This window comes from Serratia sp. CY84636, assembly GCF_052166245.1.
GTDB classification, from domain to species: domain Bacteria; phylum Pseudomonadota; class Gammaproteobacteria; order Enterobacterales; family Enterobacteriaceae; genus Serratia; species Serratia nevei.
The window spans coordinates 1,010,079-1,066,243 of record NZ_JBJNOX010000002.1 but is presented as its reverse complement, the minus strand read 5'-3'; the positions used below and the strand labels follow the sequence as shown (position 1 = coordinate 1,066,243).

54 protein-coding genes, 1 pseudogene and 1 other annotated feature (2 of these 56 cut by a window edge) are annotated in these 56,165 nt (G+C 59.3%); of the genes and pseudogenes, 28 read left to right on the top strand and 27 right to left on the bottom strand.

What is annotated here, in order from left to right; translation table 11 throughout:
* Positions 1-411, top strand: partial view of an ABC transporter ATP-binding protein gene (locus tag ACJ8QI_RS09550; RefSeq protein WP_033634782.1) — the final stretch only. It extends 606 nt beyond the left edge of the window; 411 of the gene's 1,017 nt are visible here — the last part of the coding sequence; its start codon lies beyond the left edge, outside the window; the stop codon is at positions 409-411.
* A complete protein-coding gene (gene oppF / locus ACJ8QI_RS09545; protein WP_025303071.1) occupies positions 408-1,409 on the top strand; it encodes a murein tripeptide/oligopeptide ABC transporter ATP binding protein OppF in 1,002 nt (333 codons plus the stop codon). The genes ACJ8QI_RS09550 and oppF overlap by 4 nt, the downstream gene beginning before the upstream one ends.
* A 73-nt stretch (positions 1,410-1,482) precedes the next feature.
* Here the strand turns inward: oppF and ACJ8QI_RS09540 are convergent, their stop codons facing one another.
* A complete protein-coding gene (locus ACJ8QI_RS09540; RefSeq protein ID WP_004932139.1) occupies positions 1,483-1,806 on the bottom strand; it encodes an HI1450 family dsDNA-mimic protein in 324 nt (107 codons plus the stop codon).
* Positions 1,807-1,862: 56 nt separating this feature from the next.
* On the bottom strand, positions 1,863-3,323 hold the full coding sequence (gene cls / locus ACJ8QI_RS09535) for a cardiolipin synthase (RefSeq protein ID WP_038877257.1): 1,461 nt from the start codon (positions 3,321-3,323) through the stop codon (positions 1,863-1,865).
* A gap of 242 nt (positions 3,324-3,565) precedes the next feature.
* Between cls and ACJ8QI_RS09530 the strand changes: the two genes are divergently transcribed.
* Positions 3,566-3,742 (top strand): YciY family protein, encoded by a 177-nt coding sequence (locus ACJ8QI_RS09530; RefSeq protein ID WP_025159792.1) that lies wholly within the window; start codon positions 3,566-3,568, stop codon positions 3,740-3,742.
* 45 nt (positions 3,743-3,787) lie between these two features.
* On the opposite strand, the gene ACJ8QI_RS09525 is transcribed toward ACJ8QI_RS09530, so the two are convergent.
* Positions 3,788-4,279: a Dps family protein gene (locus ACJ8QI_RS09525; RefSeq protein ID WP_039565820.1), complete on the bottom strand. Its 492-nt coding sequence runs from the start codon at positions 4,277-4,279 to the stop codon at positions 3,788-3,790.
* A gap of 200 nt (positions 4,280-4,479) precedes the next feature.
* A complete protein-coding gene (smfY, locus tag ACJ8QI_RS09520) occupies positions 4,480-5,952 on the bottom strand; it encodes a multidrug efflux MFS transporter SmfY (RefSeq protein WP_070913647.1) in 1,473 nt (490 codons plus the stop codon).
* A 126-nt stretch (positions 5,953-6,078) separates the two neighbouring features.
* On the opposite strand from smfY, the gene ACJ8QI_RS09515 reads away from it, so the two are divergent.
* Positions 6,079-6,630, top strand: coding sequence for a TetR/AcrR family transcriptional regulator (locus tag ACJ8QI_RS09515; RefSeq protein WP_038877264.1), 552 nt, complete (start codon positions 6,079-6,081; stop codon positions 6,628-6,630).
* A 46-nt stretch (positions 6,631-6,676) separates the two neighbouring features.
* Here the strand turns inward: ACJ8QI_RS09515 and ACJ8QI_RS09510 are convergent, their stop codons facing one another.
* The 6 genes from ACJ8QI_RS09510 to ACJ8QI_RS09485 all read right to left on the bottom strand — a co-directional run bounded on the left by ACJ8QI_RS09510 (position 6,677) and on the right by ACJ8QI_RS09485 (position 13,369).
* A complete protein-coding gene (locus ACJ8QI_RS09510; RefSeq protein ID WP_019452732.1) occupies positions 6,677-6,940 on the bottom strand; it encodes a hypothetical protein in 264 nt (87 codons plus the stop codon).
* Positions 6,941-7,215: 275 nt separating this feature from the next.
* Positions 7,216-8,223 carry a substrate-binding domain-containing protein gene (locus ACJ8QI_RS09505; protein WP_060423804.1) on the bottom strand — a complete coding sequence of 336 codons (1,008 nt, stop codon included), beginning with the start codon at positions 8,221-8,223 and terminating at the stop codon, positions 7,216-7,218.
* Between the two features lie 33 nt (positions 8,224-8,256).
* A complete protein-coding gene (locus ACJ8QI_RS09500; RefSeq protein ID WP_369819331.1) occupies positions 8,257-9,234 on the bottom strand; it encodes an ABC transporter permease in 978 nt (325 codons plus the stop codon).
* A gap of 76 nt (positions 9,235-9,310) precedes the next feature.
* Positions 9,311-10,816 carry a sugar ABC transporter ATP-binding protein gene (locus tag ACJ8QI_RS09495; protein ID WP_060423798.1) on the bottom strand — a complete coding sequence of 502 codons (1,506 nt, stop codon included), beginning with the start codon at positions 10,814-10,816 and terminating at the stop codon, positions 9,311-9,313.
* Positions 10,813-12,330 (bottom strand): xylulokinase, encoded by a 1,518-nt coding sequence (xylB, locus tag ACJ8QI_RS09490; RefSeq protein WP_442532423.1) that lies wholly within the window; start codon positions 12,328-12,330, stop codon positions 10,813-10,815. The genes ACJ8QI_RS09495 and xylB overlap by 4 nt, the downstream gene beginning before the upstream one ends.
* A gap of 4 nt (positions 12,331-12,334) precedes the next feature.
* Entirely contained in the window at positions 12,335-13,369 is a 1,035-nt protein-coding gene (locus tag ACJ8QI_RS09485) for an NAD(P)-dependent alcohol dehydrogenase (protein ID WP_164268324.1), read from the bottom strand.
* A gap of 229 nt (positions 13,370-13,598) precedes the next feature.
* Between ACJ8QI_RS09485 and ACJ8QI_RS09480 the strand changes: the two genes are divergently transcribed.
* Positions 13,599-14,153 carry a D-lyxose/D-mannose family sugar isomerase gene (locus tag ACJ8QI_RS09480; RefSeq protein ID WP_442532691.1) on the top strand — a complete coding sequence of 185 codons (555 nt, stop codon included), beginning with the start codon at positions 13,599-13,601 and terminating at the stop codon, positions 14,151-14,153.
* Positions 14,154-14,224: 71 nt separating this feature from the next.
* Positions 14,225-15,226, top strand: coding sequence for a LacI family DNA-binding transcriptional regulator (locus tag ACJ8QI_RS09475; protein ID WP_060423786.1), 1,002 nt, complete (start codon positions 14,225-14,227; stop codon positions 15,224-15,226).
* A 53-nt stretch (positions 15,227-15,279) separates the two neighbouring features.
* Here ACJ8QI_RS09475 and ACJ8QI_RS09470 read toward each other — a convergent pair whose 3' ends face one another.
* The gene (locus ACJ8QI_RS09470) at positions 15,280-16,230 is read right to left on the bottom strand and encodes an amidohydrolase family protein (RefSeq protein ID WP_442532422.1); all 951 of its coding nucleotides are present in this window, start codon (positions 16,228-16,230) and stop codon (positions 15,280-15,282) included.
* Positions 16,231-16,402: 172 nt separating this feature from the next.
* Positions 16,403-16,699: a YciI family protein gene (locus ACJ8QI_RS09465; RefSeq protein WP_261424819.1), complete on the bottom strand. Its 297-nt coding sequence runs from the start codon at positions 16,697-16,699 to the stop codon at positions 16,403-16,405.
* A gap of 175 nt (positions 16,700-16,874) precedes the next feature.
* Here ACJ8QI_RS09465 and ACJ8QI_RS09460 point away from each other — a divergent pair, with 175 nt between their 5' ends.
* Together ACJ8QI_RS09460 and tonB are read left to right on the top strand one after the other, a co-directional pair.
* Complete coding sequence (locus ACJ8QI_RS09460; RefSeq protein ID WP_025303057.1) at positions 16,875-17,528, top strand: epoxyqueuosine reductase QueH; 654 nt, start codon at positions 16,875-16,877, stop codon at positions 17,526-17,528.
* Between the two features lie 236 nt (positions 17,529-17,764).
* Positions 17,765-18,508, top strand: coding sequence for a TonB system transport protein TonB (gene tonB, locus ACJ8QI_RS09455; protein ID WP_049271333.1), 744 nt, complete (start codon positions 17,765-17,767; stop codon positions 18,506-18,508).
* Positions 18,509-18,578: 70 nt separating this feature from the next.
* Here tonB and yciA read toward each other — a convergent pair whose 3' ends face one another.
* Together yciA and ACJ8QI_RS09445 are read right to left on the bottom strand one after the other, a co-directional pair.
* On the bottom strand, positions 18,579-19,007 hold the full coding sequence (yciA, locus tag ACJ8QI_RS09450; RefSeq protein WP_004932085.1) for an acyl-CoA thioester hydrolase YciA: 429 nt from the start codon (positions 19,005-19,007) through the stop codon (positions 18,579-18,581).
* 76 nt (positions 19,008-19,083) lie between these two features.
* On the bottom strand, positions 19,084-19,623 hold the full coding sequence (locus ACJ8QI_RS09445; protein ID WP_004932082.1) for a septation protein A: 540 nt from the start codon (positions 19,621-19,623) through the stop codon (positions 19,084-19,086).
* A gap of 221 nt (positions 19,624-19,844) precedes the next feature.
* Between ACJ8QI_RS09445 and ACJ8QI_RS09440 the strand changes: the two genes are divergently transcribed.
* Entirely contained in the window at positions 19,845-21,548 is a 1,704-nt protein-coding gene (locus ACJ8QI_RS09440) for a SulP family inorganic anion transporter (protein WP_442532421.1), read from the top strand.
* 51 nt (positions 21,549-21,599) lie between these two features.
* Here the strand turns inward: ACJ8QI_RS09440 and ACJ8QI_RS09435 are convergent, their stop codons facing one another.
* Positions 21,600-22,352, bottom strand: a complete 753-nt coding sequence (locus ACJ8QI_RS09435) for a YciC family protein (protein ID WP_442532420.1) — start codon at positions 22,350-22,352, stop codon at positions 21,600-21,602.
* Between the two features lie 34 nt (positions 22,353-22,386).
* Positions 22,387-22,827: a YkgJ family cysteine cluster protein gene (locus ACJ8QI_RS09430; RefSeq protein ID WP_060423779.1), complete on the bottom strand. Its 441-nt coding sequence runs from the start codon at positions 22,825-22,827 to the stop codon at positions 22,387-22,389.
* A gap of 287 nt (positions 22,828-23,114) precedes the next feature.
* Here ACJ8QI_RS09430 and ompW point away from each other — a divergent pair, with 287 nt between their 5' ends.
* Complete coding sequence (gene ompW / locus ACJ8QI_RS09425) at positions 23,115-23,747, top strand: outer membrane protein OmpW (protein WP_019452715.1); 633 nt, start codon at positions 23,115-23,117, stop codon at positions 23,745-23,747.
* A 44-nt stretch (positions 23,748-23,791) separates the two neighbouring features.
* Here the strand turns inward: ompW and ACJ8QI_RS09420 are convergent, their stop codons facing one another.
* The 6 genes and pseudogenes from ACJ8QI_RS09420 to ACJ8QI_RS09395 all read right to left on the bottom strand — a co-directional run bounded on the left by ACJ8QI_RS09420 (position 23,792) and on the right by ACJ8QI_RS09395 (position 30,885).
* The gene (locus tag ACJ8QI_RS09420) at positions 23,792-24,106 is read right to left on the bottom strand and encodes a BON domain-containing protein (RefSeq protein ID WP_025303053.1); all 315 of its coding nucleotides are present in this window, start codon (positions 24,104-24,106) and stop codon (positions 23,792-23,794) included.
* A gap of 217 nt (positions 24,107-24,323) precedes the next feature.
* The gene (gene trpA / locus ACJ8QI_RS09415; protein ID WP_038877280.1) at positions 24,324-25,130 is read right to left on the bottom strand and encodes a tryptophan synthase subunit alpha; all 807 of its coding nucleotides are present in this window, start codon (positions 25,128-25,130) and stop codon (positions 24,324-24,326) included.
* Positions 25,130-26,320, bottom strand: a complete 1,191-nt coding sequence (gene trpB, locus ACJ8QI_RS09410; RefSeq protein ID WP_442532419.1) for a tryptophan synthase subunit beta — start codon at positions 26,318-26,320, stop codon at positions 25,130-25,132. The genes trpA and trpB overlap by 1 nt, the downstream gene beginning before the upstream one ends.
* Before the next feature lie 41 nt (positions 26,321-26,361).
* Positions 26,362-27,723 carry a bifunctional indole-3-glycerol-phosphate synthase TrpC/phosphoribosylanthranilate isomerase TrpF gene (trpCF, locus tag ACJ8QI_RS09405; protein WP_100395853.1) on the bottom strand — a complete coding sequence of 454 codons (1,362 nt, stop codon included), beginning with the start codon at positions 27,721-27,723 and terminating at the stop codon, positions 26,362-26,364.
* Positions 27,724-27,726: 3 nt separating this feature from the next.
* Positions 27,727-29,323, bottom strand: a pseudogene (trpD, locus tag ACJ8QI_RS09400) (bifunctional anthranilate synthase glutamate amidotransferase component TrpG/anthranilate phosphoribosyltransferase TrpD).
* On the bottom strand, positions 29,323-30,885 hold the full coding sequence (locus tag ACJ8QI_RS09395; protein WP_070913655.1) for an anthranilate synthase component 1: 1,563 nt from the start codon (positions 30,883-30,885) through the stop codon (positions 29,323-29,325). Before ACJ8QI_RS09395 ends, trpD begins: the two are co-directional and overlap by 1 nt.
* 24 nt (positions 30,886-30,909) lie before the next feature.
* Positions 30,910-31,013, bottom strand: a sequence feature (Trp leader region).
* Between the two features lie 252 nt (positions 31,014-31,265).
* Here ACJ8QI_RS09395 and rnm point away from each other — a divergent pair.
* The 5 genes from rnm to rluB all read left to right on the top strand — a co-directional run bounded on the left by rnm (position 31,266) and on the right by rluB (position 35,303).
* Positions 31,266-32,147, top strand: coding sequence for an RNase RNM (gene rnm / locus ACJ8QI_RS09390; RefSeq protein ID WP_049232948.1), 882 nt, complete (start codon positions 31,266-31,268; stop codon positions 32,145-32,147).
* 47 nt (positions 32,148-32,194) lie between these two features.
* Entirely contained in the window at positions 32,195-32,815 is a 621-nt protein-coding gene (locus tag ACJ8QI_RS09385; RefSeq protein ID WP_049232951.1) for an L-threonylcarbamoyladenylate synthase, read from the top strand.
* Between the two features lie 115 nt (positions 32,816-32,930).
* Positions 32,931-33,290, top strand: coding sequence for a Rap1a/Tai family immunity protein (locus ACJ8QI_RS09380; RefSeq protein ID WP_016927523.1), 360 nt, complete (start codon positions 32,931-32,933; stop codon positions 33,288-33,290).
* A gap of 148 nt (positions 33,291-33,438) precedes the next feature.
* Positions 33,439-34,236 (top strand): alpha/beta fold hydrolase, encoded by a 798-nt coding sequence (locus tag ACJ8QI_RS09375; protein ID WP_442532418.1) that lies wholly within the window; start codon positions 33,439-33,441, stop codon positions 34,234-34,236.
* 161 nt (positions 34,237-34,397) lie between these two features.
* Complete coding sequence (gene rluB, locus ACJ8QI_RS09370; RefSeq protein ID WP_025303042.1) at positions 34,398-35,303, top strand: 23S rRNA pseudouridine(2605) synthase RluB; 906 nt, start codon at positions 34,398-34,400, stop codon at positions 35,301-35,303.
* Between the two features lie 38 nt (positions 35,304-35,341).
* On the opposite strand, the gene cobO is transcribed toward rluB, so the two are convergent.
* Together cobO and ACJ8QI_RS09360 are read right to left on the bottom strand one after the other, a co-directional pair.
* Positions 35,342-35,932 (bottom strand): cob(I)yrinic acid a,c-diamide adenosyltransferase, encoded by a 591-nt coding sequence (gene cobO, locus ACJ8QI_RS09365; RefSeq protein WP_033647573.1) that lies wholly within the window; start codon positions 35,930-35,932, stop codon positions 35,342-35,344.
* Positions 35,933-35,945: 13 nt separating this feature from the next.
* On the bottom strand, positions 35,946-36,707 hold the full coding sequence (locus ACJ8QI_RS09360) for a YciK family oxidoreductase (protein ID WP_060423763.1): 762 nt from the start codon (positions 36,705-36,707) through the stop codon (positions 35,946-35,948).
* Positions 36,708-37,066: 359 nt separating this feature from the next.
* Here ACJ8QI_RS09360 and sohB point away from each other — a divergent pair, with 359 nt between their 5' ends.
* The gene (sohB, locus tag ACJ8QI_RS09355; protein WP_038877302.1) at positions 37,067-38,113 is read left to right on the top strand and encodes a protease SohB; all 1,047 of its coding nucleotides are present in this window, start codon (positions 37,067-37,069) and stop codon (positions 38,111-38,113) included.
* A 51-nt stretch (positions 38,114-38,164) separates the two neighbouring features.
* Here sohB and ACJ8QI_RS09350 read toward each other — a convergent pair whose 3' ends face one another.
* The gene (locus ACJ8QI_RS09350; protein WP_004930700.1) at positions 38,165-38,416 is read right to left on the bottom strand and encodes a YciN family protein; all 252 of its coding nucleotides are present in this window, start codon (positions 38,414-38,416) and stop codon (positions 38,165-38,167) included.
* Between the two features lie 427 nt (positions 38,417-38,843).
* Between ACJ8QI_RS09350 and topA the strand changes: the two genes are divergently transcribed.
* The 5 genes from topA to acnA all read left to right on the top strand — a co-directional run bounded on the left by topA (position 38,844) and on the right by acnA (position 48,726).
* A complete protein-coding gene (gene topA / locus ACJ8QI_RS09345; protein WP_038881773.1) occupies positions 38,844-41,441 on the top strand; it encodes a type I DNA topoisomerase in 2,598 nt (865 codons plus the stop codon).
* Between the two features lie 361 nt (positions 41,442-41,802).
* Positions 41,803-42,777: an HTH-type transcriptional regulator CysB gene (cysB, locus tag ACJ8QI_RS09340; RefSeq protein WP_004930690.1), complete on the top strand. Its 975-nt coding sequence runs from the start codon at positions 41,803-41,805 to the stop codon at positions 42,775-42,777.
* 333 nt (positions 42,778-43,110) lie between these two features.
* Positions 43,111-45,420 carry a type VI secretion system Vgr family protein gene (locus ACJ8QI_RS09335; RefSeq protein ID WP_442532417.1) on the top strand — a complete coding sequence of 770 codons (2,310 nt, stop codon included), beginning with the start codon at positions 43,111-43,113 and terminating at the stop codon, positions 45,418-45,420.
* Positions 45,421-45,437: 17 nt separating this feature from the next.
* Positions 45,438-45,833 (top strand): hypothetical protein, encoded by a 396-nt coding sequence (locus ACJ8QI_RS09330; RefSeq protein WP_141968500.1) that lies wholly within the window; start codon positions 45,438-45,440, stop codon positions 45,831-45,833.
* A gap of 220 nt (positions 45,834-46,053) precedes the next feature.
* Positions 46,054-48,726: an aconitate hydratase AcnA gene (gene acnA / locus ACJ8QI_RS09325; protein WP_442532416.1), complete on the top strand. Its 2,673-nt coding sequence runs from the start codon at positions 46,054-46,056 to the stop codon at positions 48,724-48,726.
* A gap of 56 nt (positions 48,727-48,782) precedes the next feature.
* On the opposite strand, the gene ribA is transcribed toward acnA, so the two are convergent.
* The gene (gene ribA / locus ACJ8QI_RS09320) at positions 48,783-49,376 is read right to left on the bottom strand and encodes a GTP cyclohydrolase II (RefSeq protein WP_019452695.1); all 594 of its coding nucleotides are present in this window, start codon (positions 49,374-49,376) and stop codon (positions 48,783-48,785) included.
* Between the two features lie 279 nt (positions 49,377-49,655).
* Between ribA and pgpB the strand changes: the two genes are divergently transcribed.
* The gene (gene pgpB, locus ACJ8QI_RS09315; protein ID WP_197767364.1) at positions 49,656-50,417 is read left to right on the top strand and encodes a phosphatidylglycerophosphatase B; all 762 of its coding nucleotides are present in this window, start codon (positions 49,656-49,658) and stop codon (positions 50,415-50,417) included.
* A gap of 22 nt (positions 50,418-50,439) precedes the next feature.
* Here the strand turns inward: pgpB and ACJ8QI_RS09310 are convergent, their stop codons facing one another.
* The gene (locus ACJ8QI_RS09310) at positions 50,440-51,234 is read right to left on the bottom strand and encodes a DeoR/GlpR family DNA-binding transcription regulator (protein WP_428948410.1); all 795 of its coding nucleotides are present in this window, start codon (positions 51,232-51,234) and stop codon (positions 50,440-50,442) included.
* A 389-nt stretch (positions 51,235-51,623) separates the two neighbouring features.
* On the opposite strand from ACJ8QI_RS09310, the gene ACJ8QI_RS09305 reads away from it, so the two are divergent.
* The 6 genes from ACJ8QI_RS09305 to ACJ8QI_RS09280 form a co-directional block, all read left to right on the top strand.
* On the top strand, positions 51,624-52,427 hold the full coding sequence (locus tag ACJ8QI_RS09305) for a transketolase (RefSeq protein ID WP_049200074.1): 804 nt from the start codon (positions 51,624-51,626) through the stop codon (positions 52,425-52,427).
* Positions 52,428-52,429: 2 nt separating this feature from the next.
* Positions 52,430-53,335: a transketolase family protein gene (locus ACJ8QI_RS09300; RefSeq protein ID WP_049200073.1), complete on the top strand. Its 906-nt coding sequence runs from the start codon at positions 52,430-52,432 to the stop codon at positions 53,333-53,335.
* Between the two features lie 10 nt (positions 53,336-53,345).
* The gene (locus ACJ8QI_RS09295) at positions 53,346-54,146 is read left to right on the top strand and encodes a GolD/DthD family dehydrogenase (RefSeq protein ID WP_197767361.1); all 801 of its coding nucleotides are present in this window, start codon (positions 53,346-53,348) and stop codon (positions 54,144-54,146) included.
* Positions 54,147-54,209: 63 nt separating this feature from the next.
* Entirely contained in the window at positions 54,210-55,142 is a 933-nt protein-coding gene (locus ACJ8QI_RS09290; protein ID WP_049195436.1) for a D-ribose ABC transporter substrate-binding protein, read from the top strand.
* Between the two features lie 64 nt (positions 55,143-55,206).
* Positions 55,207-55,824 carry a DUF2291 family protein gene (locus ACJ8QI_RS09285; RefSeq protein WP_336842160.1) on the top strand — a complete coding sequence of 206 codons (618 nt, stop codon included), beginning with the start codon at positions 55,207-55,209 and terminating at the stop codon, positions 55,822-55,824.
* Between the two features lie 9 nt (positions 55,825-55,833).
* Positions 55,834-56,165, top strand: partial view of a sugar ABC transporter ATP-binding protein gene (locus tag ACJ8QI_RS09280; RefSeq protein WP_060423741.1) — the 5' end (the start) only. Its footprint extends 1,168 nt past the window's final position; 332 of the gene's 1,500 nt are visible here — the first part of the coding sequence; its start codon is at positions 55,834-55,836; the stop codon falls past the right edge of the window.

Below are 56,165 nucleotides of genomic sequence, written 5' to 3'. Positions count from 1 at the left end.
ACCGTCCAGGCGCAGATCATGACGCTGCTCAACGAGCTGAAGCGCGAGTTCAACACCGCCATCATCATGATCACCCACGACCTGGGCGTGGTGGCCGGCATCTGCAACAAGGTGCTGGTGATGTACGCCGGCCGCACCATGGAATACGGCAGTGCGCGCGAGGTGTTCTACCAGCCGAGCCACCCGTACTCTATCGGTCTGTTGAACGCGGTGCCGCGTCTCGATGCCGAAGGCGAAGCGTTGCTGACCATTCCCGGCAACCCGCCGAACCTGCTGCGGTTGCCGAAAGGCTGCCCGTTCCAGCCGCGCTGTCCGTACGCCATGGAGCAGTGCGCGAGCGCTCCGCCGTTGGAGCAATTTGGGGAAGGGCGCCTGCGCGCCTGCTTTAAACCGGTGGAGGCGTTGGTATGACAGCGGTAACCGACAAGAAAGTGCTGCTCGAAGTGGCCGATCTGAAAGTGCACTTCGACATTCATGACGATAAACAGTGGTTCTGGCAGCCGCCGAAAACCCTGAAAGCGGTCGATGGCGTCACGCTGCGGCTGTTCGAGGGGGAAACCCTGGGCGTGGTCGGCGAATCCGGCTGTGGCAAATCCACCTTCGCGCGCGCCATCATCGGCCTGGTGAAGGCCACCAGCGGGCGCGTTGCCTGGCTGGGGAAAGATCTGCTGGGCATGAGCGACGCCGACTGGCGCAAAACCCGCAGCGATATTCAGATGATCTTCCAGGATCCGCTGGCGTCGCTCAACCCGCGCATGACCATCGGCGAGATCATCGCCGAGCCGCTGCGCACCTACTACCCGAAAATGCCGCGTCAGGAAGTGAAGGACAAGGTCAAGGCAATGATGCTGAAGGTCGGTCTGCTGCCTAACCTGATCAACCGCTACCCGCACGAGTTTTCCGGCGGCCAGTGCCAGCGTATCGGCATCGCACGCGCGCTGATCCTCGAGCCGAAGCTGGTGATCTGCGACGAGCCGGTCTCCGCGCTGGACGTATCGATTCAGGCGCAGGTGGTGAACCTGTTGCAGCAGCTGCAGCGCGAAATGGGCCTGTCACTGATCTTTATCGCCCACGACTTGGCGGTGGTGAAGCACATTTCCGATCGCGTGCTGGTGATGTATCTGGGCCATGCGGTGGAGCTGGGCACCTATGACGAGGTGTACCACAACCCGCAGCACCCTTACACCAAAGCGCTGATGTCGGCGGTGCCGATCCCGGATCCGGACAAGGAGAAGGAGAAGCAGATCCAGCTGTTGGAAGGGGAGCTGCCTTCGCCGATCAACCCGCCGACCGGCTGCGTGTTCCGCACCCGCTGCCCGATAGCCGGGCCGGAGTGCGCCAAGACGCGTCCGCTGCTGGAGGGCAGTTTCCGCCACGCGGTGTCCTGCCTGAAGGTCGATCCGCTGTAATGTGCCGCTAGTCGGCAACAAAAAGCCCCGCTGAATGAGCGGGGCTTTTTTTATCCGATGCGCTAACGGCGAATCACTCTTTCCACAGAATGTGGCACAGCTTGTGGTCTTTCTCGCGGCAGATCAGCACGCGGGCGAACACGTCGTTGATCGGCTCGCCGTCGCTGTCCGCCAGACCGATCACCACCTCGGCGAAGAAGTCCGGGTTCAGGTCGTAATCCACGTGCTCGCTCCAGTCTTCGGACGGATCGTACAGTTCGGCGCCGCCGCGCTCTTCAAACTGCAGGTTGAACAGCAGAATATCCGCCGGATCCAGATTGTCGCCGGCCAATTCGAGGAAGATGTCGTAGGCCTGTTCCAGCGTTTCGTCTTCGGTAAGGCGGTTATTCAAATCCATAAAAAAATCCTGATAACAAATGATTTGGCGCTATTAAAGCACGCTCGCCGCGGCTTTTACAGCAGCGGGCTGAAAAAGTAGAACAGGCGCTCGACCAGGCGATGCCAGAACGGCCGCTTCAGCCACTCTTTGGCGTTCAGCAGCTGGGAACGGGCGATGTAATCTTCCTGCACGCAGGCCAAATCGCTGCCGAAGCCGTCATCGTCGATCACCAGCGTGATTTCGAAATTCAGCCACAGGCTGCGCATGTCCAGATTGACGGTGCCGACCAGGCTGAGCTGGCCGTCCACCAGCACGCTCTTGGTATGCAGCAGGCCGCCTTCGAACTGATAGATCTTAACCCCGGCCTCCAGCAGCTCGGAGAAGAACGCGCGGCTGGCCCAGCGTACCATCATCGAATCGTTGTCGCGCGGCACGATGATGCTGACCTCGACGCCGCGCAGGGCGGCGGTGCAAATGGCGTGCAGCAGATCGTCACTCGGCACGAAGTACGGCGTGGTCATGATCAGCTGCTCGCGGGCGGAATAGACCGCGGTCAGCAACGCCTGGTGGATCATCTCCTCGGGGAAGCCGGGGCCGGAGGCGATCACCTGAATGGTATGGCCGCTTTCCTGCTCGAACGGCATGATGTTGACGTCCGGCGGTGGCGGCAGAATGCGCTTGCCGGTTTCAATCTCCCAGTCGCAGGCATAGACGATGCCCATGGTGGTGGCCACCGGGCCTTCCATGCGCGCCATCAGATCGATCCATTGGCCGACGCCCGCATCCTGCTTGAAGTAGCGCGGATCGACCATGTTCATGCTGCCGGTATAGGCGATGTAGTTGTCGATCAGCACCACCTTGCGGTGCTGGCGCAGGTCCATGCGGCGTAGAAATACGCGCAGCAGGTTGACTTTCAGCGCCTCGACCACTTCGATGCCGGCGTTGCGCATCATCGCCGGGTAGGGGCTGCGGAAAAATTGCAGGCTGCCGGCGGAGTCGAGCATCAGGCGGCAGTGTACGCCGCGTCGGGCGGCGGCCATCAGCGATTCGGCCACCTGATCGACCAGGCCGCCGGGTTGCCAGATATAGAACACCATTTCGATGTTGTGCCGCGCCAGTTCGATGTCGCGGATCAGCGCTTTCAGCGTGTCATCGGTGGTGGTGAGCAGCTGCAGCTGGTTGCCCTTGACGCCGTCGATGCCCTGGCGGCGGTTGCACAGCTGGAACAGCGGTTCGGCGACCTCGCTGTACTCGGTGGCGAAGATGCGGCGGCTCTCTTTCAGCTCTTTCAGCCAGCGGGCGGTTGACGGCCACATGGCCTTGGCGCGCTCGGCCCGGCGCTTGCCCAGATGCAGCTCGCCGAACGATAAATAGGCCACGATGCCGAACAGCGGCAGTATGTAGATAACCAGCAGCCAGGCCATGGCAGAGGGAACCGCGCGGCGTTTCATCAAAATGCGCATCGTCACGCCGGCGATCAGCAGCCAGTAGCCGAACACCATGAGCCAACTGATTACGGTATAAAATGTTGTCATAAAGGCGAAAAATCCCGTTCGCAAACCACCAATGATGAGTGTACGCACAGATCGGTCAAGGCGAAACCTTTTATCGGCGCTTATGTTACATAAATATGATGAAGTTAAGGCACTTGCTGAAAATGAAAGGGCGGCTTTTGTCCGCGTGACGCCCGCTGTGCCGCCGATAACTGCGGCTTGGATCACGGACGGAAAGGGCTATAATGCCCGCGGTTGGCATTAGACGAACGAGTGACGGAATTATGAGACGCAGTAGAAATGAAGTGGGCCGCTGGCGCATGTTGCGGCAGAGCCAACGCCGCCGGCATCGCTGGCTGGAACGCCAGTCGTGCAGCAATCGCCATATTATCCGGGTGCGGCGCCGCCTGGACGATCAGCATCGGCGCGCGCTGCTGTTTGCGGTATCCTGCGAGTGGTAAAACGAAAACAGTCCCGTGAGGGACTGTTTTGTTATGGCGCCTGGGTTATTTGCCCAGATAGGCGTTGAGCATCCAGACCTGTTTTTCCTGCTCTTTGATGTAATCGCTCATCAGCGAGGCGGTGCCTTCGTCACCGGCGTCTGCCGCTACCGCGAGCAGTTCACGCTGCTGCTGCAGCAAGATTGAATACCCTTCCAACAGGCCGCGCAGCGTGCCTTTATCATCGGTCACGTTGGTGTGTTCCTTGATGTCGGCGGTTTTCAGATAGTCGCTGAAAGCGTGACGCGGCTGCGAGCCCAGCGTCAGAATACGTTCCGCCAGCTCATCCACCTTGGTCAGCAGATCGTTATATGTCTCTTCGAATTTCGCGTGCAGCTCAAAGAACTGCGGGCCGGTAATATTCCAGTGATAGCCGCGCACGTTCATATACAGCACCTGATAGTTCGCCAACAGCGCGTTCAGCGCCTCGGCGAGTTTTGCCGATTGTTTACTGTCGAGGCCGATATGGGTTTTCGCTGCTTTCTTTGCCGTTGCCATAATAATCTTCTCCTGATTATTTGTTCCGATAGTAGACAGAATCAATTTCCATAGCTGTTACAGTAACCGGATTTATCGCAGGGTTAAACACGATAACAGGCATTATTGCCATCGCTAAAACCGATGACGATAAATCCGTCGAGCAAATTGCCGAATCAGTTTACGCAGGATCCGCAGGCGAAAAAAGCCGCTTTTATCGGTTACTTGCGTAGCGCCAGTTTCACCGCGCCGGCACCCAGCGCCATCAGCAATGCGGCGGCGATCAGCACCGTAATAAACGCGCGATCAAAGGCCAGACGCGCCAGCTGCGTCAGCTGCTGCGCGCGATCGGCCGCCAGCCCGGCCGCCAGCCGCAGGGCTTCGTCGATGCTGTCGTAGGCCAAATCGCTGACCGGCAGTTCCGCCGGCAGCGCCAGGCTGTGGCTGTAAACCGCCGTCATCAACCCGCCGAGCAGCGTCACGCCCAGCACGCCACCCAGTTCGTAGGAGACGTCTTCGATGGACGCCGCCATGCCGGACTTCTCCTCCGGCGCGTTCAGCATGATGGCGGTAGAAGCGGCGGTGATCACGCCGCCGAGGCCAAAGCCCACCAGCGCCAGGCTGACCAGTTGCGGCGCTATGCCGCTCTGGTACCACACGGCAAGACCGGCGATGCCGAGGGTGGTCAGGACAAAGCCGCCGAGGATGATGCTGCGTTCGCCGTAGCGCGGCAACAGCAGGCCGGCTACGGGCCCCGCCAGCGCCGAGGCCAGCGGGATCGGCAAAATAAACAGCGCCGCCTGCAGCGGGCTGAGGCCGAGCACCAGCTGTAGGCGTTGGCTGAGCACCAGCTCGACGCCGATCAGCGCCACCATCGACAGCAGGGCCACGCCGATGCCGCCTGCGAACAGCCGGTTGCGGAACAGGGAGAAATCGATCATCGGGTGGGCGCTGCGCTGCTGACGACGCACGAACAGCACCAGGAACAACACGCCGATCAAGGCTGCCACAAGCAAGGCGCTCACATCAGGCGTCGGCTTGCTCAGCTCCTTCAGCGCATAGATGGCGCCGACCAGACCCATCATGATCTGCACCGAACCGACGATGTCCGAAGGGCGCGGGTTATCGCCACCGCAGCGCGGGATCAGTTTCCACGCCAGCGGCCAGACCAGCAGTACGACCGGCACATTGATCAGGAACACCGACCCCCACCAGAAATACTCCAGCAGCAGGCCGCCGACCACCGGGCCGATGGCCGCGCCGCCGGAGGCCACCGAGGCCCAGATGCCGATTGCCAGCGCGCGTTCGCGTTCGTCGGTAAAGACGTGGCGCACGATGGACAGCGTGGCGGGCATCATCATTGCCGCGCCAACGGCGAGGAACACGCGGGCGGCGATCAGCCACTCGGCGGTGGGCGAGAACGCGGCGCACAGTGACGCGACGGCAAACACCGGCAGCCCGGCGAGAAACAGCCGCTTATGGCCGATGCGGTCGCTCAGCATGCCGGCGCCGGGCAGCAGGCCGGCCACCACCAGCGGGTAGGCGTTGACGATCCAGAGTTTTTGCGAGGCGCTGGCGTCCAGCGCCTGGGTTAAGCGCGGCAGGGCGGTATATAACACCGTCATATCGATGACGATCAGGAAAAGGGCGCTGGCGACCATCGTCAGGATCAACCAGCGGTTCTTGGCGTACATAATTCATATCCAGTTAACGTGGGCGGCGCGGAGGCGCCGCCATTGGGGTAACCCACCGGCGATGCCGGGTGGTATACTGATGATAATATATATCCATACGTTCGTATTGAAAAGAAGGGTTTCTTAATGGGACGTCAACGCAGCATCGATCGCGACAAGGTTTTGGACACCGCCGAAGAGATCGTCGCCACCCAAGGCGCCGCCGGCTTGACCATCGACGCCGTCGCCAAAGCGATGGGGATCTCCAAGGGCGGGGTGCAGTATTGTTTCGGCAGCAAAGACGCCCTTATCGATGCCATGTTCGATCGCTGGGGCAGTGCCTATGAGACGCTGTTCACGGCGATCGCCGGCGACGAGCCTTCGCCGCAGACCGCCGTGCGGGCGCATATGCTGGCCACCCACAGTTCGGATCAGACCTCCAGCGCCAAGGCCGCCGGGCTGATGGCGACGTTGATTCAAACGCCGGAGCATCTGGCGAGCACGCGCGAATGGTATCGCAGCCGCATCGCCGGTTTGGATTTGACGACCGAAGAAGGCAAGCGCGCGCGCCTGGCGTTTCTCGCCACCGAAGGCGCCTTTATGCTGCGTTACTTTGGTTTGATGGATATCGACCAGGCGGAATGGGAAACGATGTTCGCCGATATGCAGGCATTGATATTGACGGGCGGCGACAAGTAAGCGCCGGGACAAGCGGCAGGAGCAGCCTGCCGCGGGCTAAGCCTGATTATTTATAGGCTATCGCATTGATGGTTTCGAAGGTGGTTTTCCCCTCGCGACCGATAATGACGTAATACTTACCGCCTTTTTCATCTACCGCTTTCGACAGACGCGCATGGTCGATCCCCACGGTGTCGTCGCCGTCTTGTGAAATGGTCACCGGACCGATCTCGGTATGTTTCGCCGCCTCTTCCCGAGTGATTTCAATTGCCGCCAGGGAAGAGAATGAGGTGAACGCCAGCAGTGCCAAGAGATATTTAGTTGCCTTCATAATTATTCCTTTTGGAAGATAAAAACGACCCGTAACTGCATTTTGACTACGGCTCAAGTGTAGGTCAGCGGCGGCGGTTTACCATGCAACGGCAAAAAATAGTCTCAGACGGCGGCGCCTATCACACTGATAGTTAGTCAAGGGGGCGGCGAAAGGCGTATGTTTATCGAACAAGATATTCCCTCGAAGAACCTTTAAGCCAGCCACTCCGTGCTGGCTTTTTTTTTGCAGACAAGTGCCATAGCAGGGCCCCCTGGAACCAGGGGGCGGGGGGATTATTTGCGTGCGTCCAACAGCGCTTGGGCGTTCTCTGCGGTAACGACGGTCCACGGAATGTAGTAATGCTTCTGCGTGCCGCCCTCCCATTTCAGATCCTTGGCGTACTGCTTCCAGATATCCGACTGAGGTTGATAGCTTTCACCTTTCACGGCGCGCAGCGCGACGTCGATGGAGCCCTGCATCTGGCCTTTGGCATCTTGCAGGATAGAGACCATTTCACCGGCCTGCACCGCATGAATCGCGTCGGAAACGCCGTCAACGCCGGCAATCGCGAAGTCTTTCACATTCAGGCCGGCGCCTTTGATCGCCTCGATAGCACCCAGCGCCATCTCGTCATTTTGGCCGATCACGCCGTTGATTTTACCCCGGTGTTTCTGCAGCCAGTTTTCCATCAGCGGCTGCGCTTCCGCGCGTGACCAGTTGGCCGTTTTGCGCTCAAGTACCGTGACCTGGCCGGCGCCGCACTCGGCAATCGCTTTATCGTTGCCCTTACCGCGCTGGATCTCGCCGCTGCCGCCTTTCGGGCCTTCGATAATCACCACGTTTACCTTGTGGTTCTTGCAGTCGAGTTTGTCCAGGACGGCTTTGGCTTCCAGATACCCCCCCAACTCGTCATTAGACACCACTTCAGACGTCATCGCGTCCGTGTTCAGGCGCGCGTTGGTGACCACCACCGGGATTTTGGCTTCGTTGGCATTAGTGACGATATCGATATTGGCCTCAAAATCCATAGGATTGACGATAATGGCATCGGCGCGCGTCTGGATAGCGGTGGCAGCCTGATCGTTTTGCACCGATGCATCATAACGTCCATCGTAGAAGGTCAGCACGGCTTCGCCGCTTTTCACCGCCGGGTGTTCCTTGCCGAACCTTTCCATCAATTGCACGAACTCGGCTTTGTTGCCGTACATCAATACCGCTATTTTAACCGGGGCGGCCTGAGCTGCCGACAGGCTACCCAGCATCATGGCTGAGGCAAACAACGCTATCTTGGTCTTATTCATGGTTTTCTCCTGGTAGAGTTGGGTCTGATGTTATTAATCGCGCTGTTGCTTACGCGAGGGGTCGAGCAAGACGGCAAGAACGATCAATGCGCCTTTGATAATCTGTTGGTAATACGATTGCACGCCGAGCAGATCGAGGCCGTTATTCATCACCCCGATAATCAGCACGCCGAAGAAGGTGCCGACCAGCGTACCGACGCCGCCGGCCATGCTGGTGCCGCCGATCACCACCGCCGCGATGGCGTCCAGCTCATACCCAGCACCGGCGTTGGTCTGCGCCGAGCCGGTGCGCGCCGTGAGGATCAGGCCGGCGATGCCGGCCAGCGCGCCGCACAGCGTATACACCAGTATTTTGATGCGGGTGACGTTAATCCCCGAGGTGCGCGCGCTTTTCGGGTTGCCGCCGACGGCGTAGATGTAGCGCCCGAAGAGGGTTTTATTCAGCACGAGCCAGGCGAGGGCGAACAGCACGATGAAGATGATGACGGGCACCGGAACGCCGCCGACATAGCCATTGCCCAACCAGCGGAAATCGCTGTTCAATTGCGATACCGGATTGCCGTTGGTGGTCAACATGGTTAAACCGCGCGCCGCGGAGAGCATGCCCATGGTGACGATAAACGGCTGCAGGCGGTAGCGGGCTAACACGGTGCCGTTCACCAGGCCGCAAACGATGCCGATACCGAGCGCCACAATCAGCGGCGCCATGACGGCGGTCGCGGTATCGCCGATAGCCAATCCGCTGTTGTTGGTAGCGAAGCGGGCGGCGACGATCCCGCTTAGCGCCAGCACCGATCCCACGGAGAGATCGACACCGGCCGTGATAATGACGAAGGTCATGCCGATGGCCAGAATGCCGTTGATCGAGACCTGGCGCAGGACGATCAGGGTGTTTTCATTGCTGAGAAAATAGTTGCTGCTCCAGGCCCCCTGAGCGACCTGATATTCGCCAATCAGCGCCACGGTCAGGCACAGGGCGAAAAAGGCGATGATAATGCCGTATTTGTGCATGCGGCGCTTATTGCGGGTGAAAAATGAAATTCCTGGTGATAAGGAGTGGGCGCTGCTCATTTTTTTTCTCTCTCTGTTAAACCGCAAGTTTCATCAGTGCTGCCTGGGTCGCATCGGCTGCCGAAAGCTCGCCGGCCAACTGCCCGTCACGAAACACCAATATGCGATCGCTCATGCCGATAATTTCCGAAAGCTCGGAGGAAACCATGATGATCCCTTTGTTTTGCAAGGCGAACTCCGACATAAATCGATAGATCTCTTTCTTGGCCCCGACGTCGATACCGCGCGTCGGCTCGTCGAGCAGCAAAACCTCCGGATCCAGCAGCGCCCAGCGGCCCAGCACGACCTTTTGCTGGTTGCCGCCGCTCAGGTTGCCCACCGGCTGTTCGCCATCATGGGTTTTAACGTTGAAGCGCTGGATCATGTCGCGGGTCCGCGCCTGCTCCCGTTTCTCGCTGACAAACCCCATCCGGCTGATGGCGGCAAAAGAGGCGATATTGATGTTTTCACTGACGGAGCGGCACAGCACCAGACCGGTTTCCTTGCGATCTTCCGTCACGTAGGCAATACCGCTGTCGATGGCCTTGCGCGGAGAATGGCGGTTTAGCGTCTTGTCACCCAAGCGGATCGTGCCGCTGTCGGCATGCTGAATGCCGAAGATAAGATCGAGAAACTCGCTGCGCCCCGAGCCCACCAGCCCATAGATGCCCAGGATCTCACCGTGCTTAAGCTGCAGGCTGATATCTTTTATCTTGCTGCGCCAACACAGGTTGTTGACCTCCAGCAAGACCTCTTCGCCGGGCTGATTGAATTTGGCGAACTCGCTGTCGTACTCGCCGCCAATAATGTGTTCGATCAGCTGTTCACGGGTGATGTCGGCGATATAGCCTTCATGGATGTAGGCGCCGTCGCGGAAGATGGTGTAGCTGTCCGCGATTTGGAATATCTCTGACAAACGGTGAGAGACGTAGATAATGCCTTTACCTTTCGCCGCCAGCTGCTGAAGCGTCTGAAAGATTTTTTGCGCATCCTCTTCGCCAATCGCCGAGGTGGGTTCATCCATGATGATGATGTCGGCATTGGCATGCGACAGCGCCTTGGCGATCTCGACCAGCTGTTGCTCGGCGACGCTCAGGTTGCGCATTTTTTCTCGGGCGTCGATCTTGAAATCGAGTTCTTTGAGCAGGCGGGTCGTGCGCTGGTTGAGCGTTGCGAAGTCGACGAACCCCAAGCGTCTCGGCTCGCGGCCCAGCCAAATGTTTTCGGCCACCGTCAGATCCGGGATCGCGCTCAGTTCCTGCTGCACGATGGCGATGCCGGCGTTGAGGGCTTCCCGAGGGTGATGAAATTCACAGCGTTGGCCATTGATAAAAATGTCACCGCCATCGGGTTGAATAAAGCCCATCAGAATGCTGAGAAAGGTGGATTTGCCCGCGCCGTTGCCGCCGCACAGGGCATGGATGGATCCGCGCCGCAGGCAAAACTCCGCATTCTTGAGCGCCACGACCGGGCCAAAGGCTTTTTTGACGCCGCTGACCTCCAGCAGGTAGGCGGGCGCTGGCGTATGGGGATCTTGCGTCACAGTTGCACCTCCGGGTAGGTCTGCTGCAAGCGTTGCAGGTACCGTTGATAAAGCGTCTCGTATTGCGCCTGTCTGCCGGCGTTTGGCCGTGTGCGCGTGGCCTTATCCAGCGCAACGAAGCGTTGGCACAGTTCGGCCAGCAACGCGCCGGCGTTCCGGCGCGGATCGTCGGCCAACATCGTCGCCCACATCGCCTGAATGGCGCCGCCCAGCGCGGCGGTCTCTTTGGCTTTCAGACAGACCACCGGGCACCCCATCACGTCCGCGACGATTTGTCGCCAGGCGGCGCTGCGGGCGCCGCCGCCGGTGAGGCGGATTTCGCGCGCTTCGATGCCCTGACGGCGAAACAGCTCGATGCCATAGCGCAACCCATACGTGGCACTTTCGACTACCGCCAGGCAGAGATTGGCGCGGGTAAAGTTGTCGCTGTCGAGGTTATGCAGGCTGGCGCGCGCGTGGGGCAGCGGCGGAACGCGTTCGCCATTGAAGAACGGCAGCATCTCGACACCGCCTGCGCCGGGCGAGGCCTGCGCCAACAACGCGTTAAAGCCGGCAAGGTCTTCGTCCAGCAGCGTTTGCACGGCGGTGGTGGCCGAGGTGACATTCATGGTGCAAATCAAGGGCAGCCACCCGTTGGTGCTGGAGCAGAAGCCGGCAATCATGTCCGATTCCGCCGCGACGGGGGCGGCAGACCAGGCGAACAGCGTGCCGGAGGTGCCCAGGCTCAGGGTGAGGGTGCCGGCCTCAATGTTGCCGGAACCGATGGCCGCCATCATGTTGTCGCCGCCGCCGGTCGATACCCGCACCGTTGGGCCGAGGCCGAGTTTTTCCGCCGCGGCGGGGCGCACCGTGCCGATGCAGCACTCCGCGCTTTTGAGCGACGGCAAAGCTTGCCACAGGTGGCCGCTGTCATCGATGAGCTCGACGGCGGTTTTGCTCCAGCTACGGGTGCGCACATCGAACAGACCGCTGCCGGAAGCGTCGCCATATTCCGCTACGCGCTCCCCGGTCAGCCAGAAGTTCAAGTAGTCATGGGGCAGCAGCACGGTGTGCAGTTTTGCCCACAGCGCCGGATGGTGCGTCTTGAACCAAAGGATTTTTGACGCGGTATAGCCGGTGGCGAGCCGCAAACCGAGCGTTTCCAGCGAGCCGTTGGCGCCGCCGAGCTGTTGCAGGAGCCGTGCGTTTTCTTCCGCGGTTTCGGTATCGCACCACAGCTTGACGCTGTGCAGCACGTTGCCGTCTGCGTCCAGCGGCACAAACCCATGTTGTTGGCCCGATACCCCCAGAGCATGAATCTCCCGCGCATCAACGCCGGCGTTAGTCACGGCTTGGCGAAAAGCGATGACCAACGCCTCAATCCACCAGTCGGCCTCCTGTTCGCGCCGGCCATTGGCTTGGCTGATGAGACGGTGAGGGGCATTGCCCTCACCGAGGATCGCGCCCTGTGTGCTGTCGACAATCACGACTTTCGTGCCTTGCGTACCGCAGTCTATGCCAGCATAGAGCGTCATAGGATTACTCCATCTCCAGCATGATTTTGATGTCCGAGGCATGTCCCGCCGCCGCGCGCTCGAAGGCGGCCACGCTGTCGGAGAACTTGTAGGTTTGGCTTATCAACGGCTGGACGCGCAACTTGCCGCTGCTCAACAGCCGCAGCGTGCGCGGGTACATGTTGGCGTAGCGGAAAATGGTCTTGAAGGTGATTTCCTTGGCCTGCGCGGCGACGATATCCAGCGGCGCGGCATCGATCGGCATGCCGACCAGCACCGCGGTCGCCCCTGGCGCCGCATGTTCGGCCAGCGTTGCGATAGCCGGTTTTGCGCCGCTGCATTCAAACACGACATCGGCGCCATTGCCGCTGGTGAGCGTGGCCACTTTCCCCGCCAGGTCGCCGGTTTTGATATTGACGGCGTGCAGCCCCTCGTAACTGGCCGCCACGGCGAGTTTCTCGTCAAACAGGTCGCAAATAATGACGTCCGAGCAGCCGCCCGCCAGCGCCGCGAGGGCGGTGACCACGCCGATCGGCCCGGCGCCGATCACCAGGGCGATATCGCCGGGTTTGATCCCGGCTTTGGTGGCCGCTTGCATGCCGATGGCCAAGGGTTCCACCATGGCGCCTTCAGCGAAACTGACGTTGTCCGGCAATTTGAACGTGAAGGCGGCAGGGTGGATGACGGTTTCGCGCAGGCAGCCGTGCACCGGCGGCGTCGCCCAGAAGCGAACGGCCGGGTCAAGGTTGTAAATACCGGCGCGCGTCTGGGCAGAGTTGAGATCGGGAATGCCGGGCTCCATGCAAACGCGATCGCCGACGCTGAGGTGAGTGACGTTTTTACCTGTCGCGAGCACCACGCCGGAGGCTTCATGGCCGAGCACCATCGGGGCGTTAACCACGAACGGGCCAATGCGGCCATGCTGGTAATAGTGCACATCACTGCCGCAAATGCCTACGGAATGAATTTTTATCTGTACATCATCGGGCCCCAACGCCTCGGCAAGCTGGACGTCCTCGATAGCGATTTCTCCCGCCTTCGCCAACACTAATGCTTTCATATGGCCTCCTGGTGAATCATTTTTATGGTAACGGTATCATTTTAGTGAGGCGATATTGGGCCAAAGCGAGTGGTTAAACTGTGATCAATGTTGGAATTACTCGACGGGGGTTAATTTTGCTGGTGGGTTGTTATTCAATATGGGGATAGCGATCACAAAATCGGCGGGGCAATGACGGTTTTAATATCAGCGCGTTGATATCGATACCGTTACTTTGCAGGGGGAAATGATGAAGATACACCAAAGCGCCAGAGCCGCTACGCTGGGATATTTGCGCCAGGCGGACATTGTCCTGACCGATGAAGAGCAGCAACGTATTGAAATTGCAACATTTGGCCTGGCCGACTATCCCGCGTCAGGGCTGCAGCTGCTGACCTACGTCAACTCACCCCGGTATTGTGCGAAAGAGCTGGTGCTGTTTCCGGGGCAAACCTGCCCGGAACATTTGCATCCTCCTTTCGCCGGCACGCCCGGCAAGCAAGAGACTTTCCGCTGCCGTTGGGGCGCGGTGTTCCTGTTTGTCGATGATGAAAACCTGACGCTTAATGACGCCGGCGGCGAACCGGTATGCCGGGTACCCGAGGGCGCGGAGCCGTGGTATACCTGCAATCGCTATATCCTTTTGCGGCCCGGCGAGCAATATACCATCGCGCCCAATACCCGGCACTGGTTCCAGGCTGGCGAGCAGGGCGCCGTGGTGTCCGAGTTTTCTTCCGAGAGCCGTGATGAGCTGGATATTTTTACCGATCCCCGGATTAATCGTCTTGCCGGCGTAAACCATTAGCGCCATGAACCAAGTTCTGTCATGATGCTAAAAATGATACAAAATGATACCTTAAGGCTAAGGAGCTGCATTTGGCAGGGGATCGAGGACGGAAAGCGACGCTGGCTAGCGTCGCCGCACAGGCAAACGTCAGTAAAATCACCGCGTCGCGGGCATTTTCACAGCCGGACAAGGTTCATCCGGAAACGCTGCGCCGCATTCGGGAGACCGCTGCCGAGCTCGGCTATGTGGTCAATGCCGCGGCGCGCAACCTGCGGGCAAAAAGCAGCAGAACCATCGGCATCGTCAACCCTGATATGGCCAACCCGTTCTTTGGCGGCCTGACGCGGCTGATGACGCTTGAAGCGCAAAAAATGGGGTACGACACCCTGGTGTTCGACTCCTATGAGTCTCAGGAAAGCGAAGACAGAATCATCGACAAACTGATTGGCTACAACGTCGATGCGATCATTCTCTCGGTCATTTCCAACGATCATTTGTACCAGCCTTCCTACCTAAAACGGTTGGAAACCTTGAATATTCCGGTGGTGCTGATCGACCGGGAGCTGGACAATCGCCACTGCAGCGGGGTGTATATCGATAACCTGGACTGCGGCCTCCAGGCGGGGCGCTGGCTGCTGGAACAGAAGGCGCAGCGGGTGGTGGTGGTCTCCGGGCCGGAAAATTCCAACGTGGCGCGTGACAGGGTCACTGGCTTGCAAGCGGCATTACAAGGCAAGGTGGCGTCGCTTGAAGTGCTGTATGCCGATTTCTTTATGGATGTCGCCTGGCAAGAGACGAGCCGTTGGCTGGCCAATAACCGCGCGCCGGACTTTTTCGTTGGCTGCAATAACCAGATCTCCCTGGGTATTATCAAGGCCTGTATCGAACATCGGCTGCCGTTGATGCAGGACGTGTCGCTGTTCAGCATCGATGAGGTTTCACATGCCGAGATCTACGGTTTTCATTTCCCCTGCGTGTCACACGATTTGCAAGAGATCGCCTGGCAAGCGTTGAATCTGGCGATCCGCCGCATTGCCGACCCCGAGATCAAGCCGGGCAAGGTGGTGGTGCGGGGAAAACTGGTCATATAACGCGGCGCACGACACCTGATGGGCGGCACAGGGGTTCACTGAGCCTTGACGTGTCAGTTTGTACCCAGCCCAAACAGCGCTGCCGCATTGCGATCCAAAATGGCGTTCACCTCTTCCTCCGGCAAACCCGCTCGCCGGATGTAGTCTACCGTGGTTTGAAACAGGTCGCCCGGTTGGAACGGAAAATCGGTGCCGAACAGCAGCCGCTGTGCGCCGAACGTCGCTGCCGCCGCTTGCAGCGCGGGTACCTGATTGTGGCCTACCGTGTCGTACCACATGCGCAGGGCGGCGCGGCTTGGGGGTTCCGGCGTATTCGGCGCCTCCCACGCGACGGTCTGGTCGAGGCGTTCCAGCGTCATCGGCAGCAGGCCGCCCAGATGCGGCACAATGATTTTCATCTCCGGAAAGCGTTGAGGGATGCCGTTGAGGATAAAGTGCATGGCGGCGACCGTGTCTTCGATCGGCGCGCCGATCGACCAGGTCAAGGCGTAGTCGGCGATGAGCGGCGAGTGCGCGCCGCGGCCGGCGGGATGAATGGCCAACACGCTGTGGCGGCGGTTGAGTTCCTGATAGAGCGGCTCGAACAGCGGGTTGGCGATAGACAACCCGAGCACTGAGGTGGTGATGCAGGCGCCCAGCATATTGAGCTGGGTAAAGGCCCTTTCAAGCTCGCGTAACGCAACGTCGATATGCGGCAGCGGCAAGGAAGCGATAGCCCGGAAGCGGGTGGGATAACGCGCTACCAGCTCCGCATATTCATCATTGATCCGGCGCGCGGCATCAACGGCCGCCTGCTCGTCTTCCAGATGCGGCGACAGCGGCGTCGCCGACAGGATTTGCATGTCGATGCCGGCTTTATCCAGCAGGGCGAAACGCGCGTCGAGCTCGCGCTCGGTGCGGCCAACGCCCAGGTGCCGATAGGCGGCAACTTCATGCACGCCATGCGCTTGCAAAAGATCCAGATACTCTGTGCTCCACAGGTGGGCGTGTACGTCGAGTCGCATCGGTCGATCTCCTGAGTTCGCGGCGATGCCGCGTGTTCAGAAGAGTATAGGCAGGCGACGCGACAGCCCCTGGAGGGAGGGCATTTTTTCTACCGACGGGTTAGGGTGAGAGCACGCATTGATCCGGGAACGGCGCGCGAACGGGCGTTCCCGGTATTGGGAGGGCTGGAGATCAGAACACCTGCTTGAACGGCTTCACCGTCACGTCGGCATAGACGCCGGCGGCGATATAGGGATCCTGCTGCGCCCAGGCCTGGGCTTGCGCCAGCGACTCGAATTCGGCGATCACCGTCGAACCGGTAAAGCCGGCGGCGCCGGGATCGTTGCTGTCGATGGCCGGGTTAGGGCCGGCGATCACCAGGCGGCCGGCGTCGCGCAGCGCCTGCAGGCGCGCCAGGTGTGCCGGGCGCACCGCCAGACGGTTTTCCAGCGAGTTGGGGACGTCTTGCGCGTAGATCAGATAAAGCATGTTTCACCTTTAAAATCATGGCTATAAAACGGTGCTACCAAGGTAGCGCAAAAGGCGCGGCAGGGGAACGGTGCGCGGCGAATTTCCCGGCGGATTGGCGCTTATGCCTTGAAGCCGCTACTTTTTATTCGTATAGTGCGGCGCGCTTAAACTGATATGCCATTGAGGTGAGGATATGACGGAACTGGTAAGGGAAAAACTCGATTTGCCGGCGGGCAAAAGTAAACTGCTGCTGCACTCTTGCTGCGCGCCCTGTTCCGGCGAGGTGATGGAAGCGATCCAGGCGTCCGGGATCGAGTACGCCATTTTCTTCTATAACCCTAACATTCACCCGCAAAAAGAGTATCTGCTGCGCAAGGAAGAGAACATCCGTTTCGCCGAGCAGCACGGGGTGCCGATCATCGATGCCGATTACGACACCGACAACTGGTTCGCCCGCGCCAAGGGGATGGAGAATGAGCCGGAGCGCGGGATTCGTTGCACCATGTGTTTTGACATGCGTTTCGAGCGCACGGCGCTGTATGCGCATGAGCACGGTTACGACACCATCTCCAGCTCGTTGGGCATTTCGCGCTGGAAGAACATGCAGCAGATCACCGACTGCGGCATCCGGGCAGCGGAAAAATATCCCGATTTGGTGTACTGGGATTACAACTGGCGCAAGAAGGGCGGTTCGTCGCGCATGATAGAGATCAGCAAGCGCGAACGCTTCTATCAGCAGGAATACTGCGGCTGCGTCTATTCGCTGCGCGACACCAACCTGCACCGCAAGGCGCAAGGGCGGCCGCTGATTAAGCTGGGCGTGCTTTACTATGGTGATGAAGAATAACGCTTAATCACCGCAATCAACCCGCTACGGCGGGTTTTTTATTTTTTGACGCCCGGCCAAACGTTAATGAAGCGTGTTGTTCCGGCGATAAAAAAGCAACGGTGAGGTTAATATCCTTATGAGTTTGCTGGTTTTAGCCGCGCAGACTGACGATTAAAGCGATAGTTTGCCTTTCGTTATTGAATATGATTGCTATTTGCATTTAAACTTGGCGAACCAGAGGAAACAGAATCATTATGCCGCTAAAAAAGATGTTCCTTAATCGCCGTATATCCGTGCCTTTCGTCTTGTCCGTAGGCCTGCACAGCGCCCTGGTGGCGGGATTGCTTTACGCTTCGGTAAAAGAAGTGGTGGAGCTGCCGAAGCCAGAGGACGCGCCGATCAGCGTCATGATGGTCAACACCGCCGCGATGGCCGAGCCGCCGCCACCGGCGCCGGCCGAGCCGGAGCCGCCGCAGGTCGAACCTGAGCCGGAGCCAGAACCGGAACCTATCGTGGAGCCGCCGCCGAAGGCGATCGTGAAACCCGAGCCGGTCAAGCCGAAACCGAAGCCTAAGCCGAAGCCGAAGGTCGAAAAACAGGTTAAACCGGAGCCGAAGAAGGTTGAGCCGCGCGAGCCGTCGCCGTTCAACAACGATTCACCGGCCAAACCGATCGATAAAGCGCCGGTGAAACAGGCGCCTGCCGCGCCGGTGCAGGGCAACTCGCGCGAAGTCGGGCCAAGACCGATCAGCCGCGCCAATCCGCTCTATCCGCCGCGGGCCCAGGCTTTGCAGATCGAAGGCAACGTGCGGGTACAGTTCGATATCGACAGCGACGGGCGCGTCAGCAACGTGCGCATCTTGTCGGCCGAGCCGCGCAATATGTTCGAGCGTGAAGTGAAGCAGGCGATGCGTAAATGGCGCTATGAGGCCAAAGAAGCGAAAGATCGTACCGTCACCATCCGCTTCAAGCTGAACGGCACGACCGAAGTGAACTGAGTTCGGTCACCACCCAAAAAGAAAGGGTCGCCTCGGCGACCCTTTTTGCATTTGCGGTACAGCCGCCGGCTTATTCTTCGAAGCCGACGCGGAAATTCATTTTGCCCTCAGGCAGCGCGCGCGAGTTGCCTTCCGCATCGACCGCCACATAGGTGAACACCGCTTCGGTCGCCCGGTAGCGCTGGCCGATCGGCGCGGAAGAGACTTTCTTGACCCACACTTCGATATTGATGGTGATCGAGCTGCGCCCGGTGCGGATGCAATGCGCATAGCAGCAAACCACGTCGCCTACTGCCACCGGTTTCAGGAAGGTCATGCCGTCCACGCGCACGGTCACCACGCGCCCTTCGGCGATCTCTTTTGCCTGGATGGCGCCGCCGATGTCCATTTGCGACATCAGCCAGCCGCCGAAGATATCACCGTTGGCATTGGTATCGGCCGGCATGGCCAGCGTGCGCAGCACCAGCTCGCCGCTGGGTAAAGGTCGTTGTTGTGTCATAGCAGTCTGCTTTTAAAAGGAGGGAATAACATCATACTGCCCGCGGCAAGCGCCGCAGGCATTAACAATTTTGTAACTATTTTTTCTGTTCTTCCGGCATGTGCCGGTAAATATAGATACCGCTGAGGAGGGTGAAGACCAGCGTCAGCACCGTCAGGCCAAAGACTTTGAAATTGACCCAGACGCTTTGCGGCAGCCAGAAGGCGACATAGATGTTCGCCAGGCCGCAGGCCAGGAAGAAGACCGCCCAGGCCAGGTTGAGGTTGCTCCACACTTTGTCCGGCAGCGTCAGCTCTTTGCCCAGCATGCGTTGAACCAGCGGTTTTTTGAGCACCCATTGGCTGATCAGCAGCGCCAGCGCGAACAGCGCGTAAATCACCGTGACCTTCCATTTGATGAACAAATCGTTGTGGAACACCAGCGTCAGGGTGCCGAACACCAGCACCATCAGGAAGGTGATCAGCGTCATCTTCTCGACCTTGCGGTATTTCACCCAGGTGAACACCAGCGCCAGCGCGGTGGCGACAATTAACGCGCCGGAAGCGACGTAAATGTCGTACAGCTTGTAAAAAGCGAAAAAGACAATTAGCGGGAGGAAATCAAGAAACTGCTTCATAAATCAATCCATCATCTGTTCATCGGCCGACTATACCGGATTCGGCGAGCTCTGTGTACCGCCGGGCGTTGCCGATTATCGGCGTTTGGCCGGCGGATTTCTGCCGCGAAAGCAGGAATTTGCATAAACTTACGCAAGAAAGCGCGGGCACATTGCCAGTGCGGGCCGCAGGCCGCATAGTAAGTGTCATAATAACCAGATAATTTACCGCGGAAAACAGCATGCAGTGGAAATCTCTCCAGGCCTTGACGCCGGGTTTGACGCATTTATTGGGGTATCAACGCAGCTGGCTCAAGCCGGATATTCGCGCCGGCCTTTCCGTCGCCGCCGTCGCCTTGCCGGTGGCCATCGCCTATGCCGAGCTGGCCGGGGTCAGCCCGGTGGTGGGGCTCTATTCCTGTATCTTGCCGATGGTGGCCTATGCGCTGTTCGGCTCGTCGCGCCAGCTGATCGTCGGGCCCGACGCCGCCACCTGTGCGGTGATCGCCGCGGTGGTGACGCCGCTGGCGGCGGGTAATATGGAGCGCCATTGGCAGCTGACCATCATGATGACCGCGATGATGGGCGGCTGGTGCCTGCTGGCCAGCCGGTTCAAGCTGGGGGCGCTGGCGGATCTGCTGTCGCGGCCGATCCTCAGCGGGCTGCTGAACGGGGTGGCGATCACCATCATCGTCGATCAGATCGGCAAGGTGTTGGGATTCACGGTGCGCCCGGCGCAGCTGATCGAGCGCATCTACGCGCTGCCCGGCAACCTGCTGCACAGCGACTGGTTGACGATGGCGGTGTCGTTGTTGACGCTGGTGACGCTGCTCGGATTTAAAAAATGGCGGCCTAACTGGCCGGCACCGCTGTTTGCCATCGTGCTGGCGGCGTTCGTCACCTGGGCCGGCGGCCTGCAGCTGCATGGCGTGGTGACGGTGGGCGGTTTCAGCGGCGTGTTGCCGATCGTCCAGTGGCCGGACTTCCAGCCCGGCTTGCTGCGCGACATGGTGATCCCGGCGCTTAACCTGGCGGTGGTGAGTTTTGTCAGCATGATGCTCACCGCCCGCAGCTTTGCCGCCAAGAACGGTTATGAGGTGAACGCCGACGCCGAGTTTCGTGCACTGGGGCTGGTGAATATCGTCTCCGCGCTGTCGCAGGGTTTCGCCATCAGCGGTGCGGACTCGCGCACCGCGGTGAATGACGCCAACGGCGGCAAGAGCCAGCTGGTGTCGGTCATCGCCGCTGCGGTCATCGCCTTCGTCTTGCTGTTCCTGATGGCGCCGCTGCAGTTTATTCCGGTGGCAGGATTGGGCGTGGTGCTGATGTATGCGGCCTGGTCGCTGCTGGACATTCGCGGCATCTGGGTTTTGCGCCGCCGCAACGCGCAGGCGTTTCGCCTGGCGCTGTTTACCTTCCTCAGCGTGCTGCTGGTGGGGGTGATCAGCGGCATCGGGCTGGCGGTGTTGCTGGGGCTGATGCAGTTTCTGCGCACCGTCTTCCGGCCGACGGAGCAGCTGCTGGGCGTCAACGACGAAGGCATGATCCATTCCATGGGCAACAACAATGGGGTGAAGGCGGTACCTGGCGTCATGATGTATCGCTTCAATTCGCCGCTGACCTATTTCAACGTGGCGTACTTCAAACGCCGTATTCTCAATTTGGTCGACGGCACGCCGTTCCAGCCGCGCTGGGTGGTGGTGGATGCGGTAGCCAGTTTTACCCATGCCGATATCAGCGTGCTGGCGGCCATCGACGAGCTGAAACGCGACCTGTTACAGCGTAATGTTAAGCTGGTGCTGGCGGGGCGCCGCACCGAGCTGACGCGCTGGTTCCGTATCAACCGCTTAGGGCGCGACAAAGAGCTGATTTTGGTGCCGGACCTGTATCTGGCGCTGAAGCTGATTCAGAGTAAGGAGCAGGCGGAAGCCGCCACGGTGGGGTAAATAAAAAGGGGCGCGCTGAAGCGTGCCCCTTGGGTTTTGGTTGCGTCGGCGTTAGCCGCGCAGCAGCATGTACAGGCGGAACAGGTAGATCAGCAGCAGGGCAGACACCAGGTTGCTCAACGCGGTCAACACCACGCTGGCGACGTTCGGCGTCAGCACTGACAGATGGCTCACCAAAAACAGCACCAGCAGCTTGGCCGCCAGCCACAGCATCATCGCCGGCACGATCACGCGCGCATTGGCGAAGGCCAACTTGCTGCTCAGCTTGAGCGAAGCGAACACGCCTTTTTTATCGACGGAGGCGATCACCGGCGCCAGCGCGAAGGCGATCGCCATGAGCACGCCCGGCACCACAAACAGCGTCAGGCCGAGCTGGATCAGCAGGGTGCAGATAAACAGCAGCAGCAGCAGACGCGGCAGATCGGGCGCCGAGGTGCCGAGCGCGCGCAGGGCGCTGGTGCGTTCCCCTTGCGACACCAGACGGATCAGCGTCAGCATCCCGCCGACCAGCAGCACGTTGCCGACCAGCGCGGAGAAGGTGGCGGCCGCCGACACTTTCAGCAACACCATCTGCTGTTCCGGCGTCATCTGCTGGATCACTTCCTGAATGCCCATACCGGTAGACGAAGCGAAATCGCTGGTGGTGGCAGCGAGCGTCGCCAACTGTTCGGCATCGGGGCTGAAGGCCTGATTCAGCAGCACGGAGATAAACGCCGTCAACAGCGCCAGCATCAGGATGCTGGCCAGTTGGTTGCGTAAAAAGTTAAAACTGTCACGGTACAAAGCGTTGGCCGTGATAGGCATGCAGACTCCTTGGCGTCGGGAAAACAGAGATAAATCAGTGGGTGATTGTACCCTGTTCCACGCCGCTGTGGCACCCCGCGAATTGCACTACGCCTATTTCTTCAACGATCGTCGTCTCAGGCAGCGAGAGCGGCAGGGGCACCGGCAGGGGCGGCAGCCCGTAGCGTTCCCGGGCGCGATCGCAGGCTTCGTTGCGCAGGCCGTTTTCGCCGGACTGATCGAACTCTCTGCACGGGCTGGGCCGATTGAGGTAGATCGAGCAGGACACGGCTTTGCCGATCTCGCCGTCCAGCGCGTTGCAGCGGGGGGACTTGCTGTTGGTCCCCTGCATGCAGCGCAGGAACGGGCTCAAAGGCTCCGTTAAGGAAAGGGGAACGGTGCCGCCGCCGTCTTCGGCTTCGGCCCAATAGAATGACACTCGAAAATAACCGCAGCATGCGCCGCAGCTGACACAGGGATTAAGGATTTCGCTCATCTTGATTGCCCACCGACTCCTTACGGCACCAACCAAAACCAACACGGAAAATGAAATTACCTCAGCCGCATTTTTCTCCGCAACCGAAATTTGAACATGTAGATAATTTGCAACAAAATCGATTTTTTGATGCAGATCAATCCTTGATTTATTAAGCGGTTAGGTAACCTTGTTTTTAGTGGGATTTTAAATTTTTACACATAAGATGTGATCTCGATGGGATCACAAATACCCGAAAGTAGGTATATTCCCCCCTCGAGTGATTAACCACACAAATGGAATGGATAATGAAAAAGACAACTCTGGTGGTATTGGCGACGATGATGGCGCCTATGTTGGCAAGTGCGCATCAGGCCGGTGATTTCCTGTTCCGCGCGGGCACCGCAACGGTGCGTCCAAATGCGGGTTCGGACAACGTATTGGGGTTGGGTTCGCTGGATGCGAAAAACAACACCCAGCTCGGTCTGACCTTCGGTTATATGGTGACGGACAACATCGGCGTTGAGTTGTTGGCCGCAACGCCATTCCGCCACAAGGTTACGCTGGGCGGCACCGATCTGGCGACCGTTCACCAATTGCCGCCTACGCTGATGGCGCAATACTACTTCGGCGACAAGCAGGACAAACTGCGTCCTTACCTGGGCGTCGGCGTTAACTACACCACCTTCTTCGACGAGAAGTTCAACGACTACGGCAAAAGCGCCGGGTTGAGCAATCTCGACCTGAAAGACTCCTGGGGTGTGGCGGCGCAGGCCGGCCTGGATTACAACCTGGATGAACACTGGATGCTGAACATGTCGGTGTGGTGGATGAACATCGAAACCAAAACTCGCTTCAACGATGCGAATGGCGGGCACCACAGCTTCGATACGCGTCTGGATCCGTGGGTGTTCATGTTCGGGGCGGGTTATCGCTTCTGATGAAGGCCGCAATCAGGGAGGCGTTGCGCCTCCCTGTGTCGGTATTATTTAATCTGCATTACGTTTTCAACCGATTTCACACCGGCCACGCCGCGTGTGACCTGCACCGCACGGTTGGCGTCATCGCTGGACGTCACAAAGCCGCTCAGCTGCACGCGACCTTTAAAGGTTTCCACGCTGATCTCGCGCGACTTGATGTTTTTATCCGCCAACAGTGCCGATTTCACTTTGGTGGTGACTACGGTGTCATCGATATAACCGCCCGTTCCCTCTGATTTTGCCGTCGGCGCGCAAGCGCTCACCGCGACCGCCACAACGGCTGCCATGCACAAGGCTGAAAGGGTTTTAAACAGCTTCATAAATTACTCTCCATGCAATGTTATGGTTGAAATTCGCTACGGTTTTTCGCCGCAGCGAGCGCATTCCCCAAATCAAACGAAGAAATGCATAGCGAACAAACTTCATTGTGAGACAAGACCTGAGTTTGTTCAAATTTTTGCTGTAAATAAATGGAATAAACTTTGAGGGGAAACAAGCTGTTAAAGCGAGCGCCGGCGGGGCGCTCGCTGGAGAGGATCACGCCCGGGTGGCGCGCTTCATACTGCTGGCGAAGGCCGCCAGCTTGGTCAGCATCTCCGCCGGGTTGGCATGGTGCTGTTCGATGATTTTGACGATTGCCGAGCCGGAGATCGCGCCGGCGGCCCCGGCCTGCAGCGCGGCCTTCACCTGCTCGGGTTCGGAGATGCCGAAACCCTGCAGCGGCGGCGCGGCGTGATACTCGCGCAGTTTGTTCACCAAGTGATGCAGCGGCAGCTGAGCCCGGCTTTCGGTGCCGGTCACCCCGGCGCGCGACAGCAGATAGGTGTAGCCGCGGCCGTGCGAGGCGATTTCACGCAGCAGATCGTCATCGGCGTTCGGTGGGCAGATGAAGATCGGTGCGATACCGTGGCGCGCGGCGGCGGCGCGGAACGGCGCAGACTCTTCAAACGGCACGTCGGCGACCAGCACCGAATCCACGCCCACTTCGGCGCAGCGCTGGTAAAACGCATCGATGCCTTTATGGAACACCAGGTTGGCGTACATCAGCAGGCCGATGGGAATGGTCGGGTGCTTCTGGCGGATGGCCGCCAACATCTCGAAGCACTGGGTCGGCGTGACGCCGGCGGCGAAGGCGCGCAGCGTCGCGCTTTGGATGGTCGGGCCATCCGCCAGCGGATCGGAGAAGGGGATGCCCAGCTCCAGCGCGTCCGCGCCGGCTTCGATCAGGGTGTCGATAATCTGCAGCGACAGCGCCGGGTTAGGATCGCCCAGCGTCACGAACGGGACGAAGGCGCCTTCCTTGCTGCTTTCCAGACGCGTGAACAGTTGCTGATAACGTTCCATCAGATTTCTCCCCGAGCTTTCAAAATGTCGTGAACGGTAAATATGTCTTTGTCGCCGCGGCCGGACAGGTTGACCACCAGGATCTGCTCTTTCTGCGGCGTTTCACGGATCATTTTCAGCGCGTGCGCCAGGGCGTGTGAGGACTCCAGCGCCGGGATGATGCCTTCATGGCGCGACAGCGCCTTGAACGCTTCCAGCGCTTCGTCGTCGGTGATCGACACGTATTCGGCGCGGCCGGTGCTGTTCAGGAAGGCGTGCTGCGGCCCGACGGACGGGAAGTCCAGCCCGGCGGAGATCGAATAGGATTCTTCAATCTGGCCTTCGGCGGTCTGCATCATTGGCGCCTTCATGCCGAAGTAGATGCCGACGTGACCGTGCTTGAGCGGTGCGCCGTGCTGGCCGGTTTCGATGCCCAGGCCGGCAGGTTCCACCCCGATCAGCCCAACGCCGGCGTCATCGATAAAGTCGGCGAACATGCCGATGGCGTTGGAGCCGCCGCCGACGCAGGCGATGACCGCATCCGGCAGGCGGCCTTCGCGCTCCAGCACCTGCGCTTTGGTTTCTTCGCCGATCATGCGCTGGAATTCACGCACGATGGTGGGGTACGGGTGCGGGCCGGCGGCGGTGCCGAGCATGTAGTGCGCGGTTTCATAGCTGCCGGACCAGTCGCGCAACGCTTCGTTGCAGGCGTCTTTCAGGGTGGCGGAGCCGCTGTGCACCGGGATCACTTCCGCGCCCATCAGCCGCATGCGGAACACGTTCGGCGACTGGCGCTCGACGTCTTTGGCGCCCATATAGATGCGGCACTTCAGGCCGAGCAGCGCACAGGCCAGCGCCGACGCGACGCCGTGTTGGCCAGCGCCGGTTTCCGCGATGATCTCGGTTTTGCCCATGCGTTTGGCCAGCAACGCCTGGCCCAGCACCTGGTTGGTCTTGTGCGCGCCGCCGTGCAGCAGGTCTTCACGCTTCAGATAAAGCTTGGTGTTGCTGCCGGCGGTGAGGTTCTTGCACAGCGTCAGCGCCGTCGGGCGGCCTGCGTAGTTCTTCAGCAGATCGATAAATTCCGCCTGAAATGCCGGATCGCGCTGGGCGCTGACAAAGGCTTCTTCCAGTTGTTTCAGGGCCGGCATCAGAATTTGCGGCACATACTGGCCACCAAATTCGCCGAAGTAGGGGTTAAGCAGCGTCATGAGATTTCCCGTTATTATCCGTTATTAATATAGAGCCGTATTCAGTAGGCGCGCAGGGTCTGGAAGACCGAGGCCAGGCGCGCGGGATCTTTGATGCCCGGTTCGCTTTCCACGCCGGAGTTGAAGTCCAGCCCGGCGCAGCCGAGCTTGGCCGCATCGACGCAGTTGTCGGCGCGCAGGCCGCCCGCCAGCATCACGTTAGTCAGATCTTCGCCTTGCAATACCGACCAGTCGAAGCGTTGGCCGGTGCCGCCGGCGCCGTTGTCCAGCAGATAGCGATCGACATGCTGCAGATCGCGCGCCGGCACCCGATCTTTCACGCTCAGCGCCTTCCAGATGCGGCAATCGGCCGGCAGGCGGGCGCGCAGGGCGCTGATATAGGCCTGGTCTTCCGCGCCGTGCAATTGCACCGCATGCAGCCCGAGGCGCTCAACGGTCAACGCCACGGTATCAACCTGGGCGTCGCAGAACACGCCGACGTACTTCAGCGGCGCGCCGGAGATCACTTCGCGGGCGCGGGTGATGTCCACATAGCGCGGTGAACGCCCGACGAAAATCAGCCCGCCGTAGATGGCGCCGGCCTGATAGGCGGCGGCGGCGTCCTGCGGACGGGTCAGGCCGCACACTTTATTGTCGCCCAGGATCACGCGGCGCACGGCGGCGCGCAGATCGGTTTCCGACATCAGCGCGCTGCCGATCAGAAAACCGTTGGCGTAATGGCTCAGCTCGCGGATCTGCCCGTAGTTGTTGATGCCCGACTCGCTGATCACCGTCACGCCATGCGGCACGCGCGGCGCCAGCTGACGGGTGCGGTTCAGGTCGATGCTCAGATCGCGCAGATCGCGGTTGTTGATGCCGACCACGCGCGCTTCCAGCGCGATCGCGCGCTGCAGCTCTTCTTCACTGATCACTTCGGTCAGCACGCCCATGTTCAGGCTGTGAGCCACCGCGGCCAGCTGGCGGTACTGCTCGTCGGTCAACACCGACAGCATCAGCAGGATGGCATCGGCCTGATAGTAGCGCGCCAGATAAATCTGATACGGGTCGATGATAAAGTCTTTGCACAACACCGGTTGGCTGACGGTTTTACTGACCAGCGGCAGGAAATCGAAGCTGCCCTGGAAGTATTTCTCGTCGGTCAGCACCGAGATCGCCGAGGCGAAGTCTTTATAGACCGTGGCGATCTCCACCGGATCAAAGTTCTCGCGAATCAGACCCTTGGAAGGCGAGGCCTTCTTGCATTCGAGAATGAAAGCCGTCCGGGTGCCCTGCAGCGCGTGGTAGAAGCTGCGTTCGCTCGGTACGATGTCATTCTGAAAGCCGGCCAGGGGCTGTTGCTGTTGTCGCGCCGCGATCCATTGCGCTTTGTCGCGGACAATCTTGTGTAGCACGGTTTCCTGCATCATTTATCCTCTTGCCGCCAGTGCGATGACACGCTCATAGGCCTGCCCGCTGTTGATCATATCCAGTGCCTGCCGCGCATTTTGGCGCAGGTCTTCATGTCCGAATAACTTCAGAAGCAACGCGACGTTGGCCGCGACCGCCGCGGCGTGCGCCGGCTCGCCTTTACCTTGTAACAGCCGCGCCAAAATGTCACGGTTTTCTTCCGGCGTGCCGCCCAGCAAGGCTTCCAGCGGATAGGTTTCCAATCCGAAGGACTGCGGAGTGAGCTGGTAGCTGCTGATTTCGCCGTTGTTCAATTCCGCCACGTGCGTCGTGGCGTGGATCGCCACCTCGTCCATGCCGCCGCCGTGAACCACCGCCGCACGCTGATAACCCAGCACGCGCAGGGTTTCGGCAATCGGCAGCACCAGTTCCGGGCTGTAAACGCCGATCAGCGCCAGCGGCGGGCGCGCCGGGTTGATCAGCGGGCCCAGCACGTTGAACAGCGTGCGGGTCTTCAACTGCTGGCGCACCGGCATGGCGTGGCGAAAACCGGTGTGGTACTGCGGCGCGAACAGGAAACACACGCCGAGATCGTCCAGCGCCTTGCGCGCTTCTTCCGCCGGCAGATCCAGGTGGATGCCGAACGCCGCGAGCAGATCCGAGGAGCCGGAGCGGCTGGAGACGCTGCGGTTGCCGTGCTTGGCGATCTTCGCGCCGCACGCCGCCGCCACGAAGGCGCTGGCGGTGGAAATATTGATGCTGTTGGTGCCGTCGCCGCCGGTGCCGACGATATCGGCGAACGGGTAGTCAGGGCGCGGGAACGGCTGAGCGTCGTCCAGCAGCGCTTTGGCGGCGCCGGCGATCTCTTCCGGGCGCTCGCCGCGAACTTTCATGCTGATCAACGCCGCCGCCAGTTGGCTCGGCTCCAGTTCGCCGCGCACGATGGCGCTGAACAGCTGTTGGCTTTCCTGCTGGCTCATCGACTCGGCGCGGTACAGTTTCTCAAGAATAGGTTGCATCGTCGTGTTCCTTATATTACTTCGCCAGCGCCCAGGCCAGGGTCTGCTCAAGCAGGCGCGCGCCGTGGGTGGTCAGAATCGATTCCGGGTGGAACTGGAAGCCGCACACGCGGCGACGGTCGTCGCGCACCGCCATCACCATCTCGCCGAAACGGGCGTTGACGGTAAGATCGGCCGGGATATTGCTGCCGACCAGCGAGTGGTAGCGCGCCACCGGCAGGGGGTTAGCCATGCCGGCGAACATGCCTGCGCCATCGTGAACGATTGCCGAGGCTTTGCCGTGCAGGATCTCGCCCGCCTGGCCGACCTGGCCGCCGTAGGCTTCGACGATCGCCTGGTGACCGAGGCAGATGCCGATGATCGGCAGCCGGCCGCGCAGGCGCTGCAGCAGTTCCGGCATGCAGCCCGCTTCGGACGGCGTGCCGGGGCCGGGCGACAGCATCAGCACCGGCTGGGTCATGTGCTCCAGGCGTTCGATGATCACCTCGGCGGCGATCTGGTTACGGTAAATCACCACCTGGTGGCCGCTGGCGCGCAGCTGATCGACCAGGTTGTAGGTAAAGGAGTCGACGTTGTCGAGCAACAGGATATCGGCCATCAGAACACCTCCTTGGCATGGTGCGCAGTGGCGATGGCGCGCAGCACGGCACGGGCTTTATTACGGGTTTCGTCGGCTTCCGCCTGCGGGATGGAATCCAGCACCACGCCGGCGCCGGCCTGCACGGTGGCGATGCCGTCTTCAACGTAGGCGGAACGGATGACGATGCAGGTATCCAGATCGCCGGTGGCGGTGAAGTAGCCCACCGCGCCGCCGTAGCTGCCGCGGCGTGTGCCTTCGGAGGCGGCGATCAGCTGCATCGCCCGCACTTTCGGCGCGCCGCTCAGGGTGCCCATGTTCATGCAGGCCTGGTAGGCGTGCAGCACGTCGAGATCGGCGCGCAGAGTGCCCACCACCCGGGAAACCAGATGCATGACGAACGAATAGCGGTCCACCTTGGTCAGGTCGGCCACGTAGCGGCTGCCGGCCTGGCAGATGCGCGCCAGATCGTTGCGCGCCAGATCGACCAGCATCAGGTGCTCGGCCAGCTCTTTGTGGTCGGTGCGCATTTCCAGCTCGATGCGGCTGTCGAGATCCAGATCCAGCGAACCGTCCTTACTCCGGCCGCGCGGGCGAGTGCCGGCGATCGGGTAGATTTCGATTTGGCGATTGCCCGCGTCGTATTTCAACGCGCTCTCCGGTGAAGCGCCGAACAGGGTGAAGTCATCATCCTGCATGAAGAACATATACGGGCTGGGGTTGTTGTCTTTCAACGTCTGGTAGGCCGCCAGCGGCGCCGGGCACGGCAGGGAGAAGCGGCGCGACGGCACCACCTGGAAAATCTCGCCCTGACGGATCGCTTCCTGCAGCCCGCTGACCACCGCGCCGTACTCTTCGTCGCTCTGGTTGCAGCTCAGCTGCATGTTCTCCAGCGTTTGGTGCGGGATCGGCTGCGGGGTTTGTTGCAATTCGGCCTGCAGCTGTTCCAGACGTTGCTGCAAACGCTGCGCTTCACTCGCCTGCTCGCTGAAGACGCTGGCCTGCAGACGGGCCGTACCGCGTTGGTGATCCAGCACCAGCAGGGTTTCCGCCAGATAGAAGCAGAAGTCCGGGCAGCGCTGATCCTGGCGCAGCGCCGGCAGGTCTTCGAAACCGGCGACCAAATCGTAGGCAAACAGGCCGCCCAGCATCACGGCTTCGCGCTCGTCCGCCGGGGAGTCCACCAGGGTCAGCAGCGTGCGCAGCGCATCGAACACCGACAGGGAGCGCAAGCGGGCGTCTTCGTCCTGCACCGCGTCGATCGCCGGGAAGGTCAGTTCGCGGCCGTTGGGGCGCGCCTGATTGCGCACCTCGGGCGGTAGCGCTTCGTCCAGCAGCGGCAGCAGCGCTGCGCCGTTGGCGGTCAGCGCCTGCACGCTGACGGTATGACCCAGTGCGGTAATGCGCAGCGCGCTGTCAATCACCAGCAGGCTCTGCAGATTCTGTTTGCTGTTGATTTCCGCCGATTCCAGCAGCAGGGTGGCCGGACGGGCACCGCACAGCTGGTGGAAAATGGTGGTGGGGTCGCCCCGGTAGCTGGCTTGCGCCTTCAGCAATGTCAGTTGTGGTTTGGTGTTCATCATCGGTGGTTCCAGTGAATTCTGTCCATAAAAAAGCCCGCATCAGGTGCGGGCTCAGGAAATCTGCATTGTCAGATGACAGCTATGCGCGATTACACCGCCCGCAAGAGGGAGGTACGCCACCAACCGTGAAGAGAAATATATTTGTTCATTTGCCGACTCTCTCTGTTAACGCTCATCTGACACGGCCGTTGCCGTGAACTTGTGTACTAGTTAACTGGTTCGTGACGGCAAAGTCAACCCTCTTTTTGCACAATGTTTTAGCGGTCAGCGTGAATTCTATTCATCATCCGCCCGGCGCCTGCGGCCAGGGCAGAATAGATTTCCGTCCGGCCGCCGATCGCGGGTATGATAGAAATCCAAGCCATTGCCGGATAGCCGTTTTGACAGACAGTAACCCCCAATCCACCGCTTTTACTCTGTACGACCTTCACAGCCACACGACCGCCTCCGACGGCTACCTGACGCCGACGCAGCTGGTGCAGCGGGCGGTCGAGATGCGTGTGGGCGTGCTGGCGATCACCGATCACGATACCACCGCCGGGTTGGCCGAGGCCGCCGCCGCCATTGCGGAGCAGGCGTTGCCGCTGCGGTTGGTCAACGGGGTGGAAATCTCGACGCTGTGGGAAAATCATGAGATCCATATCGTTGGATTGGGCATGGACGTCGCGCACCCGGCGCTGGTGGCGCTATTGGCGGAACAAACCGAACGCCGCAATCGCCGTGCGCAGGAGATCGGCGTGCGTCTGGGCAAGGCGCGCATTCCCGACGCCTATGCCGGCGCCCAGCGGTTGGCGGGGGCCGGTGCGGTGACCCGCGGCCATTTCGCCCGTTACCTGGTGGAGATAGGCGTGGCGGACAACATGGCGCAGGTGTTCAAGAAATACCTGGCCAAGGGCAAAACCGGCTACGTGCCGCCGCAGTGGTGTACAATAGAACAAGCCATTGATGCGATTCATCAATCGGGCGGTCAGGCGGTGATGGCACATCCCGGCCGTTACGATCTGACCGCGAAGTGGTTGAAACGTTTGCTGGCGTATTTCGCCGAACACGGCGGCGACGCCATGGAAGTGGCGCAGTGTCAGCAGGCGCCGCATGAGCGCTCGCAATTGGCGAAATATGCCCAGGACTACCGCCTGTTGGCCTCACAAGGCTCTGATTTTCACCAGCCTTGTTCGTGGATCGAACTGGGCCGCAAACTGTGGCTACCGGGCGGCGTCGAGCCGGTGTGGCGCGATTGGCCGCAGCCGGGCGAGGCGGTCTGATTTTACGCGCGTGGCAACGCGCGCGGGCATCATTTTAGGAGCAAGTCATGAGTCAGCTTTTTTATATTCACCCGGACAACCCGCAGCCGCGTTTGATTAACCAGGCGGTTGACGTGCTGCGCAAGGGCGGGGTGATCGTTTATCCCACCGATTCCGGCTATGCGCTGGGTTGCATGCTGGAAGAGAAGGCGGCGATGGAGCGCATTTGCCGCATCCGTCAGCTGGACGGCAACCACAACTTTACCCTGATGTGCCGCGATCTGTCCGAGCTGTCGACCTATGCGCACGTCGATAATACGGCGTTCCGCCTGATCAAAAACAATACGCCGGGCAACTACACCTTTATTCTGAAAGCGACCAAAGAAGTGCCGCGCCGTCTGATGAATGACAAGCGCAAAACCATCGGCCTGCGCGTGCCGTCGAACCCGATCGCATTGGCGCTGCTGGAGGCGTTGAACGAGCCGATGATGTCCACCACGCTGATGCTGCCGGGCAATGACTTTGCCGAGTCCGATCCGGAAGAGATCAGCGATCACCTGGGCAAGGTGGTCGATCTGGTGATCCACGGCGGCTTCCTCGGCCAACAGCCGACGACGGTTATCGATCTGACCGAATCCTCGCCGGAAGTGGTGCGTGAAGGGGCGGGTGACGCGGCGCCTTTCCGTTGATGTCAATTGTTGCCACCTTGCCCATTGTCTGAAAATCGGCTGAAGCGACGCTATTTCGCATGAAAGCCGCTATTCTTGAATACTTCAGAATTGATAATGGGCAGGATGCGCAGCAATGATTAAACAGGTTTCTTTTTTAGCGGCCTTATTATTTTCCTCAATGGCAAATGCGGGGTTTTATTCGGGCAGCGGTTTGCTGGCGGAATCCGGCGGTTACGTAAAAAATAAAAGCGGTGAAGCCACCGTGGCCGAAGCGCTGAATGGCGGCATGTTCATGGGATACGTCGCCGGCGTATTCGATACCTACTCAATGCAGGGCAATCGCAATATTTGCCCCGAAGCCGGGATGAGCATCGGCGTAGCCGCCGACGCGGTGATGCAATATTTGAACGAGCATCCTGAGCAGCTGCATTATTCCGCGCCGTCGGTGATCATGCTGGCGTTAAGCGCCGCCTATCCCTGCGTCCGCCATTAAGTTCCTATTCCAATTCGTGCGCATTTTTTCATAAGGTGCGCTCGGACTCTTTCCGCACGAACTTCAATAGATCAATGCCTGCTGCGCTGTCACCTTATCCCCGTCGGTATTTCCCGAACGGGTCGGGGAGAGACGCGCAGGAGGTAATATGACCGCATTTCACAGCGCCAACATGGCGCTCGACTATCAGGATATCGGCTCAGGGCCGCTCACGTTGGTGTTGCTGCCCGGCTGGTGCGAGCCGAAAACCGTATTTGAGCCGTTCATCGCTCTGGCCGCCGAACGCTATCGGGTGATCAGCATCGACTGGCGCGGCCACGGCCTGTCGTCAAAAGCGGCGGGGATGTCGCTGGCGGCGGACGATTTGCTGGAAGATGTGCGTCAGCTGCTGGCTGCGCTGCGTTTGGACAACGTGATCACCCTGTCGGTGGCGCACGCCAGCTGGCTGGCGGTGGCGCTGGCCGAAGCATTGCCGCAGCGGATACGGGGCATGGTGTTTCTCGACTGGATTATGACGCAGCCGGAGCCGGCGTTCTTTACGGCGGTGAGCCGCATGCAGCAGCCGCAGCAGTGGCTGGCGGCGCGCGACGCCTTGTTCGACTTCTGGCAGGGCGGCATCCGCCACGATCGGGTCAAACGCCATCTGGAGGTCGAGATGGCGCAGGAAGATTACCGGCTCTGGCGTGCCGCCGGCGTGGCCATCGAACAGGCCTACCGGCAATTTGGCTCGCCGCTGCAACGCCTGGCGGGAATGAGCGCGCCGCCGCCGTGCCGGCATATTTACTCGTTGGATCGCCGCGACGACTATCTGCGGCAGCAGCAGGCATTTGCCGCCGAGCAGCCGTTTTTCTCCGTGGTACGGTTAGGGGAGGCTCGTACTCACCTCGGCATTCTGGAACGGCCCGACGCGGTGCTGTGGGCGGTGGAGGATTTTTTGGCGCCGTGAACGCAGCCTGAGGGCCGCAGCGCCGATAAAGTGGGTTTCAACACCTTAGAAAGCCTGTATAATGCGCTGTTCGATCCTGATAAACGTATTATTACCGTGGTGGCGCTTGGCCGCGGCGGTATCCCCCCGACGCCTGTGAAGGCGACATTAGAGGTTGCTCAATGAGCGAAAAGTTACAGAAAGTTTTAGCGCGCGCCGGGCATGGCTCGCGTCGTGAAATCGAAACCATGATTGAAGCCGGGCGCGTCAGCGTCGACGGCAAGGTCGCCAAGCTGGGCGATCGCGTTGAAGTGACCCCGGCGATGAAAATTCGTCTGGACGGTCATGTCCTGTCGATCAAAGAATCCGAAGAGGTGGTTTGCCGGGTGCTGGCTTACTACAAACCGGAAGGCGAGCTGTGTACCCGCAGCGATCCTGAAGGCCGCCCGACGGTGTTCGATCGCTTACCGAAGCTGCGCGGTTCGCGCTGGGTGGCGGTAGGGCGCCTGGACGTCAACACCTCCGGTCTGCTGCTGTTCACCACCGACGGTGAACTGGCGAACCGTCTGATGCACCCAAGCCGTGAAGTGGAGCGCGAGTACGCGGTACGCGTGTTCGGCCAGGTTGACGATGCGAAAGTGAAGCAGCTGAGCAAGGGTGTGCAGCTGGAAGACGGCCCGGCCGCCTTCCGCACCATCAGCTTCCAGGGCGGAGAAGGCCTCAACCAGTGGTACAACGTGACCCTGACCGAAGGCCGTAACCGTGAAGTGCGTCGCCTGTGGGAAGCGGTGGGTGTGCAGGTTAGCCGCCTGATCCGCGTGCGCTACGGCGACATCGATCTGCCGAAAGGCCTGCCGCGCGGCGGCTGGGCCGAGCTGGATCTGCCGGCGATCAACTACCTGCGCGAGCTGGTGGAATTGAAGCCGGAAACGGTCAGCAAAATGCCGGTGGAGCGTGAACGCCGCCGCGTGAAGGCCAACCAGATCCGCCGCGCGGTCAAGCGCCACTCTCAGGTGGCCGGCAGCGGCCGCCGCAGTGCGCCAGGCAGCAAGCCGGGTAAACCGGGCAAGCCAAGCAAACGCAGCTAATCCCTCATTCTGGCCCCGTTCGGGGCCAGAACTTTTTGTTACCAATCGATCCCCTGTTGCGCCTTCACGCCTGCATCGAACGCGTGTTTCACCGGCCGCATCTCCGTGACCGTATCCGCCAGTTCCAGCAGATCGCGATGGCAACCGCGCCCGGTCAAGATCACCGTTTGGTGCGCAGGGCGCTCCAGCAACGCTGCCTTCAGCTCTTCCAGTTCCAGATAGCCGTAGGTCAGCATGTAGGTTACTTCGTCCAGCAGCACCAGATCCAGGCTGCTGTCGGCCAGCATGCGTTTGCCATGCTGCCACACCGCCTGACAGGCGGCGGTATCACCGGCTTTATTCTGCGTCTCCCAGGTAAAACCGGTGGCCATCACCTGGAATTCAACGCCGTGTTGCTGCAGCAGGTTTTTTTCGCCATTGGGCCACTCGCCCTTGATGAACTGGATCACCCCGGCGCGCATGCCGTGGCCAACCGCCCGGGTGACGGTGCCGAAGGCGGCCGTGGTTTTACCCTTGCCGTTGCCGGTAAACACCAGCAGCAGGCCGCGCGTGTCCTGCGCGGCGGCGATGCGGGCATCGACCTGTTCTTTCAGGCGCTGCTGGCGCTGTTGATGACGATCTTCCGCCATGAAACGCTCCTTATTATTCGGCCGCGCCGGGTTTACGGTTCGGCTGCGCGTCGAAGCTCATGCCGGTTTTGCGGCGGCTGTCTTCGCCCATCAGATACAGATACAGCGGCATGATATCGGCCGGGGTTTTCAGCTTGTTCTTGTCTTCGTGCGGGAAGGCAGATGCGCGCATTTTGGTGCGGGTGCCGCCCGGATTGATGCAGTTCACCCGCAAATTGCGGTTTTTATACTCGTCTGCCAACACCTGCATCATGCCCTCGGTGGCGAACTTCGACACCGCATAGGCACCCCAGTCTGCGCGGCCGGTGCGCCCGACGCTGGAACTGGTGAACACCAGCGAACCGGCGTGGGATTTCAGCAGCAGCGGCAGCAGCGCCTGAGTCAGCATAAAGGTGGCGTTGACGTTAACCTGCATCACCTCTTGCCACATGGTCATCGACAGGTCGGCCATCGGCGCGATGTCGCCGAGCAGGCCGGCGTTGTGCAGAACGCCGTCAAGGCGGGGGATCTGGCTCGCCAGATCGTCGGCTATCTGCCGGCATCGCTCCGGAGTGGCGTGCAGCAAGTCCAGCGTCACTACCCGGGCCGGGGCGCCGCCCTGGGCCGCTATCTCTTGTTGTACCGCCAGCAGCTTGCTCTCGGTGCGCCCCAGCAGCACCAGCTGAGCGCCGAAGCGCGCGTAGGTCAGCGCCGCTTCACGGCCGATGCCGTCGCCAGCGCCGGTGACCAAAATGATACGTTGTTCGAGCAGATCTTGTTTGGGTTGGTAATGCACGATAAATCCTCGCCTGGGTGGCTGTTCTCCCGTGAATATCGGGGAGCAAGGGTGAAACGCGCGGCCGGGGCGGGAGCGAAGGCTCGACCGTCTGCGGGCCGCGCAGCGAATCCGTCTCATCGTATTGATGAATAATGGGTGTTATATGCCTTAATCTGTGGGCATTTTCAATGCGTAGCAGGCTGAAATGGCATTCTTTTGTAACAAAAGCACGGCGGCGGCGCCTTGGTTCGGCCTTGAATCGTCCCCATAGTGATGATCCGTGCGCAATGAATTTTCATTTAGCCGCGACAGCAGCCGCTGCGGTTGGCTAAAATGGAAAGAAGCATACTAACAACCTGTAAATAAAGGCGGAATCTGTGGAGTTTATATCTGTTTATGGCCTGTTTCTGGCCAAGGTCGCCACGGTGGTGCTCGCCATCGCCGCGTTGGCCATCCTGGCGGTCAGTTTGGGGCAACGCAAGAACCGCCAGAAAGGGGAGCTGCAGCTGACCGATCTCGGTGAACAGTATCGCGAGATGCAGCGTGATATGCGCCTGGCGCGTATGGATACCGCCGAGCAGAAGGTCTGGCTGAAACAGTTCAAGAAGCAGACCAAGGCCGACGACAAGCTGAAGAAGCAGCGCGCCAAGTCCGGCGCGGTGGAAGTGACTAAGCCGTGCCTGTATGTGCTGGACTTCAAGGGCAGCATGGACGCGCACGAGGTGACCTCGCTGCGCGAAGAGATCTCGGCGGTGCTGGCGGTAGCGTCGGCGCAGGATGAAGTTCTGTTGCGCCTGGAAAGCCCGGGCGGGGTGGTGCACGGCTACGGCCTGGCGGCCTCGCAGCTGGAGCGCCTGCGCAAAGGCGGCATTCGCCTGACGGTAGCGGTGGATAAAGTGGCGGCCAGCGGTGGCTACATGATGGCCTGCGTCGCGGATCGCATCGTGGCGGCGCCGTTCGCCATCATCGGCTCCATCGGCGTGGTGGCGCAGATCCCGAACTTCCACCGCCTGCTGAAGAAGAACGACATCGACGTGGAGCTGCACACTGCCGGGCAATTCAAACGCACGCTGACGCTGTTTGGCGAAAACACCGAGCAGGGGCGCGAGAAGTTCCGCGAAGATCTGAACGAAACCCACGAGCTGTTCAAACGCTTCGTGCATGAGCAGCGCCCGTCGTTGGACATCGACAGCGTCGCCACCGGTGAGCACTGGTTCGGTTCACAGGCGAAAGAGAAGGGGCTGATCGACGCCATCGGCACCAGCGATGACTTGCTGATCGCCGAGCTGGATAACCACGAAGTGATCGCCGTGCGCTATACGCGCCGCAAACGCCTGATGGATCGCTTCACCGGCAGCGCGGCGGAAAGCGTCGATCGCTTGCTGTTGCGCTGGTGGCAGCGTGGTGAAAAGCCGCTGCTGTAACGGCGGCGATAGCGTGAATCAACGGGGGCCAGTTGCCCCCGTTTTCTTTTCTCAATCGACCAGGTGGTATTTTTCCGAAAGCAGATGGGCCAAATGTTTAAACATATTAAATACCGCGGTGGTTTTGGCGGTGGGCAATCCATCGGCATCCAAAAAGTATTCGCCGCGGAAAACTAAAACGCCGCTTTTTTGTTCAACGTCGGTGGCGATCATGCCGTGCAGATAATCTTCGTGTTGGCGGATGATGTTATTTGCTTCCGCCAGCAGGGCCTCGCGGCCGATAGGGGCAGTATTTGTGCGCATTTATTAGACTCCAAACTAAAAACTCTGCGCATATTCTAACGCCGGTTCGCTTTTATCCGCAAACCGACTAAGGTTTATTTGCCGTCTGGATGGCCATGGGCGGCCGCCGGTTGGCGAAATCGGTCTTTCCGTGCTAATTAGGTTGCGTGACGCTTTTTATCAGGTACAGTGTGGGATTTTGCGGCGTCGGGTGGAAGGTTTTGTTTACGCCATGAATAAAACTCACACAGCCATACTTCTGGGGCATGGGTGAATAGCAGGCAGGATCAACAACTTGCGTTCAGGTTGAGCAGTTGGGCAACCAAAAGAAAAAAATCTGTTGATCTCTTGCCAGACTGCCGCAATATAAAAAAAGAGACACGAATTGCCGCGGCACGGCGAGATAAAAGACTTCTTTTTAGAAGAAATAAATTAGGTAAAGGTAAATATGGGTAAAGCTCTCGTAATAGTTGAGTCCCCGGCAAAAGCCAAAACTATTAATAAATATTTAGGAAGTGACTACGTGGTGAAGTCCAGCGTCGGTCATATCCGTGATTTGCCGACCAGTGGCTCAGCCAGCAAAAAGAGCGCTGACTCAACCGAAGACAAAGCCAAGAAAAAAGTTAAAAAAGATGAGAAGGCGGCGCTGGTAAATCGCATGGGCGTCGACCCTTACCACGGCTGGAAAGCGCATTATGAAATCCTGCCGGGTAAAGAAAAAGTGGTCGCCGAGTTAAAATCGTTGGCGGAAAACGCCGACCACATTTATCTCGCAACCGACCTTGACCGCGAAGGGGAAGCCATCGCCTGGCACCTGCGGGAAGTGATCGGTGGGGATGACAAACGCTTTAGCCGCGTGGTGTTTAACGAAATCACCAAAAACGCGATCCAGCAGGCGTTCAAACAGCCGGGCGAGCTGAACATTGACCGCGTCAACGCGCAGCAGGCGCGCCGATTCATGGACCGCGTGGTGGGCTATATGGTCTCGCCGCTGCTGTGGAAGAAAATCGCCCGCGGCCTGTCCGCCGGCCGCGTGCAGTCGGTGGCGGTGCGCCTGGTGGTCGAGCGCGAACGCGACATCAAGGCCTTCGTGCCGGAAGAGTACTGGGAGCTGCATGCCGATCTGCTGGCGAAGGGTGAAACCGCGCTGCAGATGGAAGTGACCCATGCGCACGACAAACCGTTCAAGCCGGTCAACCGCGAGCAGACTCACGCTGCGGTCAAACTGCTGGAAAAAGCCCGCTACACGGTGCTGGATCGCGAAGACAAACCGACCAGCAGCAAACCGGGCGCGCCTTTCATTACCTCCACGCTGCAACAGGCCGCCAGCACCCGCCTGAGCTTCGGCGTGAAGAAAACCATGATGATGGCGCAACGGCTGTATGAAGCCGGCCACATCACCTATATGCGTACCGATTCCACCAACCTGAGCCAGGATGCGCTCAACATGGTGCGTGGCTATATCGGCGACAACTTCGGCGACAAATACCTGCCGAAGGCGCCAAATCAGTACAGCAGCAAAGAGAATTCGCAGGAAGCGCACGAAGCGATCCGTCCTTCGGACGTGAACGTGCTCGCCGAGCAGTTGAAAGACATGGAAGCGGACGCGCAGAAGCTGTATCAGCTGATCTGGCGCCAGTTCGTCGCCTGCCAGATGACGCCGGCGCAATACGATTCCACCACACTGACGGTGAAGGCCGGCGATTATCAGCTGCGGGCCAAGGGCCGTACGCTGCGCTTTGACGGCTGGACCAAGGTGATGCCGGCGCTGCGCAAGGGCGATGAAGATCGCACCCTGCCATACGTCGAAATCGGCAGCGAGCTGGATCTGCAGAAACTGATCCCGAGCCAGCACTTCACCAAGCCGCCGGCGCGCTATAGCGAAGCCTCGCTGGTGAAAGAGCTGGAAAAACGCGGTATCGGCCGTCCGTCCACCTACGCCTCCATCATCTCGACCATTCAGGATCGCGGTTATGTGCGTGTGGAAAGCCGCCGCTTCTATGCCGAGAAAATGGGCGAGATCGTCACCGATCGCCTGGAAGAAAACTTCCGCGAGCTGATGAACTATGACTTCACCGCGCGCATGGAAGACGGTCTCGATGAGGTTGCCAACAACCAGGCCGAGTGGAAAGCGGTGCTGGACGAGTTCTTCGTCGACTTCAGCGAGCAGCTGGAAACGGCGGAGAAAGATCCGGAAGAAGGCGGCATGCGGCCTAACCAGATGGTGATGACCAGCATCGACTGCCCGACCTGCGGCCGCAAGATGGGTATCCGTACTGCCAGCACCGGCGTGTTCCTCGGCTGTTCCGGCTACGCGCTGCCGCCGAAGGAGCGCTGCAAAACCACCATCAATCTGGTGCCGGAAGCGGAAGTGCTCAACATCCTCGAAGGCGACGACGCGGAAACCAACGCGCTGCGCGCCCGCCGTCGCTGCAAGAAATGCGGTACGGCAATGGACAGCTACCTGATCGACAACCAGCGCAAGCTGCACGTTTGCGGTAACAACCCGGCGTGTGACGGCTATGAAATCGAAGAGGGCGAGTTCCGCCTGAAAGGCTACGATGGCCCGGTGGTGGAGTGCGACAAGTGCGGCTCGGAAATGCACCTGAAAATGGGGCGTTTCGGCAAGTACATGGGCTGTACCAACGAGAACTGTAAAAACACCCGCAAGATCCTGCGTAACGGCGATGTCGCGCCGCCGAAGGAAGATCCGGTGCCGTTGCCGGAGCTGCCGTGCGAGAAGTCTGACGCCTATTTCGTGCTGCGTGACGGCGCTGCCGGCGTGTTCCTGGCGGCCAACACCTTCCCTAAATCGCGCGAGACCCGTGCGCCGCTGGTGGAAGAGCTGGCTCGCTTCAAAGATCGCCTGCCGGAGAAGCTGCGCTATCTGGCCGATGCGCCGGTGGCGGATGCCGAAGGCAATAAAACGCTGGTGCGTTTCAGCCGTAAAACCAAACAGCAGTACGTCTCCTCTGAAAAAGATGGCAAGGCGACCGGTTGGTCCGCGTTCTACGTGGACGGCAAGTGGGTCGAAGGCAAGAAGTAAGGCCGCTGTCCTGCCAGTAAGATGAAAAACCAGCCCCGGTGGCTGGTTTTTTTATTGGTGAAAAGCGACAAACGGATCTATCCTTTGCTGTTTTTATCCCTCCGCCACCGCCGTTTCACGTTGATACCAATGCAAAATAATCGTTATCATAGTGTGACGCGGATCTATACTTGAAGCTGCAACGTGGTATAGTGGTTATATAAAAAGTTTTTTTATTATTAAAGCTTATTAACAACGGCGTTTTCTTCACCATCAGGGTAAAACACGGTGTTTATGGCTTGTGATTTTCAGCATACCGGGGCGACACCGATATACCTGGCTGCGGGTAAGCCGCAGTGTTTAACCTAGGATGGTATAAGATATGAAATTGCAGCAGCTTCGTTACATTGTGGAAGTGGTTAACCACAACCTGAATGTCTCCTCGACGGCAGAAGGGCTCTATACCTCGCAACCCGGCATCAGTAAGCAGGTGCGCATGCTCGAAGATGAGCTGGGCATCCAGATTTTCGCCCGCAGCGGCAAACACCTGACCCAGGTCACCCCGGCCGGCCAGGAAATCATTCGCATCGCACGTGAAGTGCTGTCCAAGGTCGACGCCATTAAAGCCGTCGCCGGTGAACACACCTACCCGGACAAAGGCTCGCTGTACGTCGCTACCACGCATACCCAGGCTCGCTATGCTTTGCCTAACGTAATCAAAGGCTTCATCGAGCGTTACCCACGCGTCTCGCTGCACATGCATCAGGGTTCGCCGACGCAGATCGCCGAAGCGGTCTCCAAAGGGACCGCCGATTTCGCCATCGCCACCGAAGCACTGCACCTGTACGACGATCTCATCATGCTGCCGTGCTACCACTGGAACCGTGCGGTAGTCGTGAAGCCCGATCATCCTTTGGCGGGCAAAAGCAGCATCAGCATTGAAGAGCTGGCGGCTTACCCGATCGTCACTTACACCTTCGGCTTTACCGGGCGTTCGGAGTTGGATACCGCCTTCAACCGCGCCGGCCTGACGCCGCGCATTGTCTTTACCGCCACCGACGCCGACGTGATCAAAACCTACGTGCGTCTGGGATTGGGGGTGGGGGTGATCGCCAGCATGGCGGTGGATCCGGTGCAGGATCCGGATCTGGTGACGGTGGATGCGCGTGATATCTTCACCTACAGCACTACCAAGATCGGTTTCCGCCGCAGCACCTTCCTGCGCAGCTACATGTACGACTTCATTCAGCGCTTCGCGCCGCACCTGACGCGCGACGTGGTCGACAGCGCGGTGGCGCTGCGCTCCAACGAAGAAATTGAAGCGATGTTTAAGGACATCAAGCTGCCTATCAAATAGCCGCCAGCGTTGACGACATCAAACAACACCCGGACAGGCCTGCGCCTCTCCGGGTTTTTTATGAGCAAAACCCTGCGCCATAAAACACCCCATTCGCAAGCTGCGCTAATCCAATCCTAGTGGGGAGAACGCGTTATGGCGCTTTAACGTCAGGCCAACGCCCTCTGTCATTTTCGCTAAGTTTCTGGATCACGCCCATTCAACCTTGAAACAGCTTATGGCTTCCTTGTTAGGAATCATCTGAAAACAAAGTGTTTTTGTTCTGGCAAAGAGTTTTTTTGCTCTCGGAAGTTAAAGTAATGCTAACCAATTGCCAGCGGAGCCGCTTATCTCATGACCAGCCGTATCTCTGTTCAATTGCCCGTTGAGGGCCTGCTTTTTTGGAAGCTGGCGGGCCGTGAGGCCTTGTCCGAGCCGTTTGCGCTTACGCTGACCTTGCTGGGCCGGGATGCCCGCATTAATCGCAGCGAGCTGTTGGGGCAACCGGTCACGGTGAATCTACCGACGGGCCTGCTGTCAGCGGATCGCCATATCAATGGCAAAGTGACCCGCGTTGCCGTCAGTGCCGTCGAATTAAGTGGCACGCGTTATGCTGTGTATACGCTGACGGTGGAATCGGATCTATGGCCGATGAAGCGGGATCGCAATCTGCGCATCTTCCAGGGCCAGACGGTGCCGCAAACGGTGCATGCTTTGCTCAGCGAATATCAGGTGAACGTAGAGGATAAACTCACCGGTCGCTATCGGGTGTGGGATTACTGTGTTCAGTATCAGGAGAGCAGTCTCGATTTTATCAGCCGCCTCATGGAGCTGGAGGGTATCGTTTACCATTTTCGCCATGAGGCGGGCCGCCACACGCTGGTGCTGACGGATGCGGCAGGGCAGTATCAGCCGTTTAGCGGCTACGAGACGATTCCTTACCATCAGACTCCGTCTGGCGGCAGCCCCCTCGAGCAGGGCATCGGCCAATGGGCACCGGAAGACAGCGTAACGCCGGGCATTTACGGTTTGGACGACTATGACTTTCGCAAACCGAACGCCTGGCTGTTCCAGGCTCGTCAAAACCCGGCCTCGCCGATGCCGGGCAGCATCGATGTCTACGATTGGCCGGGCCGCTATGTCGAACACGCCGATGGAGAGTTCTACGCGCGCGTGCGCCAGGAACGCTGGCAGGTGGAACATCAGCAGGTACACGGCACAGCAACGGCGATTGGAATAGCGCCGGGTTATACCTTTACCCTGATCAACGCCCCGTTTTTCAGCGATAATGGCGAATACCTGACGACGGCCGCCGATTATACGTTCTCCGAGAACCGCTACGCCAGCGGCGAAGAAGGAGAGACGGTTCATCGCATCGACTTTACGGTTATCCCGGCCGCTACCGTCTTTCGTCCGCTGACGGTGACGCCGTGGCCGCGCACCTATGGCCCGCAAACGGCCAAGGTGGTGGGGCCCGTCGGCGAGAATATCTGGACGGACAAATACGGCCGGATAAAAGTGAAGTTTCACTGGGATCGCCGCGCCAAAGGGGATGATACCAGTTCGTGCTGGGTGAGGGTCTCGAGTGCCTGGGCGGGGCAAGGGTTCGGTTCGGTACAGATACCGCGCGTCGGCGATGAAGTGGTGGTGGACTTTATCAATGGCGATCCGGATCGGCCGATTGTCACCGGGCGCGTCTACAATGAGGCGAGCATGCCGCCGTGGGTGTTGCCGGCGGCGGCTACGCAAATGGGCTTTATGACTCGCAGTAAGGACGGAAGCCGGGATAACGCCAGCTATCTGTTTTTCGAAGATAAGGTGGGCAGCGAGGCCGTGGAACTGCACTCCGAAAAGGATATGAAGGTTTCGGTGGAAAATGACCAGCAGGTCAATATTGACGGTAACCGGACGACAACTATCCTCAAGCAACAGCAAGACGAAGTGACGGGCAATGCCACCTTCCATTACAAGAGCCAGCGTACCACCACGGTGGATCACAAAGAAACCGGCTATTTTAATGGCGGTGTCGCTACGGAGATCAAGGCGGGGCGGACGTTCGACATTAAGGACGGCGGCGACAAGGTAACGATCAAAGGCGACCGCACCAGCGATATCGACGGGAATGAAAGCCACCATGTCACCGGCAAACTGACCGAGACCCTGGATAAAGGGCGGGACGTTACGATCGGCGCCGGCGGCCATAAAGAGGACATCACCGGGGGCATTACCCGCGAGATCAAGGGCGGCGTCAACGAAACGATCAAAGACGGCGTTACCACCAATATCAATAGCGGCGACTGGACGCAAAACGTCAACGCGGGAACCATTACGATTTACAGCCCGCATCAGATCAAGATTGTCAGCGGTGAAAAGATCAGCCTCGAAGCGCCGGAGTCCGTGTTCAATCCCAAGCTGCACAGCCTGACCGTGACCGCCTTCAGCGAAAGCATTACCGGTAATAGCGTATCGGTATCGGCGATAGCCAGCAGCATCGTTGGCGTGTCCAACGGCCTGACGGGGCTATCAAATTCTTATAAGCTGAAAGAGTTTTCAAAGACGGCGTTCAAAACGGAAACGAACGGGGTGGTGGTGAATGTCGAGGTGACCAATATCAGCAACAGAACGCTGAATGTAACGAATAACTCGTTGTTTATAATTACATAAAATGGAGCAGCACACTTATGTCTCTGGCTGATATGTCGAAGTACTTCCTGTATGCGGGGATCGCCACCCCTGTCGTGATGGGCATTTTCTTTTACTGTATTTTTAAAAATAACGGCGGTAACTCGACCGAGACGTCTGCCGTTAAAAACTATCTCAACAAGGACAGCTGGCAAGGCGAAATTATCGCCTCGCACCTCGAATCCTGTCGGCAAACCAACACTCGATACGGCAATGACTTTTTCTTTGACGTTGATTTTTATCTCCCGGGCGACACCCGACTCCACACTGCCAAGGCCCTGGTTCAACCTGGCCAGATGCATTTACTGCGCAAAGGGATGGACATCAAAGTAAAGAAGGGCCGTAAGGATCAGCTGGCGGTTGTGGAGATGGATTTCCCCGCTGAGCCGTTGTAGAGCAAACCTTTCCCTGTTAAAGCGCCGCATCGTCGCGGCGTTTTTGTTGGCGCATTGCCTAACCCCTTGGCGGCGCTCGCACTTCCTTCCCGCTGATTGTTCCCGCCTATCGTTGTGATCAAATCGTGTTGTTATCAAAACGTTAACTTATCTTTGTGGTATCTTTAAACAAGACCTCACTGATTACCCTGTTTTAGTCACAATAAGAAATGGAGGAGCTATGTCGTCCGATCTTCGTGAAACAAGTCTGGATAAGCTGGTTGCGCTGAATAGCGAGTATTACTACTACAGCCTGCCGCTGGCGGCGAAGCAGCTGGGTGATATCGACCGGTTGCCGAAATCAATGAAAGTGCTGTTGGAGAACCTGCTGCGCCATGTGGATGGCGACACCGTGCAGGTTGACGACCTCAAGGCCATCGTTGCCTGGCTGCAAACCGGCCATGCTGACCGTGAGATCGCCTACCGTCCGGCGCGCGTGCTGATGCAGGATTTTACCGGCGTACCGGCGGTGGTGGATCTGGCGGCGATGCGCGAAGCGGTACGGCGGCTGGGCGGCAACGTCGACCAAGTGAACCCGCTGTCGCCGGTGGATCTGGTGATTGACCACTCGGTTACCGTCGATGAATTTGGCGATGACAACGCCTTTGAAGACAACGTGCGTATCGAAATGCAGCGCAACCACGAGCGCTACACCTTTTTGCGCTGGGGGCAGAAAGCCTTCAACCGCTTCCGCGTGGTGCCGCCGGGCACCGGCATCTGTCACCAGGTCAACCTTGAATACCTTGGCCAAACGGTCTGGCACAGCGACGAAAGCGGCCGCCGCGTGGCTTATCCCGATACGCTGGTGGGCACCGATTCCCACACCACCATGATCAACGGCCTGGGTATCCTCGGCTGGGGCGTCGGCGGCATCGAAGCGGAAGCGGCGATGCTGGGCCAGCCGGTGTCGATGCTGATCCCGGACGTGGTCGGCTTCAAGCTGACCGGCAAGCTCCGCGAGGGTATTACCGCCACCGACCTGGTGTTGACCGTGACCCAAATGCTGCGCAAGCACGGCGTGGTCGGCAAGTTCGTCGAGTTTTACGGCGACGGGCTGGCCGATCTGCCGTTGGCGGACCGGGCAACCATCGCCAACATGTCGCCGGAGTTCGGCGCCACCTGCGGTTTCTTCCCGGTGGATGACGTTACGCTCGGCTATATGAAGCTCAGCGGCCGCAGCGCCGAACAAATCGCGCTGGTGGAAGCCTACGCCAAAGCGCAGGGCATGTGGCGCAACCCGGGTGATGAACCGGTCTTCACCAGCTCGCTGGCGCTGGACATGTCAACCGTGGAAGCCAGCCTCGCCGGGCCAAAGCGCCCGCAGGATCGCGTTGCGCTGCCGAATGTGCCGCAGGCGTTCAAGGCTGCCACCGAGCTGGATATCGGGGGGCACAAAGCCAATACCGACAGCAAAACCTTTACGCTGGACGGGCAGCAGCACGAACTGCGCGACGGCGCGGTGGTGATCGCGGCGATCACCTCCTGCACCAACACCTCCAACCCGAGCGTGATGATGGCGGCCGGCCTGCTGGCGAAAAATGCCGTCAAGAAAGGGCTGCGCAGCAAACCCTGGGTAAAAACCTCGCTGGCGCCGGGATCCAAAGTGGTAACCGACTACTTCGACAGCGCCAAACTCACTGCCTATCTGGAAGAGCTGGGGTTTAACCTGGTGGGGTATGGCTGCACCACCTGTATCGGTAACTCCGGCCCGCTGCCGGATCCGATCGAGCAGGCGATCAAAGAGGGCGATCTGACCGTGGGCGCGGTGCTGTCGGGCAACCGCAACTTCGAAGGGCGTATTCACCCGCTGGTGAAAACCAACTGGCTGGCCTCGCCGCCGCTGGTGGTGGCTTATGCGCTGGCGGGCAGCATGAAGATTGACCTGACCAAAGAGCCGCTGGGCGAGGGCAACGACGGTCAACCGGTCTACCTGAAGGATATCTGGCCGAGCAGCCAGGACATCGCTCAGGCGGTGGAAGAAGTGCGCACCGAGATGTTCCACAAGGAATACGGCGAAGTGTTCGACGGTGACGCCAACTGGCAGGCGATCCAGGTGGCCGGTTCGGCGACCTATCAGTGGCAGGAGGATTCTACCTATATCCGCCATCCGCCGTTCTTCAGCACCATGAAGGTGAAGCCGGATCCGGTACAGGACATCAAAGACGCGCGCATTCTGGCGATTCTGGCCGATTCGGTGACCACCGACCACATCTCGCCGGCGGGCAACATCAAGCGCGACAGCCCGGCGGGGCGCTACCTGAGCGAGCACGGCGTGGCGCCGCAGGATTTCAACTCCTACGGCTCGCGCCGCGGCAACCACGAAGTGATGATGCGCGGCACCTTTGCCAACATCCGCATCCGCAACGAAATGGTGCCGGGCGTGGAAGGCGGTTATACCCGCCATCTTCCGTCGCAGCAGCAGCTGTCTATCTACGACGCCGCCATGCAGTATCAGCAGGAGAAGGTGCCGCTGGCGGTGATCGCCGGGAAAGAGTACGGTTCCGGCTCCAGCCGCGACTGGGCGGCGAAGGGGCCGCGCTTGCTGGGCGTGCGGGTGGTGATTGCCGAGTCCTTCGAGCGTATCCACCGCTCCAACCTGATCGGCATGGGGATTTTGCCGCTGGAGTTCCCGCAAGGAGTGACGCGCAAAACCCTGGGGCTGACCGGGGATGAGCAGATCAGCGTCGGCGGCCTGCAGCAACTGCAGCCGGGCCAGACGGTGCCGGTGCATATCACCTATGCCGACGGGCGCAAGGAAGTGATCGACACCCGTTGCCGCATCGATACCGGCAATGAGCTGACCTACTACGAAAACGACGGCATTCTGCACTATGTGATCAGGAAAATGCTGTAATTAAGCAATAAAAAGGGCGCCGCAAGGCGCCCTGATTGTTTCCGCCGCGGCGGCGATCACTTCTGGTCGAGCAAATGGCCCATTTTGGCGGCCTTGGTCGCCAGATAGTGTTCGTTCTTCGGGTTGCGGCCGACGATCAGCGGCACGCGCTCGCTGATGTTGATGCCGGCTTCGGTCAGGATCTCGACCTTTTTCGGGTTGTTGGTCAGCAAACGCACCGCGTCGACGCCCAGCAGTTTGAACATGTCGGCGCACAGGGTGAAGTCGCGCTCGTCGGCGGCGAAGCCGAGCTGGTGGTTGGCTTCCACGGTGTCTGCGCCCTTATCCTGCAGGGCATAGGCGCGAATCTTGTTCAACAGGCCGATATTGCGGCCCTCCTGGCGATGATAAAGCAGGATGCCGCGGCCTTCTTCGGCGATCTGCTCCAGCGCGGCTTCCAGTTGAAAACCGCAGTCGCAGCGCAGGCTGAACAGAGCATCGCCGGTCAGACATTCGGAATGCACGCGCGCGAGCACCGGCGCTTCGCCGGAAATATCACCGAATACCAGCGCCAGATGGTCATGCCCGGTCGCCAGTTCTTCGAATCCTACCATCAGGAAATCGCCCCAAGGTGTCGGCAGTTTAGCCTCTGCCACCCGTTTAAGCTGCATGTCACTCTCCACAAAAGCGTACGATTCAATCATTGTCGCGCATCCTAAGTCCGGTTCGGTAAATTGACCAAGACTAAAACGTGCTACGCCGATCTCTATTTCGTTAATTATCGGCTATTTTGCCACAACTTCTTGCCGGGCGGTGCTCAGCAAACCAGCAGATGGCGTTTTCTGGCCACCTATTATTGCGATAGGTTGCCTATCTGTTTAATTTTTCGCGTGTTATCAATATTGCACTCTTGTTACACTGCTGCCTGATTCACGCAGAGGAAGAATAGAATGTATGAGATAGCAAAACGTACGGCGGGCGGCGCGCTGCTGTTGCTGTTGATGCCGCTGGTCGTCTGGGCATCCGGCTGGCACTGGCAGCCCGGCGGCAATGAGCCACTGCTCAAAGCGCTGTACTGGGTGACCGAAACCGTGACCTCGCCGTGGGGCATTCTGACCAGCGCTATCCTCTGCGGTTGGTTTTTGTGGTGCCTGCGCTTTCGCCTGAAGGCGGCTATCGGTCTGGCGCTCCTGCTTTTCGCCGCGCTGGTGATCGGGCAGGGGGTGAAGTCGTTAATCAAGGATCGGGTGCAGGAACCGCGGCCGTTCGTGGTATGGCTGGAGCAAACCCACGGCGTGGACGGCAAATACTTCTATTCGCTGCATCGCAAAGAGCGCAGCGCGCTGGTGCGCGAGCAATTGCAGGATCAGACGCTGGTGCCGAACTGGCTGCGCAAGCACTGGCAGTTTGAAACCGGTTTCGCTTTCCCGTCGGGGCACACGATGTTCGCCGCTACCTGGGCACTGTTGGGCGTAGGGCTGCTGTGGCCGCGCCGCCATTATAAAACCGTCGCGCTGCTGATGGTGTGGGCGACCGGCGTGATGGGCAGCCGCCTGCTGTTGGGCATGCACTGGCCGCGCGATCTGGCGATGGCTACGCTGATCAGCTGGCTGCTGGTGGTGGTCACCTGCTGGTTGGCGCAGCGCTGGTTCGGCCCGCTGACGCCGCCGCCGCAAGAGCAGCAGGAAATCGCGGCGCGCAAGCCTGAGTAAGCACTCTTCTCGCAGGCGCCCGTCAGGCGCCTGCCACCAACACCTTCACCCCTACCTTCTCAAAGGCCTGTATGGCGGTATTGCTGATACCGTCATCGGTGATCAAATAGTCGATATGCTGCCAGTCACAGGGCAATGCGAACATCGATACCTTATCGATTTTGCTGGAATCGGCAACCACATATACCGTATTGGCTGCGTTGATCATCGCCGTTTTCAGTTTGATATCGGTTTCGCTTGGGAAACTCAGTCCGTGACGAGGTGAGATACAGGCCGTTGCGAGGAACAGTTTCTGGGCCAGCACGTTTTCGAAGAAGCTGGCGGCTTTGTCCCCGGAAGTGGAGAGCGTCGGAAATTTGAACGAGCCGCCGGTCAGCAAAATGTTCACGCCCGGTTCGCCGCCCAGCTGCAGCGCGATATTGACGCCGGTGGTGATAACGGACAGTTTCTTGATGTGACTCAGGTGATTGGCGATAGCCGTGGTGGTGGTGCCCGAATCAAGAATGATGGTGTCGCCCGGCTCGATAAAACCGGCGGCGAGCTTGCCGATGCGATCCTTGGCGGTCAGGTTGACCTGGCGTTCCAACAGCATGGCATGGGTGTTTTGCTTGCCATCGACCAGGGTTGCGCCGCCGTGGAAACGCTGCACATAGCCTTGCTGCTGCAGGACCCGCAGGTCGGTACGAATGGTCGCCTCGGTCAGCTTGAAGGTATCGGTAAGCATTTTGACCGTCGCCGAACCGTCTTCGCGGATCATATCAAGGATCTTTTCGCGCCGTTGCTGCATTTCTGCCAGCTGTTCGCTTTTGCTTTTCAATCGAAAGACTCCTGCGCCTGTCAGTTCCCGCCGTGCGGTTTGCCACGGCAATTCCTTAATTGATGCGCTGAATTTTAGCTTGCGATTATTGATAAAGCTATGGATAAACTCGGGTAACCCATATTAGTTTTTGTTCGAAAACCAATTTCGTCAGCGAAAAATCAACGTATTAAATGAATAAAAAGTGGCGAATATTCTGTATTTAATTGTTAATTAATGATTTTATTGATCTGGGGTTTTACCTGTCGCCTACTTTTGCTTGAAATTTGATCTTGCCCACATTAATTATCGTTTTTGCTGCATATGATTTCCATTCGAAAATCAAAGGCGAGTTAGCGGATCGGTTTCGATGCGATAACGATAATCAAGGCGCTTAAGCAGAGGTGACGATGGACTTCCAGGCGATTAAAAACACGGCGCGCCAGGCGCGCCGATATGTGGTGACCATGAACCATAAGGCAGGCAAGGGCCATACCGGCGCCGACCTATCGGAAATCGACATCATCTGCACCTTGTATATGGCGGTGATGGATCGCAGCAATGTCCGGCCCGATCAGGATCGGTTTATTTTGTCTAAAGGGCACGGCGCCGGCGGTTTTTACTGCAGCTGTGCGGCGATGGGCCTGCTTGATCCCGCGGTGCTCGATCAGTTCATGGGCGACGACACCTTGCTGGCCGGGCATCCGGTGCGACAGAAACTGCCGGAACTGGTAGAGATTAACTCCGGCGGTTTAGGGCATGGCCTACCGATCGCCGTGGGGCTGGCGCTGGGCAACAAATTGGCCGGGCGCGCACATCGCCGCGCTTTTGTGCTGCTGGGCGACGGTGAGCTGGCGGAGGGATCCAACTGGGAGGCGGCAATGGCGGCTAGCAAATTCAAGCTGGATAACCTGATTGCCATCGTCGATCGCAACCGGCTGCAGTTGGCGGGTAAGACAGAGGCCATCATGCCGCTGGAACCGCTGGCGGAAAAATGGCGCGCTTTCGGTTTCGAAACCCTGGAGTGCGACGGGCACGATCCGGCGGCGCTGGTAGCGGCGATCCAACGCCCGAGCCAGGACAAGCCGCGGGTGATTTTAGCCAATACCGAAAAGGGTCACGGCGTGTCGTTTATGGCTAACGTTGCCGCCTGGCATCACGCGGTACCGGACGAACAACAGCTGGCGCAGGCGCTGGCGGAACTGGAGGGGTGAACATGCAGGATTTACGCGATGCCGTGGTGACGGCGTTGATCGAAGAGCAGCTGGCGGGTGCAGATCTGAGCGTGATGGTCGCGGACTCCACGTCCACGTCGAAAATTGCACCTTTCGAGCAGGCTTATCCAGAGCGGGTGGTGAACGTCGGAATTGCCGAACAGAACATGGTGGGCATGGCCGCCGGCATGGCGCTCAGTGGCCGTACGGTCTTTACCGCCAATGCCGCGCCTTTTCTGTTTGCCCGTTCTAACGAACAGATGAAAAACGATGTTTGCTACACGGAAACCAACGTGAAAATGCTCGGCCTGAATGCCGGGTTCGGCTATGGGCCGCTGGGGGCGACGCACCATTGCATGAACGATATCGCCATCGCCCGTACGCTGGGCAATCTCAGCGTCTATGCGCCGGCGGATGCGCGGCAAGCGGCAGAGATTGTCCGCCATGTCATCGCGCAACCCGGCCCGGCCTATATCCGCATGGACAGCGACAAGCTGCCGGTGCTGAACGCGAGCTATCACTTCCGCCCCGGAGAGCCGGAGGTGTTGCATCAGGGCTCTGACAATCTGGTGTTTTGTCTGGGGACGGTGGCTCATGAGGCAATGAAGGTACTGGCGTTGGGCGAAAATCCGACCATCGTCTCGTTGCCTTCGCTCTGGCCACTCAACGAGGCGGCGGTAGTGGCGTTGATGCGTTCGCACCGTCGGGTGCTGACCATGGAGGAGCACGCCCTCAGCGGCGGCCTGGGTACCATCATCGGTGAACTGTTGCTGCGGTATCAGCTGTCGCGGCCGTTTACCGCACTGGGCGTGCCGGCTTACGAATTTACTCACAGCAGCAGCCGGGCGGCGCTGCGGCGTCAATATGCCATCGACGCCGCAGGATTGCAGGCTCAGTTAACGCAATAGGGGGAATGCGATGGATCGGAACGAATACGACGTCAATTTACGCTACGGTGTCGATAGCCGGATGTCGCTGGCAGGGAAGGTTGCCGTGATCACCGGCGGTCTGGGCGGCATCGCGATGGCAGCCAATCGCCTGCTGTTGGAAAAGGGCGCGCGCCTGGTATTGATGTATCCAGCCTTTGAACAGGACAAGGCCGCGGCGGCGCTGCGAGAGTTGGGGGAAGAACAGGTGTTCTGCCAGGTATGTGACGTGACCGATTCCGACTCGGTGGCTGCCGCCTTCAACGCGGCTCAATCTCGCTTTGGTCGGCTCGATATCCTGGTCAACTGCGCGGGCTACGTCAATTTGCAGCCGGCGACGGAGGTCACGCTCGAGGAGTGGCAGCGCCATCTGGCGGTCAATCTCACCGGGCCCTTCCTGTGCTCGCAGGAACTGGCGCGCCGTGCGATAACCGCCGGCCACGGCGGGAAAATAATCAACATCGCATCACAGGCGGCCTCCATCGCCATTGACGATCACTGCGCTTACACCTCCGCCAAGGCAGGGCTGCTGGGCATGACCAAGGTGATGGCCAAAGAATGGGCGCCGCACGGCATTACGGTCAACACGTTATCGCCCACCGTGGTGCTGACGCCTATGGGAGAGAAAGCCTGGCGCGGCGAGAAGGGCGAGGCGATGAAAAAACTGATCCCGCTGGGACGTTTTGCTTATACCGACGAAATTGCGGCGGCGATCCTGTTTTTTGCCAGCAATGGCAGCGACATGATTACCGGCGCGGACCTGATGATCGACGGCGGTTTTACCATTTGGTAAGCGGCAACCGCAGCGATCGCCAACACCAGACGATGTTCAACACAACGATAAGAGAACACCATCATGAGAAAAATAGCCACTTACCTTACCCTGCTCACCGGTTTTGCCTGCACCTCTGCCATGGCGGCGGAAAAGGGCACGATCGCCATTCTCGTCAATTCGCTGGATAACCCTTATTACTCCGCAGAGGCCAAGGGGGCCGAGACCAAGGCCAAGTCCCTCGGTTACCAGACGCTGGTGTTGTCGCACGGCGAAGACGTTAAGCGCCAGGGGGAGCTGATCAGCCTGGTTATCGGCCGCAAAGTACAGGGTATCATTTTGGATAACGCCGATTCCCAGGCCAGCGTCGCCGCCGTGCAGCAGGCGAAAAACGCCGGTATTCCGGTGGTACTGATCAACCGCGAGATCCCGGTCGATGGCGTAGCGTTGGCGCAGATCACCCATAACAACTTCCAGGCCGGCTCGGACGTCGCCAACCAGTTTGTAGAAAAAATGGGAGAAACCGGCAAATACGCCGAGCTGACCTGCAACCTGGCGGATAATAACTGCGTCACGCGCTCGCAGTCGTTCCACAACGTGATCGACCAATATCCTGAGATGGTCAGCGTGGCGCGTCAGGATGCCAAGGGCAATCTGCTGGAGGGAAAACGCATCATGGACAGCATTCTGCAGGCGCATCCGGACATCAAAGGCGTGATCTGCGGCAACGGCCCGGTGGCGCTGGGGGCAGTGGCGGCGCTGAAGGCCGCCGGCCGGCAGGATGTCACCGTGGTGGGCATCGACGGCAGCAACGATGAACGCGACGCCATTCTCAACGGTAGCCTCTATGCCAGCGTGATGTTGCAGGCGCAGGCGATCGCCGCGCAGGGCGTTGAAATCCTCGACGGCTATTTCCAATCCGGCAGCTATACCGGCAAGGAGCGCGTGATGTTCCGCGGCATCCTGATCGGCAAAGACAATGCGCAACGGGTCAGTGACTTCAACTTCAAACCGTAATCCGCGCTGAGCGGTGTCTTTCATCACCCCGTCCCGGCGGCGGGGTGCGATCGGAGGTGTTGTTATGTCGATGCGCATTGCGCTGGCCGTCACCGTCGTCCTGACGTTGAGCGGTTGCCGTATCGTCTCGGAGAAAAAGCTGGCGGAGCTTCGCTCCCCGGTGAATCCGCATGTGGCGCAGGCGGCGGAGATTTACCGCAGCCAAATCGCCCCGCAAGCGATCAAAACGGCGCAGCAGCTGGGCGAGCTGATCGCCCGGATCGCCCAGGCCAAGGATTTTGACAGCGCCTGTGGTCTGCTGGGGTACCGCGCTCAACCGGAGTTTCCTTGTTATTTCAACGTTAAGGTCAGCGGTGAAGTCGCGGCGGTCAACACCCGGTCGCGCAGCGGAAAATTAACGCTCAAACTGACCGATGCGCCGCTCAGCAGCGTGGAGGTGCAGATAGGGCCGGTTTATCGCGGTACGGCGTTGCGCGACAGCTATCGCGGCCTGAGCTACAGCGATTTCAATGACCAAGCGTTGTTCGGTGATTTCGCCAGGGCGATTAATCAGGCTTCGATCGACGAACTGGCCGGATCCCAACCCAAGGTGGGTGACCACATTATCGTGTATGGCGTATTCAGCAGCTGGCAGGCACCTGTCGAGCCGCTGTTGATCACGCCGGTACGCATTCAACCTTAAGGGGGCGTGATGAGCGAACCGGTCATTATTCAAACGCGCAACGTTTCGCGTCTCTATCCCGGCGTCACGGCATTGGATAGCGTGAGTTATCAAGTGTTTCGCAATCAGGTCAACGTACTGATCGGTGAAAACGGCGCCGGCAAATCGACCATGATGAAGCTGCTGGCGGGGGTGGAAACCCCGTCCTCCGGCACCATCGAGCTGGAGGGAAAAGCGGTGACGTTAACCTCCACGCAGAAGGCGGAGCGGCTCGGGATCAGCATTATTTTCCAGGAGCTGAATCTGTTCCCCAACCTGTCGGTGATGGACAACATTTTTATGGCCAACGAGTTCTTCCAGCG

Bases quoted from the DNA above. Each gene is read 5' to 3' on its own strand.
- oppF (WP_025303071.1), top strand. From the start codon at position 408: ATGACAGCGGTAACCGACAAGAAAGTGCTGCTCGAAGTGGCCGATCTG.
- ACJ8QI_RS09540 (WP_004932139.1), bottom strand. From the start codon at position 1,806: ATGGATTTGAATAACCGCCTTACCGAAGACGAAACGCTGGAACAGGCC.
- cls (WP_038877257.1), bottom strand. From the start codon at position 3,323: ATGACAACATTTTATACCGTAATCAGTTGGCTCATGGTGTTCGGCTAC.
- ACJ8QI_RS09530 (WP_025159792.1), top strand. From the start codon at position 3,566: ATGAGACGCAGTAGAAATGAAGTGGGCCGCTGGCGCATGTTGCGGCAG.
- ACJ8QI_RS09525 (WP_039565820.1), bottom strand. From the start codon at position 4,279: ATGGCAACGGCAAAGAAAGCAGCGAAAACCCATATCGGCCTCGACAGT.
- smfY (WP_070913647.1), bottom strand. From the start codon at position 5,952: ATGTACGCCAAGAACCGCTGGTTGATCCTGACGATGGTCGCCAGCGCC.
- ACJ8QI_RS09515 (WP_038877264.1), top strand. From the start codon at position 6,079: ATGGGACGTCAACGCAGCATCGATCGCGACAAGGTTTTGGACACCGCC.
- ACJ8QI_RS09510 (WP_019452732.1), bottom strand. From the start codon at position 6,940: ATGAAGGCAACTAAATATCTCTTGGCACTGCTGGCGTTCACCTCATTC.
- ACJ8QI_RS09505 (WP_060423804.1), bottom strand. From the start codon at position 8,223: ATGAATAAGACCAAGATAGCGTTGTTTGCCTCAGCCATGATGCTGGGT.
- ACJ8QI_RS09500 (WP_369819331.1), bottom strand. From the start codon at position 9,234: ATGCACAAATACGGCATTATCATCGCCTTTTTCGCCCTGTGCCTGACC.
- xylB (WP_442532423.1), bottom strand. From the start codon at position 12,330: ATGACGCTCTATGCTGGCATAGACTGCGGTACGCAAGGCACGAAAGTC.
- ACJ8QI_RS09485 (WP_164268324.1), bottom strand. From the start codon at position 13,369: ATGAAAGCATTAGTGTTGGCGAAGGCGGGAGAAATCGCTATCGAGGAC.
- ACJ8QI_RS09480 (WP_442532691.1), top strand. From the start codon at position 13,599: ATGAAGATACACCAAAGCGCCAGAGCCGCTACGCTGGGATATTTGCGC.
- ACJ8QI_RS09470 (WP_442532422.1), bottom strand. From the start codon at position 16,230: ATGCGACTCGACGTACACGCCCACCTGTGGAGCACAGAGTATCTGGAT.
- ACJ8QI_RS09465 (WP_261424819.1), bottom strand. From the start codon at position 16,699: ATGCTTTATCTGATCTACGCGCAAGACGTCCCCAACTCGCTGGAAAAC.
- ACJ8QI_RS09460 (WP_025303057.1), top strand. From the start codon at position 16,875: ATGACGGAACTGGTAAGGGAAAAACTCGATTTGCCGGCGGGCAAAAGT.
- tonB (WP_049271333.1), top strand. From the start codon at position 17,765: ATGCCGCTAAAAAAGATGTTCCTTAATCGCCGTATATCCGTGCCTTTC.
- yciA (WP_004932085.1), bottom strand. From the start codon at position 19,007: ATGACACAACAACGACCTTTACCCAGCGGCGAGCTGGTGCTGCGCACG.
- ACJ8QI_RS09445 (WP_004932082.1), bottom strand. From the start codon at position 19,623: ATGAAGCAGTTTCTTGATTTCCTCCCGCTAATTGTCTTTTTCGCTTTT.
- ACJ8QI_RS09440 (WP_442532421.1), top strand. From the start codon at position 19,845: ATGCAGTGGAAATCTCTCCAGGCCTTGACGCCGGGTTTGACGCATTTA.
- ACJ8QI_RS09435 (WP_442532420.1), bottom strand. From the start codon at position 22,352: ATGCCTATCACGGCCAACGCTTTGTACCGTGACAGTTTTAACTTTTTA.
- ACJ8QI_RS09430 (WP_060423779.1), bottom strand. From the start codon at position 22,827: ATGAGCGAAATCCTTAATCCCTGTGTCAGCTGCGGCGCATGCTGCGGT.
- ompW (WP_019452715.1), top strand. From the start codon at position 23,115: ATGAAAAAGACAACTCTGGTGGTATTGGCGACGATGATGGCGCCTATG.
- ACJ8QI_RS09420 (WP_025303053.1), bottom strand. From the start codon at position 24,106: ATGAAGCTGTTTAAAACCCTTTCAGCCTTGTGCATGGCAGCCGTTGTG.
- trpA (WP_038877280.1), bottom strand. From the start codon at position 25,130: ATGGAACGTTATCAGCAACTGTTCACGCGTCTGGAAAGCAGCAAGGAA.
- trpB (WP_442532419.1), bottom strand. From the start codon at position 26,320: ATGACGCTGCTTAACCCCTACTTCGGCGAATTTGGTGGCCAGTATGTG.
- trpCF (WP_100395853.1), bottom strand. From the start codon at position 27,723: ATGCAGGAAACCGTGCTACACAAGATTGTCCGCGACAAAGCGCAATGG.
- ACJ8QI_RS09395 (WP_070913655.1), bottom strand. From the start codon at position 30,885: ATGATGAACACCAAACCACAACTGACATTGCTGAAGGCGCAAGCCAGC.
- ACJ8QI_RS09385 (WP_049232951.1), top strand. From the start codon at position 32,195: ATGAGTCAGCTTTTTTATATTCACCCGGACAACCCGCAGCCGCGTTTG.
- ACJ8QI_RS09380 (WP_016927523.1), top strand. From the start codon at position 32,931: ATGATTAAACAGGTTTCTTTTTTAGCGGCCTTATTATTTTCCTCAATG.
- ACJ8QI_RS09375 (WP_442532418.1), top strand. From the start codon at position 33,439: ATGACCGCATTTCACAGCGCCAACATGGCGCTCGACTATCAGGATATC.
- rluB (WP_025303042.1), top strand. From the start codon at position 34,398: ATGAGCGAAAAGTTACAGAAAGTTTTAGCGCGCGCCGGGCATGGCTCG.
- cobO (WP_033647573.1), bottom strand. From the start codon at position 35,932: ATGGCGGAAGATCGTCATCAACAGCGCCAGCAGCGCCTGAAAGAACAG.
- ACJ8QI_RS09350 (WP_004930700.1), bottom strand. From the start codon at position 38,416: ATGCGCACAAATACTGCCCCTATCGGCCGCGAGGCCCTGCTGGCGGAA.
- topA (WP_038881773.1), top strand. From the start codon at position 38,844: ATGGGTAAAGCTCTCGTAATAGTTGAGTCCCCGGCAAAAGCCAAAACT.
- cysB (WP_004930690.1), top strand. From the start codon at position 41,803: ATGAAATTGCAGCAGCTTCGTTACATTGTGGAAGTGGTTAACCACAAC.
- ACJ8QI_RS09335 (WP_442532417.1), top strand. From the start codon at position 43,111: ATGACCAGCCGTATCTCTGTTCAATTGCCCGTTGAGGGCCTGCTTTTT.
- ACJ8QI_RS09330 (WP_141968500.1), top strand. From the start codon at position 45,438: ATGTCTCTGGCTGATATGTCGAAGTACTTCCTGTATGCGGGGATCGCC.
- acnA (WP_442532416.1), top strand. From the start codon at position 46,054: ATGTCGTCCGATCTTCGTGAAACAAGTCTGGATAAGCTGGTTGCGCTG.
- ribA (WP_019452695.1), bottom strand. From the start codon at position 49,376: ATGCAGCTTAAACGGGTGGCAGAGGCTAAACTGCCGACACCTTGGGGC.
- pgpB (WP_197767364.1), top strand. From the start codon at position 49,656: ATGTATGAGATAGCAAAACGTACGGCGGGCGGCGCGCTGCTGTTGCTG.
- ACJ8QI_RS09305 (WP_049200074.1), top strand. From the start codon at position 51,624: ATGGACTTCCAGGCGATTAAAAACACGGCGCGCCAGGCGCGCCGATAT.
- ACJ8QI_RS09300 (WP_049200073.1), top strand. From the start codon at position 52,430: ATGCAGGATTTACGCGATGCCGTGGTGACGGCGTTGATCGAAGAGCAG.
- ACJ8QI_RS09295 (WP_197767361.1), top strand. From the start codon at position 53,346: ATGGATCGGAACGAATACGACGTCAATTTACGCTACGGTGTCGATAGC.
- ACJ8QI_RS09290 (WP_049195436.1), top strand. From the start codon at position 54,210: ATGAGAAAAATAGCCACTTACCTTACCCTGCTCACCGGTTTTGCCTGC.
- ACJ8QI_RS09285 (WP_336842160.1), top strand. From the start codon at position 55,207: ATGTCGATGCGCATTGCGCTGGCCGTCACCGTCGTCCTGACGTTGAGC.